The sequence below is a fragment of the Thomasclavelia ramosa DSM 1402 genome, assembly GCF_014131695.1.
In the GTDB taxonomy this organism is placed as follows: Bacteria; Bacillota_I; Bacilli_A; order Erysipelotrichales; family Coprobacillaceae; genus Thomasclavelia; species Thomasclavelia ramosa.
On the sequence record NZ_CP036346.1, the window covers coordinates 863,316 to 920,986 of the forward strand.

General features: G+C 29.3%; 60 protein-coding genes, 2 pseudogenes and 1 riboswitch (2 of these 63 cut by a window edge). Of the genes and pseudogenes, 47 read left to right on the forward strand and 15 right to left on the reverse strand.

Annotated features, from left to right (window positions below; genetic code table 11):
* Nucleotides 1-220, forward strand: the 3' portion of a protein-coding gene (locus EYR00_RS04100; RefSeq protein WP_003534828.1) for a M24 family metallopeptidase. The gene continues 1,013 nt to the left of window position 1, outside the view; 220 of the gene's 1,233 nt are visible here — the last part of the coding sequence; its start codon lies beyond the left edge, outside the window; it ends in the stop codon at nt 218-220.
* An 8-nt stretch (nt 221-228) separates the two neighbouring features.
* Entirely contained in the window at nt 229-1,443 is a 1,215-nt protein-coding gene (locus EYR00_RS04105; RefSeq protein ID WP_003534826.1) for a pyridoxal phosphate-dependent aminotransferase, read from the forward strand.
* Nucleotides 1,444-1,467: 24 nt separating this feature from the next.
* Here EYR00_RS04105 and EYR00_RS04110 read toward each other — a convergent pair whose 3' ends face one another.
* Nucleotides 1,468-1,758: a hypothetical protein gene (locus EYR00_RS04110; RefSeq protein ID WP_003534824.1), complete on the reverse strand. Its 291-nt coding sequence runs from the start codon at nt 1,756-1,758 to the stop codon at nt 1,468-1,470.
* 122 nt (nt 1,759-1,880) lie between these two features.
* On the opposite strand from EYR00_RS04110, the gene EYR00_RS04115 reads away from it, so the two are divergent.
* The 11 genes from EYR00_RS04115 (at nt 1,881) to EYR00_RS04165 (ending at nt 10,561) form a co-directional block, all read left to right on the forward strand.
* Nucleotides 1,881-2,873 carry a glycosyltransferase family 2 protein gene (locus EYR00_RS04115; protein WP_008792048.1) on the forward strand — a complete coding sequence of 331 codons (993 nt, stop codon included), beginning with the start codon at nt 1,881-1,883 and terminating at the stop codon, nt 2,871-2,873.
* A gap of 356 nt (nt 2,874-3,229) precedes the next feature.
* A complete protein-coding gene (epsC, locus tag EYR00_RS04120; protein ID WP_003534820.1) occupies nt 3,230-3,772 on the forward strand; it encodes a serine O-acetyltransferase EpsC in 543 nt (180 codons plus the stop codon).
* Nucleotides 3,744-4,346 carry a phosphatase PAP2 family protein gene (locus EYR00_RS04125; protein ID WP_003534818.1) on the forward strand — a complete coding sequence of 201 codons (603 nt, stop codon included), beginning with the start codon at nt 3,744-3,746 and terminating at the stop codon, nt 4,344-4,346. The genes epsC and EYR00_RS04125 overlap by 29 nt, the downstream gene beginning before the upstream one ends.
* Nucleotides 4,347-4,369: 23 nt before the next feature.
* Entirely contained in the window at nt 4,370-4,555 is a 186-nt protein-coding gene (locus EYR00_RS04130) for a hypothetical protein (RefSeq protein ID WP_003534816.1), read from the forward strand.
* A gap of 12 nt (nt 4,556-4,567) precedes the next feature.
* On the forward strand, nt 4,568-5,665 hold the full coding sequence (locus EYR00_RS04135; protein ID WP_003534814.1) for an AI-2E family transporter: 1,098 nt from the start codon (nt 4,568-4,570) through the stop codon (nt 5,663-5,665).
* 99 nt (nt 5,666-5,764) lie between these two features.
* Nucleotides 5,765-6,373, forward strand: a complete 609-nt coding sequence (locus tag EYR00_RS04140) for a hypothetical protein (protein ID WP_003534812.1) — start codon at nt 5,765-5,767, stop codon at nt 6,371-6,373.
* Entirely contained in the window at nt 6,366-7,016 is a 651-nt protein-coding gene (locus EYR00_RS04145; RefSeq protein ID WP_003534809.1) for a LytR/AlgR family response regulator transcription factor, read from the forward strand. Before EYR00_RS04140 ends, EYR00_RS04145 begins: the two co-directional genes overlap by 8 nt.
* Before the next feature lie 58 nt (nt 7,017-7,074).
* Nucleotides 7,075-7,998, forward strand: a complete 924-nt coding sequence (locus EYR00_RS04150; protein ID WP_003534807.1) for a MerR family transcriptional regulator — start codon at nt 7,075-7,077, stop codon at nt 7,996-7,998.
* Complete coding sequence (locus EYR00_RS04155; RefSeq protein WP_003534806.1) at nt 7,991-9,262, forward strand: hypothetical protein; 1,272 nt, start codon at nt 7,991-7,993, stop codon at nt 9,260-9,262. The genes EYR00_RS04150 and EYR00_RS04155 overlap by 8 nt, the downstream gene beginning before the upstream one ends.
* Nucleotides 9,243-10,001 carry an ABC transporter ATP-binding protein gene (locus tag EYR00_RS04160; protein ID WP_040434055.1) on the forward strand — a complete coding sequence of 253 codons (759 nt, stop codon included), beginning with the start codon at nt 9,243-9,245 and terminating at the stop codon, nt 9,999-10,001. Before EYR00_RS04155 ends, EYR00_RS04160 begins: the two co-directional genes overlap by 20 nt.
* Nucleotides 10,002-10,015: 14 nt before the next feature.
* Nucleotides 10,016-10,561, forward strand: coding sequence for a hypothetical protein (locus tag EYR00_RS04165; RefSeq protein WP_009299625.1), 546 nt, complete (start codon nt 10,016-10,018; stop codon nt 10,559-10,561).
* 17 nt (nt 10,562-10,578) lie between these two features.
* On the opposite strand, the gene EYR00_RS04170 is transcribed toward EYR00_RS04165, so the two are convergent.
* On the reverse strand, nt 10,579-11,838 hold the full coding sequence (locus EYR00_RS04170; RefSeq protein WP_003534800.1) for an aspartate aminotransferase type Ic: 1,260 nt from the start codon (nt 11,836-11,838) through the stop codon (nt 10,579-10,581).
* Between the two features lie 259 nt (nt 11,839-12,097).
* Between EYR00_RS04170 and EYR00_RS04175 the strand changes: the two genes are divergently transcribed.
* The 12 genes from EYR00_RS04175 (at nt 12,098) to EYR00_RS04230 (ending at nt 25,129) form a co-directional block, all read left to right on the forward strand.
* Complete coding sequence (locus EYR00_RS04175; RefSeq protein WP_040434053.1) at nt 12,098-13,111, forward strand: aldo/keto reductase; 1,014 nt, start codon at nt 12,098-12,100, stop codon at nt 13,109-13,111.
* 2 nt (nt 13,112-13,113) lie between these two features.
* A complete protein-coding gene (locus EYR00_RS04180) occupies nt 13,114-14,268 on the forward strand; it encodes an MFS transporter (RefSeq protein WP_003534796.1) in 1,155 nt (384 codons plus the stop codon).
* Between the two features lie 53 nt (nt 14,269-14,321).
* Nucleotides 14,322-14,711: a MerR family transcriptional regulator gene (locus tag EYR00_RS04185; RefSeq protein WP_008792037.1), complete on the forward strand. Its 390-nt coding sequence runs from the start codon at nt 14,322-14,324 to the stop codon at nt 14,709-14,711.
* Nucleotides 14,712-14,940: 229 nt separating this feature from the next.
* Nucleotides 14,941-15,240 (forward strand): hypothetical protein, encoded by a 300-nt coding sequence (locus EYR00_RS04190; protein ID WP_003534793.1) that lies wholly within the window; start codon nt 14,941-14,943, stop codon nt 15,238-15,240.
* A 116-nt stretch (nt 15,241-15,356) separates the two neighbouring features.
* Nucleotides 15,357-15,572: a hypothetical protein gene (locus tag EYR00_RS04195; RefSeq protein WP_003534789.1), complete on the forward strand. Its 216-nt coding sequence runs from the start codon at nt 15,357-15,359 to the stop codon at nt 15,570-15,572.
* Nucleotides 15,556-16,482, forward strand: a complete 927-nt coding sequence (locus tag EYR00_RS04200) for a hypothetical protein (RefSeq protein WP_003534788.1) — start codon at nt 15,556-15,558, stop codon at nt 16,480-16,482. Before EYR00_RS04195 ends, EYR00_RS04200 begins: the two co-directional genes overlap by 17 nt.
* Nucleotides 16,479-16,979 carry a LytTR family DNA-binding domain-containing protein gene (locus tag EYR00_RS04205; protein WP_003534786.1) on the forward strand — a complete coding sequence of 167 codons (501 nt, stop codon included), beginning with the start codon at nt 16,479-16,481 and terminating at the stop codon, nt 16,977-16,979. The genes EYR00_RS04200 and EYR00_RS04205 overlap by 4 nt, the downstream gene beginning before the upstream one ends.
* A gap of 5 nt (nt 16,980-16,984) precedes the next feature.
* Nucleotides 16,985-17,344, forward strand: coding sequence for a hypothetical protein (locus EYR00_RS04210; protein ID WP_224209072.1), 360 nt, complete (start codon nt 16,985-16,987; stop codon nt 17,342-17,344).
* A gap of 239 nt (nt 17,345-17,583) precedes the next feature.
* Nucleotides 17,584-17,886, forward strand: coding sequence for a transaldolase family protein (locus EYR00_RS04215; protein ID WP_227163500.1), 303 nt, complete (start codon nt 17,584-17,586; stop codon nt 17,884-17,886).
* Between the two features lies 1 nt (nt 17,887).
* On the forward strand, nt 17,888-17,998 hold the full coding sequence (locus tag EYR00_RS04220) for a hypothetical protein (protein WP_020994506.1): 111 nt from the start codon (nt 17,888-17,890) through the stop codon (nt 17,996-17,998).
* Between the two features lie 433 nt (nt 17,999-18,431).
* Nucleotides 18,432-18,517, forward strand: a riboswitch (cyclic di-GMP riboswitch).
* Nucleotides 18,518-18,671: 154 nt separating this feature from the next.
* A complete protein-coding gene (locus EYR00_RS04225; protein ID WP_003534780.1) occupies nt 18,672-23,891 on the forward strand; it encodes a fibronectin type III domain-containing protein in 5,220 nt (1,739 codons plus the stop codon).
* Complete coding sequence (locus EYR00_RS04230) at nt 23,891-25,129, forward strand: hypothetical protein (RefSeq protein WP_003534778.1); 1,239 nt, start codon at nt 23,891-23,893, stop codon at nt 25,127-25,129. Before EYR00_RS04225 ends, EYR00_RS04230 begins: the two co-directional genes overlap by 1 nt.
* A gap of 56 nt (nt 25,130-25,185) precedes the next feature.
* On the opposite strand, the gene EYR00_RS16040 is transcribed toward EYR00_RS04230, so the two are convergent.
* A complete protein-coding gene (locus EYR00_RS16040) occupies nt 25,186-25,359 on the reverse strand; it encodes a LytTR family transcriptional regulator DNA-binding domain-containing protein (protein WP_081446361.1) in 174 nt (57 codons plus the stop codon).
* 426 nt (nt 25,360-25,785) lie between these two features.
* Nucleotides 25,786-26,103 carry a hypothetical protein gene (locus tag EYR00_RS04240; protein ID WP_003534771.1) on the reverse strand — a complete coding sequence of 106 codons (318 nt, stop codon included), beginning with the start codon at nt 26,101-26,103 and terminating at the stop codon, nt 25,786-25,788.
* A gap of 289 nt (nt 26,104-26,392) precedes the next feature.
* Between EYR00_RS04240 and EYR00_RS04245 the strand changes: the two genes are divergently transcribed.
* The 22 genes and pseudogenes from EYR00_RS04245 (at nt 26,393) to EYR00_RS04350 (ending at nt 50,439) form a co-directional block, all read left to right on the forward strand.
* Nucleotides 26,393-27,154 (forward strand): DeoR/GlpR family DNA-binding transcription regulator, encoded by a 762-nt coding sequence (locus tag EYR00_RS04245; RefSeq protein WP_008792019.1) that lies wholly within the window; start codon nt 26,393-26,395, stop codon nt 27,152-27,154.
* Nucleotides 27,155-27,280: 126 nt separating this feature from the next.
* Entirely contained in the window at nt 27,281-29,635 is a 2,355-nt protein-coding gene (locus EYR00_RS04250) for a glycyl radical protein (protein ID WP_003534769.1), read from the forward strand.
* A complete protein-coding gene (locus tag EYR00_RS04255; RefSeq protein ID WP_003534768.1) occupies nt 29,622-30,539 on the forward strand; it encodes a glycyl-radical enzyme activating protein in 918 nt (305 codons plus the stop codon). The genes EYR00_RS04250 and EYR00_RS04255 overlap by 14 nt, the downstream gene beginning before the upstream one ends.
* 13 nt (nt 30,540-30,552) lie before the next feature.
* The gene (locus EYR00_RS04260) at nt 30,553-31,233 is read left to right on the forward strand and encodes a fructose-6-phosphate aldolase (RefSeq protein WP_003534767.1); all 681 of its coding nucleotides are present in this window, start codon (nt 30,553-30,555) and stop codon (nt 31,231-31,233) included.
* 487 nt (nt 31,234-31,720) lie between these two features.
* On the forward strand, nt 31,721-32,212 hold the full coding sequence (locus EYR00_RS04265) for a transcription termination/antitermination NusG family protein (RefSeq protein WP_040434045.1): 492 nt from the start codon (nt 31,721-31,723) through the stop codon (nt 32,210-32,212).
* Nucleotides 32,196-32,711, forward strand: a complete 516-nt coding sequence (locus EYR00_RS04270; protein WP_040434043.1) for a transcription termination/antitermination NusG family protein — start codon at nt 32,196-32,198, stop codon at nt 32,709-32,711. Before EYR00_RS04265 ends, EYR00_RS04270 begins: the two co-directional genes overlap by 17 nt.
* Nucleotides 32,712-32,861: 150 nt before the next feature.
* Nucleotides 32,862-33,101 carry a hypothetical protein gene (locus tag EYR00_RS04275; RefSeq protein ID WP_003534764.1) on the forward strand — a complete coding sequence of 80 codons (240 nt, stop codon included), beginning with the start codon at nt 32,862-32,864 and terminating at the stop codon, nt 33,099-33,101.
* A gap of 12 nt (nt 33,102-33,113) precedes the next feature.
* The gene (locus tag EYR00_RS04280; protein ID WP_003534762.1) at nt 33,114-33,674 is read left to right on the forward strand and encodes a PglD-related sugar-binding protein; all 561 of its coding nucleotides are present in this window, start codon (nt 33,114-33,116) and stop codon (nt 33,672-33,674) included.
* A gap of 37 nt (nt 33,675-33,711) precedes the next feature.
* Nucleotides 33,712-35,520 carry a sugar transferase gene (locus EYR00_RS15955; RefSeq protein ID WP_003534760.1) on the forward strand — a complete coding sequence of 603 codons (1,809 nt, stop codon included), beginning with the start codon at nt 33,712-33,714 and terminating at the stop codon, nt 35,518-35,520.
* Nucleotides 35,507-36,334: a glycosyltransferase gene (locus EYR00_RS04290; RefSeq protein ID WP_167530878.1), complete on the forward strand. Its 828-nt coding sequence runs from the start codon at nt 35,507-35,509 to the stop codon at nt 36,332-36,334. The genes EYR00_RS15955 and EYR00_RS04290 overlap by 14 nt, the downstream gene beginning before the upstream one ends.
* Nucleotides 36,335-36,374: 40 nt before the next feature.
* A complete protein-coding gene (locus EYR00_RS04295) occupies nt 36,375-37,322 on the forward strand; it encodes a glycosyltransferase family 2 protein (RefSeq protein WP_050754556.1) in 948 nt (315 codons plus the stop codon).
* Nucleotides 37,323-37,326: 4 nt separating this feature from the next.
* Nucleotides 37,327-38,562, forward strand: coding sequence for a hypothetical protein (locus EYR00_RS04300; RefSeq protein ID WP_003534755.1), 1,236 nt, complete (start codon nt 37,327-37,329; stop codon nt 38,560-38,562).
* On the forward strand, nt 38,555-39,778 hold the full coding sequence (locus EYR00_RS04305) for a glycosyltransferase (protein ID WP_003534752.1): 1,224 nt from the start codon (nt 38,555-38,557) through the stop codon (nt 39,776-39,778). The genes EYR00_RS04300 and EYR00_RS04305 overlap by 8 nt, the downstream gene beginning before the upstream one ends.
* Nucleotides 39,775-40,965 carry a glycosyltransferase gene (locus tag EYR00_RS04310; RefSeq protein ID WP_003534750.1) on the forward strand — a complete coding sequence of 397 codons (1,191 nt, stop codon included), beginning with the start codon at nt 39,775-39,777 and terminating at the stop codon, nt 40,963-40,965. The genes EYR00_RS04305 and EYR00_RS04310 overlap by 4 nt, the downstream gene beginning before the upstream one ends.
* A gap of 73 nt (nt 40,966-41,038) precedes the next feature.
* Nucleotides 41,039-42,079, forward strand: a pseudogene (locus EYR00_RS04315) (polysaccharide biosynthesis protein).
* Nucleotides 42,080-42,093: 14 nt separating this feature from the next.
* On the forward strand, nt 42,094-43,488 hold the full coding sequence (locus EYR00_RS04320) for a lipopolysaccharide biosynthesis protein (protein ID WP_040434041.1): 1,395 nt from the start codon (nt 42,094-42,096) through the stop codon (nt 43,486-43,488).
* The gene (locus EYR00_RS04325; protein ID WP_003534747.1) at nt 43,485-44,633 is read left to right on the forward strand and encodes a radical SAM protein; all 1,149 of its coding nucleotides are present in this window, start codon (nt 43,485-43,487) and stop codon (nt 44,631-44,633) included. The genes EYR00_RS04320 and EYR00_RS04325 overlap by 4 nt, the downstream gene beginning before the upstream one ends.
* Before the next feature lie 4 nt (nt 44,634-44,637).
* A complete protein-coding gene (locus EYR00_RS04330; RefSeq protein ID WP_003534746.1) occupies nt 44,638-45,768 on the forward strand; it encodes a polysaccharide pyruvyl transferase family protein in 1,131 nt (376 codons plus the stop codon).
* A 63-nt stretch (nt 45,769-45,831) separates the two neighbouring features.
* On the forward strand, nt 45,832-47,028 hold the full coding sequence (locus tag EYR00_RS04335) for a capsular polysaccharide biosynthesis protein CapF (RefSeq protein ID WP_003534745.1): 1,197 nt from the start codon (nt 45,832-45,834) through the stop codon (nt 47,026-47,028).
* Nucleotides 47,029-47,033: 5 nt separating this feature from the next.
* Complete coding sequence (gene wecB, locus EYR00_RS04340; RefSeq protein ID WP_003534743.1) at nt 47,034-48,218, forward strand: non-hydrolyzing UDP-N-acetylglucosamine 2-epimerase; 1,185 nt, start codon at nt 47,034-47,036, stop codon at nt 48,216-48,218.
* A gap of 131 nt (nt 48,219-48,349) precedes the next feature.
* Nucleotides 48,350-49,576: pseudogene (gene glmM / locus EYR00_RS04345) on the forward strand (phosphoglucosamine mutase); the annotation flags it as partial.
* Between the two features lie 35 nt (nt 49,577-49,611).
* A complete protein-coding gene (locus EYR00_RS04350) occupies nt 49,612-50,439 on the forward strand; it encodes a hypothetical protein (RefSeq protein ID WP_003534740.1) in 828 nt (275 codons plus the stop codon).
* Between the two features lie 717 nt (nt 50,440-51,156).
* Here EYR00_RS04350 and EYR00_RS04355 read toward each other — a convergent pair.
* From EYR00_RS04355 to EYR00_RS04405, 11 genes are all read right to left on the reverse strand, one after another.
* Nucleotides 51,157-51,669 carry a cyclophilin-like fold protein gene (locus EYR00_RS04355; RefSeq protein ID WP_003534739.1) on the reverse strand — a complete coding sequence of 171 codons (513 nt, stop codon included), beginning with the start codon at nt 51,667-51,669 and terminating at the stop codon, nt 51,157-51,159.
* Complete coding sequence (locus tag EYR00_RS04360) at nt 51,635-52,333, reverse strand: DUF4405 domain-containing protein (RefSeq protein ID WP_003534738.1); 699 nt, start codon at nt 52,331-52,333, stop codon at nt 51,635-51,637. The genes EYR00_RS04355 and EYR00_RS04360 overlap by 35 nt, the downstream gene beginning before the upstream one ends.
* Nucleotides 52,330-53,025, reverse strand: coding sequence for a carboxymuconolactone decarboxylase family protein (locus EYR00_RS04365; protein WP_003534737.1), 696 nt, complete (start codon nt 53,023-53,025; stop codon nt 52,330-52,332). The genes EYR00_RS04360 and EYR00_RS04365 overlap by 4 nt, the downstream gene beginning before the upstream one ends.
* A 104-nt stretch (nt 53,026-53,129) precedes the next feature.
* Nucleotides 53,130-54,167, reverse strand: a complete 1,038-nt coding sequence (locus EYR00_RS04370) for an aldo/keto reductase (protein ID WP_003534736.1) — start codon at nt 54,165-54,167, stop codon at nt 53,130-53,132.
* An 18-nt stretch (nt 54,168-54,185) separates the two neighbouring features.
* The gene (locus tag EYR00_RS04375; RefSeq protein ID WP_003534722.1) at nt 54,186-54,893 is read right to left on the reverse strand and encodes a flavodoxin; all 708 of its coding nucleotides are present in this window, start codon (nt 54,891-54,893) and stop codon (nt 54,186-54,188) included.
* Nucleotides 54,894-54,896: 3 nt separating this feature from the next.
* Complete coding sequence (locus EYR00_RS04380) at nt 54,897-55,517, reverse strand: flavodoxin (protein ID WP_003534720.1); 621 nt, start codon at nt 55,515-55,517, stop codon at nt 54,897-54,899.
* 21 nt (nt 55,518-55,538) lie between these two features.
* On the reverse strand, nt 55,539-55,997 hold the full coding sequence (locus EYR00_RS04385) for a hypothetical protein (RefSeq protein ID WP_154670624.1): 459 nt from the start codon (nt 55,995-55,997) through the stop codon (nt 55,539-55,541).
* A gap of 5 nt (nt 55,998-56,002) precedes the next feature.
* Nucleotides 56,003-56,413 (reverse strand): aldo-keto reductase family protein, encoded by a 411-nt coding sequence (locus tag EYR00_RS04390; protein ID WP_003534716.1) that lies wholly within the window; start codon nt 56,411-56,413, stop codon nt 56,003-56,005.
* Nucleotides 56,414-56,424: 11 nt separating this feature from the next.
* Complete coding sequence (locus EYR00_RS04395; protein WP_003534714.1) at nt 56,425-56,967, reverse strand: flavin reductase family protein; 543 nt, start codon at nt 56,965-56,967, stop codon at nt 56,425-56,427.
* A gap of 13 nt (nt 56,968-56,980) precedes the next feature.
* Nucleotides 56,981-57,334, reverse strand: coding sequence for a helix-turn-helix domain-containing protein (locus EYR00_RS04400; protein ID WP_040434038.1), 354 nt, complete (start codon nt 57,332-57,334; stop codon nt 56,981-56,983).
* Nucleotides 57,335-57,426: 92 nt separating this feature from the next.
* Nucleotides 57,427-57,671 carry the end of a LysR family transcriptional regulator gene (locus EYR00_RS04405; RefSeq protein WP_003534710.1) on the reverse strand. It continues 646 nt past the right edge of the window, so 245 of the gene's 891 nt are visible here — the last part of the coding sequence; the start codon falls outside the window, past its right edge; the stop codon is at nt 57,427-57,429.

Sequence of the window (57,671 nt, forward strand, 5' to 3'; positions counted from 1 at the left end):
GCCAGGGACAACGATTGGTTTATGGAATAATCAAAAAGCAATTCCTGTTAAAGGTGATGTGTTAATGTCATATGATACAACATATGCACTTGAATTAAATACAAAGAGCAAAGCTTTTGGCCAAGATTATTATTTCTATACTGAAGAAACAGTAGCATTTACTCGAGATGGATTAATTTATTTACATCCGGGACGTAAAAATATTTATTTTATTAAGTAGGTACTAAGATGAAAAATAGAATGAAAAAAGAGTTTTTAGGGTTTGAAGGCGGGCTATTCAGCGAGGTAGAAAAAGCGGATGTTGGTGATAGTTTTGCTAAATTAGCTGAAAATGGAGTAGCATTAATGGGATGGGCCGATCCTTTTATGCCTGACTTTTCAATTCCTGAGCATATTATGGAAAAAACACTTGAAGCAATAAAATCTCCTGTAGCAGCGCATTACACTGCTCCAACGGGAAATATGGAGCTTAGGGCAATGATTTGTCAAAAAGCCAAGAAAATGTATGGGGTAGATTTAAATCCGGCTAGAAACGTAATTATTACGCCTGGAAGTGATAGTGCTTTATTCTTTGCAATGTATCCTTTCTTGGAAAAGGGTGATGAAGTAATCATTCCTTGTCCAAGTTATCCTAATAATATGCAAAATATTACAATGATGCAGGCTACGCCGGTAGTTCTTGAATTAAATGAAGCTGAAGATTATCAAATTAATCAACAAGCATTAGAATCACTAGTTAGTAACAAGACTAAGATGATTGTTTTAACTCATCCTAATAATCCGACTACAACAGTCTATAATCATGAAAGTCTTATGGCAATTAGGGAAGTGGTTTTAAAACATGATTTAGTACTTGTTTGTGATCAGGCTTTTGAAGATTTTACATTTGAAAATGAGTTTATTGCACCGATGGCTTTAGATGGTATGTTTGAACATACAGTTACCGTTTGTTCAATTTCTAAAGGGATGGGATTAAGCGGTTATCGAGTTGGCTATATTATGGCAAGTGATGTAATTATGGATGTGATGTATGGTTGTGCGGTAAGTGTGATTGGGGCAACTAATACTGTTAGTCAAATTGCTGCAATTGAAGCTTTTAAGCATCCTGAATTTATGGATGAATTCAACCGTGCTTACGATATTCGTCGTCATCAAGCTTACAATATTTTAAATACAGTACCTGGGGTTTCAATGGAATTGCCAGCCTCTGGTTTCTTAGCCTGGGTTGATGTTAGCGCTTTAGGCGATAGTAGTGCGATTTGTAAGCGTCTTATTAGTGAAGCTAAAGTGGCGGTTAATGATGGAATTAATTATGGACCCGGTGGAGCAGGACATCTACGTATTGTATTAGGTGTTTATCGTGATGATCAACAAGTTATCGAAGCATTAACTCGGATGGCAGCAACATTAGATGCAATTGCTAAAGAAAAAGGTATAAAATAAAAACATGAATTTGAATTCATGTTTTTATTTTGCTGCTTTTTTTGATTTTTTATTACAGATGTACGCAACTGCAATAGTAATTACAGCAACGATAGGTAGGATCCATAAGAAATTACTATTAATGTATTTATAATCTCCTGACCATACCGAAGTCCATTCACCGATTTTTTTAATTAGAATAGCAATAGCATAAGAAGTTGTAACAACTTGTACTGCACCAACTAATAATTTAGTCCATTTAGGAAAGACTTCAGTGAATAAAATTAAAGAAATAATACATACTGCACTAATAAAACAATTTATTACGAAATACATAGCAATTCTCCTTTAACGTATACTTAAATAAAATACCATAAAATCGTCCCAAATGCAATATCAACTATATATTATGCCATAAATATGCTAAGATATAACTAAGAATATAAATGGAGGCTATTATGAAGTTATTAACTATCTGTATTCCTTGTTACAACGCAATCGAGTATATGCACAAAGCATTGGGTTCCTGTTTATTATTAAAAGATGAACTAGAAGTTATTATTATTGATAAAAATTCAACTGATGAAACTTATGAAGTAGCAATGGAATATCAAAATGAATACCCTGATACTTTTAAAGTTATTAAAAATACTGAAAATATCGATGATATTAAATGTGCTTATCAGTATACCACCGGATTATATTTTAAACTCTTGAATAGTTATGACTGGTTTGATCAGGCATCTTTAGTACGGGTCATTGAAACATTAAAAGATATTATTCGAGTACAAGCAAATCTGGATGTTTTAGTAACCGATTATTTTTGTTGTTATGGAAAAAGACCACGCAAAGTAAGCTATCGTTCGCTTTTGCCAAGTGATAAAATTTTTGGCTGGCATGAAATAAAACATTTTAAAAAACAGCAATATTTATTAACACCGGCATTAATTATAAAAACTAAGATTATTAAAGAAGTGATTGATAATTTTCCTCTAAATGCAACTTTTTATATGGAGATGTTTGCCTACGCTCCTCTTCCATATATTAGATCATTTTGCTATATCGACATGCCTTTATACTGTTTTGGCCGTAATCCATTTGAAAATGTTATTAATAACGATATTTTTATTCCTGCATTATTAGATACAGCACGTGAATATATTGATTATTATGATATTTATACACTGCGCTCTCGTAAGCAACGTCATTATATGATCAAGTATCTATCAATGATTACTTTGATAACTTGTGCTCTTTTATCTCATGATGGTTCACCTGAGAGTATTCAAGATAAAGATGATTTGTGGAGTTATTTAAAATATACCAAGCCTAAATTATACAAGGAACTTCGAAAAACTACATATGGACGCTTATTCTCGATTGAAGGTCGTTTATCTAAAAATATTATTGATAAAGCTTATAATGTTATTTTAAAACTATATGGAATTTAAAAACTGCTTAATAGCAGTTTTTTATTTGAATAGTGTATAATTGTATACAAATTTATGATTTTCACTTTATAGTTTATGAATATACTAAAAAATAATAAAAAAATTAGATTTTTTCAATATTTATATTGACATTTTTCTTATAGAAGCTATAATCTATTTATAAATCAATTAATGATTTATGTAGGGGAAGAAAGATACACACTATAATAGTATCTAATAACGTTTAAACAGAACTCATGGGGGATGAGTTCTGTTTAATTTTTGCCTAGAAAAAAAATAAAAAATTTCATAAATATAATATATATTAGTTGCATTATTGATGATTTATCGATATATTAACTAGAAGGAGTGAGAGTATGGAAAATAGGAGTTTAATAAAAAAAGTACTAGAGACGGATCCGGCTGCGAGATATGCCTTAAATGTGATTATTAATTATCCTGGGGTACATGCAATGTTTTGTTATCGGATCAATAGTTTTTTGTGGAAGAAATTACATTTAAAATTTTTAGCACGGATGTTTAGCCAAATTGCAAGATTTTTTACGGGAATCGAAATTCATCCTGGGGCAACTATTGGAAAGCGTTTATTTATTGATCATGGTATGGGGGTAGTTATTGGTGAAACAACGATCATAGGTGATGATTGTGTTTTATATCAAGGTGTTACTTTAGGTGGAGTTGGAACTGGTGAACACAAAGTAAAGCGCCATCCAACGTTATTGAATAATGTCATGGTTTCAGCAGGAGCAAAGGTTATTGGTGATGTTACGATTGGTAATAATAGTATTATTGGAGCTCAAACAGTTGTGTTAAAGGATGTCCCTGATAATTGTACAGTTGTTGGGGTACCAGCATTTATAGTTAAAGAAAATGGCGTTAAAGTTAAAAAAGAATTATAAACAGTGGTTTTTTTTAATCCCATTAGCTTTGTTTATCCTTGATTATTTTCTAATTATGACTGGAATAATTAAACCAATCGATAATTTTGTTTATCAATTGCTGCAAATACTGATTAATGAAAGAGTAACACCAATTGTAATTATGGTAACTCATCTAGGAAGTTTTATCGGGATTATTGGAGCAATCTGTGTTTCATTTATAATCAGTAAAAGAATTGCTCTAGTTTGCTTAGCAGCGTCATTTATCCAGCAGCTGCTTAATCGAATTATAAAGTTTATTGTTAAGCGGCCTCGACCAAGTGTTGTGCATTTAGTCAACGAAACTAATTATAGTTTTCCTAGTGGACATGCAATGGCAATAACTTGTCTATATGGATTATTTATTTATTATTTGTATCATAGTAAGTTGAAATATCGCAAGTTGTTGATCAGCGGATGTATAATAATTATATTATTTGTGACATTAAGTCGTATATATTTGGGAGTCCATTATTTTAGTGATGTATTTGGCGGTGTAATGCTTTCTTTAAGTTTGATCATGTATATGAGTAATATTCCCTCTTTTAATGCATAAACTGCATTGAGGAGGGTTTTATTTTGGAAAAATTAAGTGAATACGGTCTAACTTTAGTTGTTATTAATGATGATTTCCATTTATATGATCTAGTTAGTAAAGAGGTTTATGAAGTAATGACGTTGTCGCATATAGAGCAACTTTTGGATAAGTGGAATAAAAAGGGGAAATGCCTGCATAATTATGGTATAATTAGGATAACTATCTAAGGAGAATTATAAATGCAAAAAGATAAATTAAAACAATATAGTGGACTGTTAATAATCGGAATTTTGTTAATAGTTGTTTATAAGGTATTTGAACCATCATGGTTTTCGGTATTATTAAATGCGTGCTTCCCGATTATTATAGGTGGGGTACTAGCCTATTTTTTAGAGCCGTTAGTACAGATGGTGACTAAACTGTTTGAAAACTGTCAAAGCTCATTTTTGAAAAAGCATAGACGTGTATTAAGTGTTTTATTAGTGAGCTTGGCAGTAATTTTAATGATTATTTTGTTATTGACCTGGTTAATTCCTATGGTTATGGATTATGCAGTAGAATTTGCTAAAAATATTGATACATATGTTAAGAGTTTTGAAGCATCGATAAATAGTTCTTTTGAAGATCCTAATTTAGCTGGAACGATTATCCAGGTGGAGCAGACTTTTGTTGATTCTATCAAAAGTCTTAGCGCAAATGATTTTATGGAAGTAATTGCTTTTGCAGGTAAAACGGGGAGTACGTTATTAACTATTTTGATGGGCTTGATCTTTTGTCCATATATTTTGATTGAAGCAGAAAAACTTGCACGTATTTTTGATCGTTTTATGCTTTGTTTTATTAGTCAAGAAAATTTGGATTTAATTCATGGTTATGCGATTAAATCACATCGTATTTTTGGTAATTTTATTTATGGGAAATTCATTGATTCAGTCATTATTGGATTGATTGCACTAGTCGGATTTGGACTGATGGGCTTACCGTTTTTCCCATTATTAGCTTTTGTTGTTTTTATTACCAACATGATTCCTTATTTTGGACCATTCATAGGTGGGGTGCCTGTAGTTTTTATCGTATTATTAACAAATGGGATAATGCCAGCAATCTGGACTGCTCTTTTCATTTTTGCGTTACAGCAGTTTGATGGCTTAATTTTAGGACCGCGCATTTTAGGCGATAGTGTAGGAATATCACCATTTTGGATTATTTGCTCGATTACCATATTTGGGAGTCTCTTTGGATTCTTGGGAATGTTTTTAGGAGTTCCGTTAATTTGTGTAATTCGGATGTTCTTTAATGATTTCCTAGAATATCGAAAAAATCGTATTAAAGATTAATGAGCAGAATCATTAATCTTTTTTTGTGCCAGTAAATCTCAATACGTGCCATAAGTATATCATTTTAATAATAATTAGATAAAATAAAATTAGGAGGAGATGGACGTGAAAAAATATGTAATCGGAAAACCGCGAAGGATTTTAGCTATTGTCAATATGTTGATATGGGTACCATTTGCGACAATGTTGATTGTATTTGAAGTTCAATACCATGCTTCAATCGTCAATGGAATTTTTTTAGGCCTTGTTATTTTAATTATTAATTTTTTTATTGCTGGTCCAATAATTTATAGCTCTGGAATGTGGTGGAGTATCGATGAAGAGGTATTTAAATATAGTTCGTTTAGAAAATTTACAGCTAGAATCAAAGCTTTTTATCTTCCTAAACAGCAAAATAGCTATTTCCTCGCTTTAAAAGTTCAACAGATGGATAGGATTGATTTAGGTTGGCATGATGTTCCAATATTTCCTTTTGGTTTAATTGGGCATCCTATAACTTTTACAATTACAATGAAAGATGGTACTACTGTAGAACTAGAAGCACTTTATACAAGAGAATCACAAAAGTTTGTAATGGCTTGTAAACATATTGAGTCTCTTGGAATAACGCTTAATGATCCATATAATTTATTAGAAGTTATTGCTAATCCTAAACGTATGGTATCTCAATATATCGATGAAATTGAAAGCGGGGTTCATCATGATTAGGATCGCAATGGCAATAAAAAATCAAGATATCAAAAATATCTTAAAAATAGAACTGCTTAAGTTATGTGATGATCTACAAATCATGGATTACCAAGAAGCAGTTAATTATGATGTTTATATGATGGAAATTAAAAATATTGCTGAAATTGAAAATTTAAAGAGGATTCGTTTAGAGGATTATCAGCAAATCATCGTATTGATTGGTTTAGAAGATTTAGAGCTAATAAAAAAAGGTTATGAGTTAGAAGCCTTTAATTATATTCGAACCAATAAATTTATAGAAGATATTGATAATCTCATGAGTCAGCTTGGTGATGTCATGGTAAAAAGATTTAAAACTTATCAAATTCAAAATAGCGGAACTATTTCTAAAGTAAGAATAAGTTCAATTAATTATGTTGAATCCTTTAGACATTACATTCATATTCATGCTAATAGTGGTGAATATATTGAAAGAAAAAATATAAGCGAGTTTGTCTGCCAAATGAAAAATGAAAATTTTATTCAAATCCATAAATCTTATGCTGTTAATCTTCATGCTGTTATTAAAATCGCTGCAAATTGCGTAGAACTGGTAGATGGTTCCATATTGCCAATTGGAAATAGTTTTAAAAAGCAATTAATTGAGTTGTTTGATAAATAATCCTTGACTGTATTCTTAGTATATAGTGTTAAATGTTAGGTAGAAGGGAGGTTTTATTATGACAACACACGAGGTTGAAGTGATTTTTGGCATAACTAAACAAACACTAATTTATTATGAAAAAGAAGGCTTAGTTGTTTGTCAAAGAGATGCAAATAATTATCGGAATTATTCATCTAAAGATCTTGATACATTAAAAATGGTCTTACTATTACGTTCAATGGAAATATCCATTGATGAGATAAAACTAATAATGAATAGTGAACTTTCAATTAGATATGTACTTGAAAGAAAACAGGAGTATATTGAACAATTACAAATTGAGTTAAAAGATATTGATGAAAAAATTAAAGCATATATACAACGGCATAAAGTAGAGGTTATTTTTGATAATTCTATAAATCATGAATACGAGGGTCTGTTGATTAATCAAAATGAATTTTGTTTTAATGAAGTGAAAATTAATTGTAATGACATTATGCAGATTGATTTATCGATGTGTAGTTCAAAGGGGTGTGATGGTAAGGCATATTTCTTTTTGAATTATTATGTTGATCTTGATATTCATACTACTAGTGATACGTATTCTTTTCAAATAATGAATAATAGTCAGATAAATAATCTATTTAATTATATAGTTTCATTATCTGTTCCGATCAATGATCCATTAGGTCTTATTAGAATTTATCGAGATAGAAATGATCCAGTAATGTTAAATAAATATTTAAATAAACATTTTAGCAGTTGGTCCCAAGAATATAATTTAGATAATCCTCGTGAGAATTATATTTCAATTATGAAAGAGAGTTATATTTATCCATTAAAAGAATTAAAGGATAATGAGCATAGTATTGATAAACTTGTAAATGAACAATTTAAAGCTTTAAAAACACCATATACTGAGATATTCAAAAGAGCTAGCAAAAGTATTAATAAGTGTTTTACAAAGTTAATAAAAAGAGGAGATTGTAAAGATGATTAAAATGGCATTGCACTTATTAAAGTTAGAAAAAAAGAGTGCTGTTGATTTATGTATTTGTATAGCTTCAACAGTAACTGTTTGTTTATTATTTATGGAAATTCTAAAATCACCAGAGATTAGTGGTAATTTAGATTTTTTAAATATTCAATTTTTATATAATGCGTTATTAACGTTTTTTATGATCTTTATGTGTGTCGTTTTAATGGTATATTCAAGCAATTATTTTATTAGACTTAAATCTAGAGAAATGGGGTTAACTGTCTTATCAGGGCTAAGCTTTTTTAAACGAACTATATACAGTTTGGTTCAAGTATTATGTATTGTCCTTTTTTCTTCAATGATTGGAATTATAGTTTTTTTGGGAATAAGTCCAATTGTTAAAATGGTGATATACGAAATTTTAAGTGTTGATGCAAATATTTTTGTCCTTAGTTTTGATGCTTTGATGCAGGGATTAGCAGTAATTTTAGCGATGATATTGGTAATTATGTTATTTAATAGTGGTTTTATTATGCGTACTGGAATAACAGAATTACTTGAAAATCATAATATAATTAGTTATAAAAAAGATACTCGTGCAATAAAACCGCCGGATTGGATTTATCCTCTTATTTATATATTTGGCTTAATATGTATGTATACTGGAAATAATCAAGTTGGTGGATATATCTTATTTTCATTTTTTGGGGCAGTCGGTGCCTATGGAGTGTTTCGGCATTATTTACCACATCACTATAATAGAAATGCTTTAAAGTACTGCAAAACGGCAAAAGACCTATTAATTAAAGAAGATGTAAGTTTGATTATGCAACAGTCAAAATCTTTTATTTTAATCTTAATGGTAGCAATGATCGGAATCGTGCCATTCATTTGTGGGACTATTGATAATAGTTTGTTCAATTTTGAGATGCATCTTGCATTTGTTATTACAAATATATTATTGAGTTTGACGCTTATAAATCGTTTTAAAATTGATCATATACAAAGAAGAGAACACTTTCATGCCATCTATCAACTTGGCTTTGCAAGAGCAGAAATTGATTTTGTTTATATGCAGGAAATAAAATATTATTTTCGTCATCTTTGGATATTGTCAATAATTTATATTTTTAATATTTTTATTGTCTTTTATTTTAATCAGGGAATGGGAATAATGACAACTTTTATTATTATGGCTGAATATCTAATTCCTTATATGTTAGCAGAAATGATTATTCTATATGAAAGAAAGGAGGAAATTAAAAATGACAAATATTATGCTTGAAGTTAAAAATTTAAAGAAAATATATGATGAACTAGGTCCTTCACCAAAAATTGCTTTAGATGATCTTAGTTTTGAAATTAAAAATAATGAATTTGTTTGTATTATGGGGCCTTCTGGTTCTGGAAAAACGACCTTAGTAAATATTTTATCAACAATTGATAAAGCAACTTCAGGAATTGTTAATATTTCAGGTGCAAGTATTGTTGGGATGAGTGGGGCAGTAAAGGCAAAATTTAGAAAGAAAAAGTTAGGTTTTATTTTTCAAAATTATAATTTACTTTATTCTTTAACGATTCGTGAAAATATTCTTTTTCCGTTAATTATAAATAGTATCGGTGAAAAAGAATGGCAGGAAAATTTAGAGCAGGTTACACAGATTTTAGGTATTAAGGACATACTCGATAAACATGTATATGAGTGCTCTGGTGGGCAACAGCAGCGAGCGGCAATTGCAAGAGCCCTAATTAGTAAACCTGAAATAATTATTGCTGATGAACCTACTGGTAATCTTGATAGTAATAATTCTAGAGAATTAATGGAATTATTTTCGAAAATCAACCATGATTCTCAAACAACAATTATTATGGTGACTCACGATGCATTTGTTGCCTCGTATTCAACTAAAATGTTATATATGAAAGATGGTAAGATCGATAAAATTTTAAATCGACATGGTCTAACACGAGATGAATATTTTAATGAGATTGTTAAAGTTAATGCAATATTATCTAATAATTGAAAGGAATGATTGAAATGATGAGGATCAAGCTTTATTTAGGAAGTCAGGAACTAGAGAAGTATTTAAATAAAAAAGTACAGCATAATTATATTTTGGAAACTATTATTCCTTTTGGTCTTTTTCAACCTTTAAGATTAGATGTATTAAAATTTAAAAAGAAAAAGGATTTGCAACGTATCTATATTGTTGATTCCAATGACTTAGTATTAATCAAACGTAAATATCAAAATTTGGGATGGCAGTATTTTGAAAATAATTACGCTAATGATGAATTTAATAATGATGCAATCTTCTATTATGATAGTATTGATGAAAAAGAATTGATGAAGATGAATATTAAAGAGTCATGTCATCAAAATGATGTATCAGCGAGTCTAGTAAAAGGTTTATTTTTCGGTACAGTATTTTTAATTTTTTCAGTTATTTGTCCAAATCTAATGATTCATGTAAATAATAATGGTTTAGATTTTATTTTGGGGAATTTATATATTATTACTGCTCTCACATTAATAGTGATGGCTGTAATTGGAAAATTAAGAAATAAAAAGCGAAAGGAATAAGTTTCCTTTCGCTAAGTTTATTTTAATAGTTTTTCTAAACAAGCTAATTGCACACAGATACATAGTAGTTCAGCGGCTTTTGATAATTCATCAACTGAAGGATATGATGGAGCAATTCTAATGTTAGTATCTTGTGGGTCGATTCCATATGGGTAAGTTGCTCCGATAGTTGTTAAAACGACACCAGCATCTTTACATAATTCCCCAATTCGTTTAGCACATCCAGGCATTACATCGAGACTGATAAAATATCCGCCATTTGGTTCAATCCATGAAGCAATTCCTTTACCGCCTAATTCATTATTTAAGTGTTCGATTACACAATCAAATTTAGGTTTTAATAAAACTGCTTGTTTTTTCATATGAGCTTTTAAACCAGCAACATCTTTAAAAAAGTTCAAATGCCTTAATTGATTCATTTTATCTTGCGAGATAGATTGAATCGTTAATCTTTTTTTTATGTCCACAATATTATTTTCACTGGCAACAATACATGATACACCCGCTCCAGCAAAACTGATTTTTGATGTTGAAGCGACCATGATGACCATATCTTCATGCTGATATTTAGGCAATTCGTTAAATATATTTAAAAGGGTATCGCCATGCTCATTCAAATCATGAACACAGTAAGCATTATCATATATAATTCTAAAATCTTTTGCTGCTGGTGTTAAACTGGCAATTGCTTTAATAATATCATCACTATATGTGATTCCTTGAGGATTAGAATATTTAGGAACACAGAACATTCCCTTAACACTTTCATCTTGAAGATGTTTTTTTATTGTCTCAATATCAGGACCATCACTATTCATCGGAATATTGATCATCTCAATTCCGAAATGTTCACAAAAAGCAAAGTGACGGTCATATCCAGGAACTGGACATAAAAATTTTACTTTATCTAACTTTGACCATGGAGTATTTCCCATGACACCAAATAACATAGCTTGACTAAGATAATCATACATCAATGTTAGACTAGACGTTCCACCTACAATAACATTTTTCTCATTTACATCTAATAATTCACCAAAGAATCTTCGCATTGCTGGTAAACCTTCAAGGCCACCATAATTACGGCAATCAATACCATCAATCATATAATCTTCTTGTTTTAATAAACCGAGTGATAAATCTAATTGTTCACTAGCTGGTTTACCGCGTGACATATCTAATTTTAAATCTCTTGCTTTGAAATCAAGATATCTTTTTTCTAATTCTTTTTTTAATTCACATAACTCATTATTGTTCATTTGTGAAAATGCTTTCATTGGCTTTTCCCCCTGTAATCAGCTTGTATATTTAAGACCGTATGTATTGTACCATTATATGTTAATTTTTCAAGATTATTTGCTTAAATTTATCAACATTTATATCTATTTAGTAAAACGAGTAAAATAATGTATTTTACGAAAAACAATCTATTAATTTTATGAATAAGGGAGTTGTTCTTTTTTAGTTAAAACTATTGACTTATAGTTGACTCTAAGTATTAGGATGTATTTATCAAAGATATTGGAGGAAGAGAAAATGGAAACAAGAAAACTCGGTAGTAATTTTGAAATATCAGCAATTGGTCTAGGATGTATGGGAATGACCCATGGTTTTGGTGATGCGAGTGATCAAAAAGAAATGATTGAAGTAATTCGCGGTGCTTATCAAGCAGGAATTACAATGTTTGATACTGCAGAGTGTTATCAAGGTGTTAGTGAAACAGGAGAAATTTTATATAATGAAGATTTAGTTGGACAGGCATTGAGTATCTATCCCCGTGATAATTATCAGATCGCAACTAAGTGTGGAATCAAGGTGATTGATGGAAAGCAGGTTTTAGATGCACGTCCTGAAGTAATTCGCACTTCTTTATCAGAATCACTGAAACGTTTAAAAACAGATTATGTGGATTTATATTATTTACATCGTGTTGATCCTAAAACACCGATTGAGCTTGTTGCTCAAACAATGAAAGAATTGATGGCGGAAGGAAAAATAAAGCATTGGGGATTATCAGAAGCAGGCGTTGAAACAATAAGAAAAGCTCATGCTATTTGCCCACTTACAGTAGTTGAGAGTGAGTATTCGATGATTTTTAGAGAACCTGAAAAAAATGGATTACTTGATACATTAAAGGAATTGAAAATAGGATTTATTCCATTTGCACCATTAGGTAAAGGATTTTTAACAGCAACGATCGACCCTAATCAAACTTTTTCTAAAAATGATACTAGAAGTAAACAACCACGATTTAAAAAAGAGAATATGGCAATAAATCAAGTACTAGTTGAATTGATCAAGAAGTTAGCAAAAGAAAAACAGGTAACTCCAGCTCAAATCGCTTTAGCTTGGGTAATGGCTCAAGGTGATTGGATCGTACCTATTCCAGGAAGTCGAAAGCTAAGTCGGATTGAAGAAAATATTAAAGCCAGCAAAGTTATTTTAGATGAGGTTGATTTGAAAAATATAAAAAGAGCATTAGATAATATGGATTTAAAGGCAGAACGTTGGGATCCAAATTCTGATAATGCTAAACGAGTAGGAAAATAGTCGTGAAAGAAAAACTTTGGACAAAAAAGTATCTATTATCAGTAATAATTCTTTTCGCAATATGCCTTTGTTCCAATATTGTATTGTCGGTTCTAACGATTTTTGCTAAAAATTTAACTGGATTAGATACATACGCAGGATTGATGACATCAATTTTTACTTTGGCAGCTTTGTGTGTTCGTTTTATTGCGGGTATTTTGTTAGATAAATTTGGGTGTAAAAAAGTAATATTAGGTGGTATAACGTTGATGATGGCTGCAGCATTTTTCTTTATTGACTGTAAGCAAATTGAATTGGCGATTATTTATCGAATAATGCAAGGGATTGGGTTTGGAATAGCTTCAACTGGGGCTAGTACATATGTTGCCAAAATGTGTCATCCTAATCGATTATTAGAAGGGGTTAGTTATGCTTCTATTGCCAACAGTTTAACAGGGGTAGTAGGACCATCGATTGCTTATAGTATTTTAGGAGCTAATTATGATCGCTTTAAATTGCTTTTTATTGTTTCATTATTAATTTGTATTTTAACTTTTGGGTTAATGCTGCTGGGTAAAGATGTATCAATTGTTAGCATAGAAAATCAAAATAAAGAGAAAGAAACTATTAATTGGCTTATTTTAATTGTTCCGATTTTAGTATTATTCTTTAATTCCTTGACGCAAAGTGCAATTACCTCATTTGTTTCTCTATATGCAATTAGTCTTGGATTTGCTGGAGCAGGAATGTTTTTTTCAGTAAATGCAATTGGAATGATTAGTTCGCGTTTTATTATGAATAGACTAGTTATTCATTTTGGTGAGTTCAAAATGTTGTTATTAAATTCTTTATTATTTTTTATTAGTGTATATTTAATTGGTCAAGTAACTAGGATGTACCAACTCCTGTTTTTAGCGCTTCCCGCTGGATTTGCAACTGGAGCTGTTGCCCCGATTGTTAATACATTTTTAATTAAGCGAATGCCGGAAAGTAAAAACGGTATTGCTAATGCGACATATTATGCTGCAATGGATATTGGGTATGCAATTGGTTCAGTTGTTTGGGGAATTATTGCTGCCTTTAGTGGTTATCGGATGATTTTTTATCTTGGGGCATTAATGCAAATAGTTGGTGTCATTCTTTGCTTAGCTCAAATGAAGATTTATCGATTAAAATAAAAATTGAAGGTCTACAAATTATGACTTATAATTATATAAAGAGGGTGATGAAAATGACAATTGCAGAAGTTAGTAAAAAATTTGGGATTAGTTCGACAACATTACGATATTATGAAAAAATTGGATTAATGAATCCTGTAGCAAAAAATATTAGTGGTCATCGAGATTATCAGGAACCGGATTTGCGTCGAATCAATTTTATTAAATGTATGCGGGCTGCTGGAATGACAATTGAGCAAATAAAGTTGTATGTAGATTTATTTAATGAAGGAGAGCATACGATTTCTCAAAGAAAAGATATTATGATCGAACAATTAGGAAATTTAGAAGCACAAGTTGAAGAATTACAGTCGATCATCAGCTATTTAAAGCATAAAATAGATAATTATGAAAGTACTCTAGTAAAAAGAGAAATGGAGCAGCGGAATAAACTAAAAGGGTAGTTTGTTTTTAAAGCTGGATTGGTAGAAAAAATACTTATCATATGATAGAATATAAATAGTAAATGAATTACTTCCCAGATCTCGTAGAATGTTATTATTCTACGGGATTTTCTTTTTATAAAATGTTATAATTTAGATGATTAAGTAAAAAAATTATTCAAAGTCAAATTTGTTACTAATAATAAGGTAAAGTTTTTTTAGTTAAATTGATATAGTCGGAGGTAGAAGAATGAATATTTATTATATTATTGGGGCGGTTGCAATCATTTTAATCTTATTATTTGTATATTGGTATAGTCACCGTAGTAATAAAGAACCACATGAGTATATTTTAGTTGTATCATTTGACGATGGCTATTATTATGATTTATGTGAAGATGAGAGATTTAAAAAATTAGCTCAATTTGAAAAGAATAATAACGAATTTATTGCCAAGACAAAATTAAATGAAGTTTATTTAAAAAAGGAAATTGGTAAAATTTTAGAGATGGATCTAGCTAAGCTGCATGTAATTATAAAACGTTGGTAATCACAGTATTTACTGTGATTTTTTTGTAATTCAGGCTAATTTAATGCAATTTAGACCAAAAGGCATGAAACAATCTAAATTATTAGATATACTTGAAGTAGAGAGAGGTAATAATTATGGGAATTGGTTTAATCGCATTAGCATTTATTTTTATGTATGGTCTTAAATTAACGATCAATGATGTAAATTTAATTCCTGCCTATATTTCGGCTCTTTTGATGATTTTAGGACTTTTATGTATCCGTAAACGGTTAAGAGAAAAGTATCTTGATTATGCATTAATTTTAACAATAGCTTTATGTATAGTAATTTTTATTGAACCAAGGTATTGATTTTAATGAATTTGTTTTTGTTAAAGGATTGATTAGTTTTGCAATGTTATATTTTGTATTAAAAGGAATTGAGAGAATAAGTAGCGATTATATTGAAATTGAAAAATATCAAAAACATATTAAAAACTTTATAATTATCAATTTTATTTTATCATTTCCGATATTAAATATTTTATTCGTTTCGTTACTATGGTTTTCTATGATTGGAATCTATGGATATATATTTTATAAGGCTTGCTGCATTACGTATCACTTAAATAAGATAAATCAGTATTTAAGTGAGCGATATACGAAAATTTTAATCAAGCGAGTTCACCCACGAAAGAAAACATATTGGCTAATTGCAATCATAGCTTTGATCATGAGTATAGGTGGAATAACTTTTTTATCTGATCCGATAATGTATCGTTTAGAGGATCGAAGTGTTTTTACAAATTATGCGATTTATGCTTATCGAAATGATGATGTGATCATTGAATATTGTTCTATTTGGAATGAGAGTAATAATAAAACAGGAACACTTAAAACGACCAATACTAAAACTGTTGCATACCCAGGTATTTATATTCGTGATGAACTCATTGAAATTTCTAAACAAGTGAGTATTAAAGTTAATGATAATTCAGTATTGCCGGATGATACTATCGATATTACTAGTGAAAATAATGTATTAAAGAAACCAGACATTCATTTAAAAAATACTAATTTTAAAATACTGAAAGCATATTTGATTCAGGGAAATCATGAATATCAGCTGTATTATAATGAAAAAATTAAGAACAATTATATTTCTGGTTTACCATGTGTTATACCAATTAAAAACGATAATGAGCTAAAAATAAAAATAATTCTATATGATGAAAATAATAAAAGCAAAACATTGTTATATCAATTGGAGCTAAAAAATTGAAATTAATATGTAATGAGAAACATCGTCAAAAATTAGAAACATTTTTTGCTCGTTATCAAGAATTAGATATTATTTTAGTGGAACAAGGAATAGAATATGCAGGGTTATATTATACTTTTACACTCAATAATTTAAAAAGTGTTGAAAGTGATTTAAATGAGATGCTCGAACGGTATTTAATTGGTTATCTTGCTGAGAAGATACATAGGATTAATTATCAAGATATTGTCTATATTGAAGGATTTTCCAAAGAGGCCTATTTAAACACACAGACATGTCAGTACCTATGTCATTATAAACTATATGAATTAGAGCAATTATTAGATAAATATAGCTTTATTCGGATAAATAGGTCGATAATTGTAAATATTAATTATATTGAGTATATGCTGCCTGAACTGAATTCTCGTTATACCTTGTATATGCAAAATGGAATCATGCTAGTCCTAACAAGAAGTTATTTGAAGAAATTTAAAGAAAGGTTAGAAATAAGGTGATTGAAGTGCTAGAAAGAATAGGCATAAATCTATCGTTGAGCTTTATTTATATCTTATTATTTAGGCATCTAATTACTCCTACAGTGATTGTAAACACTGATTTTCAAGTGATTATATTATATTTTTTGTTGGCCCTTTTAATCAGTATTTTTTTAGAGGCATGGCATTATCTAATCATTGATTTAATTGAATATCCTAAAGTAACATTAACAGTGATAGCTATTGGAATGATCGTTTGTTTATTTATAAAAACTAATTTATACATGTTATTTTGTTTAGGGTATGTAGTTATTATGATGTTGACTGATTTTTATCGTACTTATAAGATACAGCAGGCGCTGATTTTATTTAAAAACAAACATTAAAAATTGACGGCAAAGTAGAAAAGTCAACAGTTTTTAAGGGTGATGGGCATGCCATATATCTAGGGTGAAAGTCTCTCGTGAGCGTAGTTGTCGACGAATCATATAGTGATTTGCAAGTTTCACATCATGAGGTGTGGGAGAGCAGAAGTAATAGCGAATCGTTGCTCAAAGGAGATGAACTAAATAACAAATCATATTAAGCGGATGAGTTGCCTTAAAGCAACAAAGTCCAAAAGGCAATCCTGGCAGCCAGAGCCGGAGCAACCTATGTTTCTCCATTTGTTGGAAGAATCGATGATATCTCGATGGACGGACTGCAGCTGATCAGAGATATTGCCGCAATATTCAAAACGCATGATATCAAAGCGCAGATCATCTCAGCCAGTGTCAGAAACGCCTGTCATGTTATCGAATGTGCTAAAGCCGGAGCGGATCTGGCAACTGTTCCTTACAGTGTTATTGAACAAATGCTGAAACATCCTTTGACTGCTGAGGGGATTGAAAAATTCCAAAAAGACTATCGAGCAGTATTTGGAGGCTAATATGGAAGCAGTTGATAGAAAAACAGTCAGTACCATTAGAGTATTATGCGCTGATACTGTTGAAAAGGCAAATTCAGGACATCCGGGACTGCCTTTGAGGCTTCAATTCTAATTGATAAATTGTTTAAAAGATCTGGTCTTAAGTTGATAATATTATTGGGAAAATAAAGAAATTAGTCTTTTAATCGGTGATTAACTGTAATAAATAATATAACGAAAAGATGACCAGCTTATTTAACTAGTCATTTTTTTGTTATATAAAATAAATATCGAAATTTATTACCTGGGAAATTGTATTTATTTTCAAAAAGTTGTTATTAGTTCAATAACTCAAAGGATAAAACACCTTTTATGAGTTGATTTTTAATATATGTAAAAATATGATTTTAAAATAGTAGAGGAGTTGGAATAAAAATAACATGATATAAAGGTGATTATTTTGGTTTTGGAGGTTTTTTTAGTGAAAATAAAATTGTTTTTTTTATAATACATTTTTTAAGCAAACTTTTTGACATTATCACATAGTCATTGTATAATCATGGCGTTCATAAATATGGCAAACTCTTTGAAAAAAGAAGTACGCAAAGCTATAGGGCCTTCATCAATTATGATATGGCAGCCAGTTGCATTCATTCGTGTATGTGTACGCTATTTTTATGTGTGCATTTTTTTTGTGCGCATAAAATAGAAACAGCACAGTAAAAATAAATAACGTAACATTGATTTGCAATGCGAGTTAAGCCCATTAAATGGACAAAAATAACAAATAGGAAAGGAGAATTACAATGAAGAAAATACTTGCTTTTTTTCTTGTCGTAGTTGTTTTGCTGGGGTCAACACAGTTAACTATTTATGCTGATAATGAAAGTCAGGGGCAAGAAATAACTACATCAGTTACAAATGGTGAATCAACAAAAAATGAAAACGATTCTTCAATGATAACTAATGAAAAAACAGTTAATAATGAATCAACGTCGCCAGAAAAAACAGCTGATGTTAAGAATTCTTCAATAACGGGTAAAGTAAAACTGATTATTAATACGCAGTATTTTAAAAAGAATATTAGTACTTTGTCAGCACAATTAGCTAATATTGAACAAACTTACACTGGAGAATTAGATTCGACTAAAGAAAATAGTCAAATCTTTGAATTTAAGAATATTGTTAATGGAACATATACTTTAACAATTCAAGGTGATGGTTATGAAACTGTTAGTAAAGAGGTTGTTGTTAATAACAATGAAACTACTGTAAAGTATGTCAATACAAACTCAGTTGCTGATAATATTGAAGGCAATGGATTTGGTACATTTGCATATGGTGATTTTAATAAGGATGGTAAAATTGATAGCAAAGATAAAAAAATATTATCTACTGCCATTTTTAATAATGATAGTTCTAATTCTTTATTAGATATTGATGATAATAATAAAATTGATTTATTAGATTTACACACTTTTACATATGCTTATAGTGATAATGGAACTACTCAAGTTACAAGATTGGAACCAGTTATTGAAACTCAGCCATTGTTAGTAAACAATGTCTCATTAAATAATGATGAGTTACAAGGAACTTTAGAGGGAAAAATAGAAAATATTTTTAGTGAGACAGCTCAAGAAGAAACGCTTAAGTTAAAGCCAGAAAAAGATGAAGAAATTTCACAAAGTAATCCGATTCAAATGAGTCTTGAAGTTAAAAAGCCAGTAGCAGTTACACAGTTGACGATTCAAGGCACTAAAGAAAATGCAATAACAGAAGGTAGTGTAATTGTTGTCGCTGAGAATGGAGAAGAGATAGAAGCAGTTATCAGTACAGCTAAATCACGTGCTCGCATGGCTTCACGACAAGCAATCGTTCAGGCTGATGGATCAATTGTAATTGATTTAGGAACTCAAATTGCAGTAAAAAAAGTTACGATTAAAGTAACAGGAACATCTTCTAAATCATTAGCAGAAATTTCTAAAGTAGAGTTTTTAAATGGGATGGAAGATCATATTCCTGCTCCAAAATTAGATATTCCGACAGGAATTACAGTTGATGAGTTAGATGAAGAACTCTATATTAAGTGGGATGCATTAAATAACGTTACAGGTTATAAAGTAAAAATAACCTATAATGGTAAGACTGAGGAGCATGCCTCTAATGTCAATTCATTTAATTTAAAATCATTTAACGATAAAGATCTATTAAATGGTAAAACATATAAAATTAGTGTTAAAGCGATTAATGATGCTGATAAAAATTCACTTTGGGAATCAGATTATTCAGCTGCAGTTGAGGCTACACCACAAGCTTCAAAAGTTCCTGATGCACCTGATAATGTAAAAGCAGTTGGTGCTTATCGCTCGATTAATGTATCTTGGAAAGATATGAAGAGTACAGATTCTTACAATGTTTTTTATCGTGAAAAGGGGAATGGAGAGTATATTGAGGCTGTAAGTAAATACGAAGGAACCTCATATACAATCACTTCTTTAAAGGATAATACTAAATATGAAGTATATGTTACTGGTAATAATAAAAAAGGTACAGGGCCAGCTTCTTTAGTAAGTGAAGCAACGACGGTTAATATTTTACCTGCTCAATTACCACAATATAAATTGCTTAATACTTCAAATGGTGAAGGGAAATTATCAAATCATATCAATAATGTTTACTACGGAAATAATGGAGTTACAGAAATCGTAAATAGCCCGTTAGATGAAGTGAGTACGACAACTAATAGCGCTTTAGCTTTAGTAGATGATAACTATGATTCTTATCTACAAATCAATGACTGGGATTTTGGAGTTAGTTATCACCGTAATTGGCGTTTGACGTTTGAATTTGATGATACCTATGAAATGAACTATATTTCATTTGCTGGACCAGTTAATGATAGTAGTATTAATAATATTGGAATTTCATATTATGATGAAAGTGGTAAAGAAGTAGACGCTTCGATCGATGCTTTCAGAAGAAAAACAGATGATAACGGAAGAATTTATTTTATCGCTCATCTTGCGAAACCAATAAAAACTAATAAAGTTAGATTTGGAGTACAAAGTTCAAATCGAACAATGCGTATTTCAGAGTTTAATTTTTATTACTATGATTCATTAGAAGAAGATGTCAATGCTTTATTTACAGATTCATTCCATTTAACTGTAAGAGATGATGTTACTTCTACAACGCTTGATGATTTACAAACTAGATTGAATACACCTGACGAGGTATCACAAGAATTACATCCATTTAAAGATTTAATTCAGTTAGAGCTTAATCAAGCAAGACAAGTTGTTGAGGGAACTGCACTACAAAATATGCAAGAGATTCATAATGGAATTGCAGCAAGTAAACAAGGAAACCTTGGATTTGGAGGATTAAACTCTTGGCAACCGTTAGGATATGTTACATATCCTGGTGATACATTTATCGTTTATGTAGGTCAAGAAGGAAAACGTAATGGACAAGCTGTGAATTTACAACTTGTATATTCGCAATATCATGCTGAATCAGCTTCGTTTGTTAGTAGTCCAATTAGCTTAAAAGTTGGTAAAAATGAAATCAGTATGAAAGAATTACAGTCTATCGGAGTTGAAAAAGGTGGATCTGTGTATGTTCAATATACTGGTAATTCTAATGAAAAGATTGCTGTTAGAGTATCAGGCGGTGAAAAGATTGCTACATTAGATTTATATCAAGTTAGTGATGAAAATGAACGATTAGAAAAAGTAAAAACTTATCTTCAAAGTTTACAAACACAAATTAATAAAATGGCTTCAAAACACGAAGAACTTCATCGTGATGACAATAGTGTTAACTATGATTATGACGAGAAAAATTGTATTTTAGGAGCTACTGAGATTATGCTTGATCATATGCTGTACTCAGTATCAGGTAAACAAATCATGGCTGGTTTAAAAGGTACAACATTAGATGAAAAGGCAAATCAATTATTAAATTCATTAAATGCAATGGATCAAATGATGGAATTATTCTATCAAAATAAGGGGCTTAATGAAAATGCAGCTGCTATTAATGATCGCTATCCTGCTCAGCATTTAAATATCCGTTATCAAAGAATGTTTGCTGGTGCTTTTATGTACGCTGGTGGAAATCATATCGGAATTGAATGGGGTTCAGTATCTGGTTTATCAAATGGAATTCCATTTGAAGCAGCAGAAAATGGAAAATATTTATCGGGTTCTTTATTTGGTTGGGGAATTGCCCATGAAATTGGACATAACATTAATCAAGGAAGTTATGCAATTGCAGAAATAACTAATAACTATTTCTCATTATTATCACAAAATCGTGATTCTAATGATACAACAAGATTTAAATATCCAGATGTTTATGAAAAAGTAACTTCAAATACGGTTGGAATGTCAAGTAATGTCTTTACACAATTGGCAATGTATTGGCAATTACATTTAGCTTATGATCAAAATTATCATTATAAATTATATGATTCACACGAGGAACAATTAAATTCATTGTTCTTTGCTCGAGTAGATTATTATGCTCGTAATCCTGGGAAGGTGAATATTCCTGAAGGTGGTACTGCATTAAAATTAAACAGTGATGCTCAACAAAACTTTGTACGTTTAGCTTCAGCAGCAGCTAACAAAGATTTAACAGATTTCTTTACAGCATGGGGAATTATTCCAAATGAAGAAACTAAAGCATTTATTAGCCAATTTGAAGCAGAAACAGATAAAATACAATATTTAGATGATGATTCAATGGCTTATCGTTTAGATGGTAAAGCTAGAATGTCTGTAGACACTGAAATTAATGCATCATTATCAAATGACAAAAATAGTAATCAAGTAACATTAACTATTTCTAACACAAATAAAGTTGATGGAGCAATGTTAGGTTATGAAATTTTAAGAAACGGTCAAGCAGTTGGATTTGTAAATGCAGAAACTGGTGAAACAACATTTACAGATACTGTTTCAACTGTTAATAATCGTGTTTTTACTTATTCAATCATTGGATATGATAAATTATTAAATCGAACTGCAGAGTTGACTTTAAAACCAATCAAAATTTCTCATGATGGAAGTCTTGATAAAGATCAATGGCTGATTGAAACTAATCTTATTTCAGATAATGATGAAGCAGTTGGTGATGAAGATTCAACACCATGTTTACCAGAACAAAAAGCAGTAAACGATTTAATTGATAACAATTATCAAAATGTTTATAAAGGGAGTACAGATACAAAACAAGGTGAATTTATTGTTTCACTAAATACTTTGGCTGACATAACCGGGGTTAAATTAACTAACCCGTCATTTAATCAAGTACAGATTTATGTAAGTGATGATAAGGACAACTGGACTTTAGTAAAAGAAGACTCATTAAAAACAGGTGAAGAAAATAAATTATATTTTAGCCAGATTGTTAATGATGAATTAGAAAATAATAAATCATTGGTTTCATATTCAAGTAGTTATATTAAGATTGTTGCTGTTGATGAAAATGATATTAGTTTATCGGAAATTGATGTCTTAGGACCAACAGGTGATAATATTGATATGTCGCAAGAAAATAGTATTGGTATATTAAGCGGTGATTATAAACTAGATGCAAATAATACAATTCCAAAGGGATCATTGATCTTTACAGGAACATATGCTGGAAATCCAGCTTATAATGTTGTGGAATTAAGATATAATAAAGATGAAATTTTAAGTGGCTATCAAGCTATTTTTGCAGAAGATCCTGGAGATGGGGATCTAGCTGATGTTAGTGAAGGAACTTGGATTTATTATTTAATTCCTGAAACTGATGAAACTGGAAAAATCATAGAAAATAGCTTTGGATATCAAGATGATGAAGGAAATTTTGTTAAAGTTGAACTTCCTGGCTCAATTAAACCAGAGTTGTATCGCGTTAACGATGCTCAAACAAATGCTGGTCAACGTTTAGTAAGTGATTCTTTTGAAGTGAAAATTCCAACTGAATTACCTTCAATCACAATCGGAAATCAAAAGAGAGGTGGTAAATAATGAAAAAAATATTTCAATTTTTTATAGCTGTAGTAATGTGTTTATCTTTATCAACTAATATTTATGCTATTAATGATAATGAACACGAAATTACAACAGATAAGCCACATATTATTTTGACACCTAATCAAGCTGGCGATGAGTTGACAGTAAAACTACATTTAAGTCAAGAAATGTTTGAACGTCAAATTGCAACGATGCATTTATCTATTAATACGTCAAAATCAATTCAAGAATATCAAAATGCATTTATGTTGGACGAAGGATTAAAGAAGCTAGCTTCAATATATGATTATAATCTTTCCGAAAATAAAATCGATTTGTTATTATCGAATAAAACTAAGTTATTTGAACAGCAAGAGATTACTTTAGGAACAATTAGAATTGATAGTAATAAAGATTTTGAAATAGAATTTACACCAGCAAAAATTACATATGTATATGTAAATGATAAAGCTGAAAATAGTATAGAATTCGATTGTCCAGCAGTAATATTATCAAGTGTGTCTGGTGGTGACTCAGGAGATAATGGACAAGATCCTGCTGATAAAATAACTGTAGAAACTGTGGTTGAGCACTTAGGTGGGAGTAAATTAGAGCTTGCTGAAGAATCGCAAAAAGTAGTTCAAACAAGCGTGATGAGTTATTTAAATAAACACTATGCAGAAATTTTAGGAAATTTACCTGAGGGAACTGTTATTAAAGCTCAACTTTCATTGAAAAATCTAACAGAAAGTGACATAACGATAGATCAGAAAGATAAGATTGAAAAAGTTTTAGAGGATGGAGCGAAAATATTAGCTTATTACGATATTTCTATTACGGCTACAGCTTATTCAAAAGATGACGTGATCATCCCAGAAATAAATGGTGTAGAAATTAGTGAAATGGCGTCTCCAATCAAATTATCTATGACAATTCCTAGTGAATTTATTAAGAAAAACCGTCAATTTGGAATAGTTAGACTGCACGATAATGAAGCTAATGGCTTAAAATCTAGCTTAGCAAATGAAAATATTATTACTTTTGAGACTGATCGTTTTTCAATCTATACATTAGTCGCTAAGGACTATACACAAGCAGAAGTAAATAAAGATCCAGATGTATTAAATAATTCTATTGTTAAAACTGGTGATGACACTTCATCAATGTTACCAATGATTTTTATGGCAGCTTCATTGTTAGTGATTATTGGAATTTTAGAAATGAAAAGAAGAGAAGTAAATAGACAAAAGTAGTTATAACGAAAAAGAGAAATTATGCTAAATAGGCATTTCTATTTCTCTTTTTTATTTTAATTAGTATTTTTAAATTTCCGACCAATCGGAATAGCTATTTTATTTTTTAAAACTATTTCATTACTTTTTCGAATAACAATGTGGTTTTGATTAACAATATAGCTCTTGTGAACTTGAATAAATTGATTAACAGCTAATTCACCGAGTAATTGACTAAGTTTTTTCGAAATTTATATTGACCAAGCTGAGTGTGGATAATTAAATAGTAACTAATGATTCAATCCAAATTATTTGATTGATTTTTATTTGAATATAAGAATACCCAATTTTAAAAGTTAAAATTTGTTCAATATTTTTATGCAGGTTTAATAACAAAGAAATAGCGTGATTAAGCTCTGTTTCTAAATCATTTTTTTCCAATAAAGCATAAAGGATGGTAACTTAATGAAAGGAACACTAATTCTTGATTATCAATGATAAATATAATTGAGTGGCTATCCATTTTGGGTGGAGAAAAATTTTTTTCAGGTCATGAATAGATGTAATTTCTTTAAAAATGATTACTTGTTTTTTCAATATATTCAGCAAAACGCATGTCTTTATTAGCTAAAGCTTCTTTTAAGTGATAGGGATCCTGGATTTTAACGCCTTGAGCCTCAATAAATTTGATTGCATAGTATATAAATATCACTGTATGATAGGGCAATCTTTGCAATATTAACTAGCGGTATTTGAATGTCAAATGTTGGTTCCCAGTTAAAAATAATGAGGTAAAATTGTTGGTAATTAAACCATAAATTTTGATTACTGCAATATTTAAAATATTTTTTATCAATGACAATAATTTGTCGATTTCCGTAACCGGCAGTGACAATGATTATTGCAATCATCATAAAAATAATGGTCGGTGAATACAATTCTGGATTTTGTAGATAAAAAATTAAGCTTTTTGAATGTGTTTGAAAAAATGGCATAGAGTAGATCCAGACCCAAAATACTAATAATAAATTCAACTAAAATTCGTTTGCGACTTACTAAACAGCCAATTGTTTTAATAATAATCCCTCCTTACACTTATCATTTTATTACGTTTAATAATTTTATTAATAACTTTGACCTCAATTACTTAAGTATAAGCTAAACAGTGGATAAAAAGATAGTTAAAAAAGGGGCTGAAAAGTATTAGGCATATTTATAAATTTTATAGTCATTGTATTTTATTTTAAATAATGGCATAATACTAACAAAGAAGGGATGATCATGATGTTACAACAAGAACGGCATAATCAGATTATTGCTAAACTAGATTTAGAAGGGCAAGTAAGAGTTAGAGATTTAAGTAAGGATTTTAATGTAACCGAAGATTGTATTCGTAAAGATTTAACAATACTAGAAAAAAATGGAAAATTAAAGAGAATTCATGGTGGAGCAACACAGATACGAACTAATCTTCATCGTGTTAATGTCGGTGAGCGAATTGGTTTAAATTCACCTGAAAAGAAGCTTATTGCTCAAAAAGCAGTTGAAATAATTGAGCCGGGAACAATGGTTTTTTTAGGAATTTCAACAATTAATATTGAGTTGGCAAAACTTATCTATCAGCGTGATATGAACGTAACGGTTGTAACTAATATGATTGAATTGATCAATATTTTTAGAGGTGAATGTCGAGCAAGATTGATTTTTATTGGTGGAGAATTTAATAATCCTAAAGACGGATTCTTAGGTGCAATTACTATAGACCAAATAAAGAGTTATAAATTTGACTTGTCATTTTTAGGTGTGGTTGGAATTGACTTACATTCAGGAAATATTACAACTTATGATATCGATGATGGATTAACTAAAAAGCAAGTGATTAATTCTAGTAAAAAGAGTTATATGTTGGCTGAAACGGCAAAATTAAAATTAGACGGGAATTATGTTTTTTCTCATATAGATGATTTTACGGGAATTATTTGTGAAAAGGCGGTAACGCTTCAACAACGGGAACTTATTAATAAATATGGATTAGATATTTTATGATAAAGTGGTTTAAAGCCACTTTTTTATTATTTTTTATTGAAAATATATTGAAAAATATTGTATATGTATTATAATTCAATTACAAACAATAAAAAACGATAAAAAATGAGATGAGGAGAATTAGCTATGGATAATTTAGAACAAACTCCAAGAATTACTTTATTAAAGGAAAAAATGTTAAATGAACCACGTTATGTTTCAATTGAACAGGCACGAATTATAACGAGGATTTATCAAGAAAATGAAAGCTTATCAATTCCTAAAAAAAGAGCGTTATCTTTGAAAGCAGCATTAGAAGAATTAGAAATTGGCGTAGAAAAAGAAGAGTTGATTGTTGGGAATCGCACTAAAGGTGTTAGGTACGGAGTAGTATTTCCAGAAAGTGGATGTTCTTGGGTTAACAAAGAGTTTGAGACTTTACCAACAAGACCACAAGATAAATTCCGAATAAAAAAGGAAGATGTAAAAGAATTTAAGGAGATAATTTATCCATATTGGCAAGACCGTTCATTGGAAGATGTCATAAAAGAGAATTATGGTGAGGAAATTAATGCAATTGCTAAAGTTGTTAAAATTAATCAAAAAGATCATGCTCAAGGACACATTTGTCCAGATACGAAGACTTGGCTAGAGCTTGGACCAAAAGGATTGATGACAAAAGCTTATGAAAAGTTAAAAAATTGTGATGAAAATCAAAAGGAATTTTATGAATGTACAATTATTGTTTTAGAAGGTGTCTGCCATTTTATGATGCGTTATCATGATTATATTTTGACAATGTTGGAAAGTCTGGAAGATGATAATAAGAAATCTTTACAAAGGGTTGCAGATATTTGTGCAAATCTTGCTAGTCGACCTGCTCAGTCATTTCATGAGGCTGTACAATCACTTTGGTTTTTATTTGTTGTTCTACACATGGAGTCTAATGCATCATCATTTTCTCCTGGAAGAATGGATCAATATCTTTATCCTTATTATCAAAAAGATATTGAAAAAGGAATTATATCAAAGCAAGAGGCATTAGAAATATTAGAGTGTTTGTGGTTAAAGTTTAATCAAATTGTGTATTTGAGGAATCAGCACAGTGCAAAATATTTTGCTGGTTTTCCAATCGGATTTAATATAGCGATTGGTGGAATTGATGAAAATGGATGCGATATTTATAATGAGTTATCACTACTGTTATTAAAAGCACAATACCATCTAGGATTACCACAACCTAATTTATCAGTAAGATTAAATAAAAATTCTTCACATGAACTAATACAGGAAGCAATCAAAGTAGTTGCTAAAGGTAGTGGGATGCCACAGTTCTTTAATGATGAGGCAATTGTAAATAGTATGATTAAAGATTTAGGTATTGAAGAAAAAGATGCAAGAAATTATGCAATTGTTGGATGTGTTGAATTAACGACACATGGAAACAATTTGGGCTGGTCTGATGCTGCAATGTTCAATTTAAATAAAGCGCTGGAATTAACTATGAATCATGGAAAATGTCTTTTAACTAATGAACCAATAGGTTTGGATCTTGGAAGTATTGAAACCTATGAGAGTTTTGAGGATTTGGAAAATGCTTTTCAAAAACAAATTGATTATTTTATAGAAAAAATGATGAAAGCTGAGATTGTTGTAGAAAAAGCTCATCAAGATTGCTTGCCGACAGCTTTTTTATCAACGGTCATTGATTCTTGTTTAGAAAAGGGAGTAGATGTAACACGTGGTGGGGCAAAATACAATCTTTCAGGGATCCAGATGATACAAATTGCAAATTTAGCTGATTCACTTGCAGCAATCAAGGTACTCGTATATGATGAAAAGATGATTACCAGACATGAATTATTAGAAGCATTACAAGCAGATTTTAAAGGATATGAAATTATCCAAACGATGCTTTTAAATAAAGTACCGAAGTATGGCAATGATGTAAAATGGGTCGATGAATTAGGTGCTAAATGGGCTGGTTATTTTAGGGAAAGAATGAAAGATTATACAAATTATCGCGGTGGTCTATATCATACCGGAATGTATACAGTAAGTGCTCATGTTCCAATGGGTGAAAATGTAGGTGCATCACCTGATGGTAGAAATGCTTTGACACCATTGGCTGATGGTGGAATGTCACCAGTTTATGGAAGAGATATGGCAGGACCAACTGCAGTTTTAAAATCGGTATCACGTATGAAGGATTCGTATACAACAAATGGGGGCTTGTTAAATATGAAATTTTTACCAGAGTTTTTTAAAACTGAAACAGGAATGATGAAATTTGAAAACTTTTTAAGAGCATTTGTAGATTTAAAAATTCCACATATTCAATTCAATGTAGTACGACGTGAAGATTTGTTGGATGCGAAGCTTCATCCGGAACAACATAGGTCATTAACGATTCGGGTTGCAGGATATACAGCTTATTTTGTAGAACTGGCTGGTAAGCTGCAAGATGAGATTATTGAAAGGACGGCTTATGAAGATATCTAAAGCTTTAGTATTTGATATCAAAAGATTTGCTGTTCATGACGGATATGGATTAAGAACAACAGTTTTTTTTAAAGGCTGTCCATTAAGGTGCAAATGGTGTCAAAATCCAGAAGGATTATCATCTCAAAGAAGACCAATATATTTTGAAAATAGTTGTATTCATTGTCAAAGATGTGTGGAGTTTTCTAAAAAAAATCAAATTAAATATGAAAATAATCGTCCGTATTTCAATTTGCAATATGAAGGAACTTTTGATAATTTGGTAAAAGCTTGTCCAGGTAATGCTATTCGTTATGATAGTGAAGCGTATGATATAAAACAATTAATGGAAAAAATCAAGGAAGATAGAGTGTTTTTTAGAGATGATGGTGGTGTGACATTTTCTGGAGGGGAACCGCTTATGCAAGGAGAATTCTTGTATGAGATTTTAAAAGCTTGTCAAGAAGAGAAAATTCATACTGCGATTGAAACAACTATGTATGGATCATTAGAATTAATCAAAAAAATACTCCCATATCTTGATTTAATATATATTGATTTAAAAGTTTTTGATGAAAAGAGACACATGGAATTAACTAACGTTTCATCAAAAATGATAAAACAGCATATTGAATATATTTTAGAAAGTGAATATAGAAACAAAGTTATAATCAGAACACCATTGATACCGACAATGACGGCGACTGATCATAATATAAAAAGTATTGCAAATTTTCTTGTTAATATTTATCCAGAAGTTAAATACGAATTGTTGAATTACAATCCATTAGCTTTTGCAAAATATGAATTAGTTGATCTGGAATATGAAGTTGATAAACAATTGAAGATGTTTGATAAAGAACAGATGGAACATTTTCATCAGTTAGTTTATCAAACAGGTTTAAAAAATTTAATCATAGAATAAGGAGAAGATAAAAATGGAATTTATTATTGATACTGTGAATTTAGAGGAAATTAAAGATGCTATAGATCATATGCCGATCGTAGGGGTGACAAGCAACCCTTCTATTGTAAAAGTAACTGCACCAGAAAACTTCTTTGATCACATGAGAAAAGTAAGGGATATTATTGGAAAAGATAGAAGCTTACATGTTCAAGTGATTTCTAAAAATTGTGATGAGATGGTTAATGAAGCACATCGAATTTTAAAGGAAATTGATAATCGAGTTTATGTGAAGATTCCTGTATCATATGAAGGAATCAAAGCTATCAAGATTTTAAAAGCAGAAGGCATCAATGTTACAGCAACTGCTGTTTACGACCTGATGCAGGCATATATGGCATTGGCAGCCGGGGCTGATTATATTGCTCCATATGTTAATCGAATTGGGAACCTTGGTAGTGATCCGTTTGAATTAATCAATGAGTTGTCAAATCGAATCGTGATGGATGATTATGATTGTAAGATTTTAGCAGCCAGTTTCAAAGGTGTCCAGCAAGTAAGAGATTCTTTTAATAGTGGAGCCCAAGCAATTACAGCACCAGTCAGTGTTCTAAAAGCGATTTTTAATAATCCAAATATTGAAAAAGCTGTAGATGATTTTAATCAAGACTGGTATAGTGTTTATGGAGAAAATAAAGGAATTTGTGATTTATAAACATCCTTGAATAAATAGGAAAATATACATATAGAAAAAGCGCTCAATTATAGTGAATTACTATAGATAAGCGCTTTTTTTATTTTTCGCAGAACACTATATTCTACGAAAAAATCAGAATCTTAAAAGAATATCAATTTATTATTGCTATCTCAAAAAGAATAAATATTTCATTTATCGTTAATTTTGGATAAAATGATTAACACAAATAAATTTATTATGATGAAAATAAGAATTGATTAATTTTATCTAACGATTTTCAAATATTTTTTCATTATTAATTTGTTTTTTAAACACATCGAACTATAAAAACATTAGTTATTTACTGTTAAAATCATCGGATAAAACAGACTATTATCTTAATAGCTCAAATACCTGATAATTACTGTCAATTCGTCGCTTTTTTATTTGAAACAACAACAATTTATGATATAATTCGGTTCGTAGAATATAGTGTTCTGCGAAAATGGAAGGGTTGGAGGTAACAATGTATTGGTACGTAGCCAGATTCAAAACTGGTAGAACTAAAAAACTTGTTAGTACTTTAAACAAACAAGTGAACATGAATGCCTTTATACCGAAAAGTGAAAGATGTTTTGGTAGAGGGGAAACAGCTGAGTTTATAGTTAAGGAAATATATCCTGACTATGTATTTATCAAGAGTGATCTTGATCAAGAAGCTTTTGATGAACAATTTAAAGAGTATTTTAAAACGATTAATGGATTAGTAGATTTACTTGAGTATAAAGATACATATCCATTAACTAGTGAAGAGCAGTCTTTACTAGTTAAGTTATTAGATAATACTGATACGATCAAACATACAAAAGGAGTTATAGTGGATCGAAGATTCGTTCCCACTGATGGTCCTTTAGTAGGTTTAGAAGATATGATCAAAAAAGTTGATAAATATAGAAGATTTGCAACATTAGATACAGAAATTCTTACTGGAAAACTACTTGTTGCGATTGATTATTAAGATGAACTGGTATGTCTTATATGTATTCAGTAATAAAACTAATAAAATACTATCTAATTTGAATCAAAGAAAAGAACTTACTGCCTTTATTCCTAAAACTGAAGTATTTCATAGGCAAGCAAAGAAAAAGACTACTAAAGATATGTTTGATAACTATATCTTTGTAAAGTCAGATTTAAAACAAAATGATTTTAATGATCTTTTATTGTCTATGAAAGATAAGAATGATGGACTGATTAAACAATTAGAGAATGCTGAAGTATCTGCTTTAAGAGAAAAAGAAATAGAGTTCTTTAATAATGTATTAGATAAAGATAATGTCGCTAGAGTATCTGTTGGTTACCAAGAAGAGGGTAAGACGATTATAACAGAAGGTCCCCTACTACATTATCAAGATTATATCGTTAGAGTCATGAAACATCATTGTACAGCACAACTAGATTTACCTTTCTTTGATAGAAAGATTATTCTAGGAGTTGAACTTATAAGCAAGAATTAACTGTTACTCAGGTTAACTTGATAACACATTAGTTCTGAACATAAAGTCTAGATTATTTGGGGTAAGGGGGAATTGTATCTTCTACCTCATAAATATGACTAAAACAGGCGATGAACCTGTTTTTTTATGTTCAAAAAGGAGGTATAAAGAGTGACTAAAATATTAGAAAAAATAGAATCAGAAGTGATATGTATTATTGATGATAAACAATACCAATATACAAATGGTAAAGAGGCTTATCAGCAATTAACAAACAACTACTCTATTACATCTATTAAAGCTTTTAATAATCAAATCATCATAAACTTAAATCCAAAAGAGAATAACAAAGAACAAGATTGGCAAGAAGAATATAAGAAACAATTTGGTGTAGAACCAAGTTTCTTTTAAGGGAGAGTGAAAATGAATCTATTAATTATAGGAGCAGGCGGACATGGTAGATGTTGTCTAGATATAGCTAGAGATATGAATATCTTTGATAAGATATCTTTTCTTGATGATCAAAATATTAATGAAGTTATAAATGATTGTAAAATCATTGGTTCTATTGATGAAATGAGTTCTTATTATCCCGAGTATACTCATATTCATATTGCTATTGGCAATAACAGTGTTAGAAGCAAACTGCTTTTACAAGCTAAAGAAATAGGCTATTCATTGCCTATACTACAACACTCTTCAAGTGTTGTATCAAATTATGCTTCTATTAATGAGGGAACAATTATATTTCCTCATGCAGTAATAGAACCTAATGCAACTATTGGTAAGGGATGTATTATTACTGCAAATACAACTATTAATCATGATGCAATGATCAATGATGGCTGTCTAATATATAGCAATTCTATAATTAGACCAATGTCAGTCATAGGAAGTAACACAAGAATAGGAAGTGGATGTACGATTACTTTTGGTACAGACATAAAAGAAGAAACTGATATTAAAGATGGCTCAATAATTTGATCATCTTTTTAATTGAAATAAAACAGGGAGGGAAAATATGATTACTGATAAACAAAAAAAATATCTGCCCCTTAAAAGAACAATAGATGTTGTTTTAAGTGGTGGAGCTATTGTTGTACTAAGTCCAGTATTAGGATTATTAGCGTTAGCTATAAAACTAGATTCTAAAGGACCAGTACTCTTTAAACAAAAACGTGTGGGCAAAGATAAAGAACTATTTGAAATCTATAAGTTTAGAACTATGAGAACAGACACACCTAGTGATATGCCTACTCATATGTTAAAGGATCCAGATCAATTTATTACTAAAACAGGTAAGTTTTTAAGAAAAACATCTTTAGATGAATTACCACAAATATTCAATATCTTTACAGGAAAGATGTCCATAATAGGTCCTAGACCAGCTTTATGGAATCAAGATGACTTGATTGCAGAGAGAGATAAATATCATGCGAATGATGTAACTCCAGGATTAACTGGCTGGGCACAAATTAATGGTAGAGATGAATTAGAAATTGATGTGAAAGCTAAGTTTGATGGTGATTATGTTAATGAAATGGGCTTAAAGATGGATATCAAATGTTTCTTAGCAACTATTGGTTCAGTACTATTAGGAGATGGTGTAGTAGAAGGTGGAACTGGTGAATTAGAAGAAACTGTTGATACACAAATAGTAGATCCTGAAAAGATTGAAAAAGAAGCAAAGATTGGTGCTACAGTAGTTGGTACTGCAGGAGCAGTAGGTCTTACTGGTTTGGGACTTGTTTGTAAACATATTAAGAATAAAGATGGTAAGAAAGATAAGAAATCTCATAAAGGATTATTATTAGGTTCATTAGCATTCGGATATACAGTATATACTGCATACATTAATGTAAAAAGAAAAGTACAGTTACAAGATAACTTTATTAATGAAAAAGAACCTAAATCGACTAAAGAGGATAAACATCTTCTATTAAAGAAAGTTTTAATTACTGGTGCTAATAGTTATATTGGTGAGTCAGTAGAAAAATGGTTAAACGACTCAAATAACGAATATGAAATAGATACATTAGACATGTTAGATCCTAATTGGAAAGAGTATGACTTTTCTAAATACGATACTGTATTTCATGTTGCAGGAATAGCTCATGCTGATGTAGGAAATGTATCTGAAGAAGTAAAACAAAGATACTATAAAGTAAATACAGATTTAACAATAGACTTAGCAAATAAGGCAAAAGAAGCTAAAGTAAAACAATTTATCTTTATGTCTTCAATGATTGTCTACAGTGGTTGTGGAACCACACACATTACAAAAGATACTAAACCTAAAGCAGAAAACTTCTATGGTGACAGTAAATTACAAGCTGATTTAAAACTACAAAAAATGAATGATGAATCTTTTAAGGTTGTAATAGTGAGACCACCAATGATTTATGGAAAAGGTTCTAAAGGTAATTATCCACAATTAGCAAAACTAGCAGCAAAGTTACCAGTATTTCCGATTGTCAATAATAAAAGATCAATGTTACACATTGATAATTTGTGTGAATTCATTAAGTTAATGATTGATAATGAAGAATTCGGTGTATTCTTTCCACAAAATGATGAATATATAAATACATCGGACATGGTACAAATGATAGCAAGTATTAAAGGTCACAAAATTATAATGTTACCTGGTATGTCCTTGTTTATCAAACTATTAAAAAAATTGCCTGGTAGAATTAGTACTATGTCTTCAAAAGCATTTGGCGATTCTTATTACGATATGGAAATGTCTGATATCAATTTAGATTATCAAAGTCAGACTTTTTATAAATCTATTTTAAATACAGAAGGTGATGAAAATGGAAAAATATAGTGTTTTAATGTCCGTATATATAAAAGAAAAACCAGAGTTTTTAGAAAAAAGTATAGATAGTATGATTAACCAAACGGTTAAACCAGATGAAATAGTTATTGTTAAAGATGGACCTTTGACTAGTGATTTGGATTTGGTAATTAAGTTTTATAATGAAAAATATCCTAACATTTTTAAAATATTAGCATTGGAAAAAAATGGTGGATTAGGAAATGCATTAAATGAGGGGTTGAAAATTTGTAAAAATAACCTTGTTGCAAGAATGGATTCTGATGATATTTCCTTTCAAAATAGATGTGAATTACAATTAAAAAGATTCGAAAAAAAGGAAGACTTAGCTATATTAGGTGGTCAAATAATTGAGTTTAGTAAGACAGTTACTAATACAGGTAAAATGAGAGTAGTTCCATGTTCAAATGATGAAATTACGAAATTTAGTCATAAAAGAAGTCCATTTAATCATCCTACTGTAATGTATAAAAAAGATATAATTATGACATTTGGGGGCTATCCAACGGTTAAAAGAAAAGAGGATCTTGGATTATTTGTTCGATTGGCAAATTCTAATTTATTATGTGAAAATTTAAATGAATGTTTGTTATATTATCGGACAAATAATGATAATTTAAAACGAAGAAAATCATTTGTTAATTGTAAAGAGTATATTGATATTATGCATAGATTTTATAAAGAAGGAATTATTAACATTTTTGATATGACTTATATTGTGTTAGGACAACTATCTTTATATTGCTTTCCGTCGACAATAGTTAAATTATTAAGTGAAAAAATATTAAGAAAAAGTAAACATTAAATACTTGTGTTTTAAAAAAATATGAAAGGATGTGAATTTTTTGAACAAGCTAATAAGCGTGATAATACCTATCTATAATTCTGAGTTACATCTTAGGCATTGCCTAGACAGTATTTTAAATCAAATTTACACAAATATAGAGATAATTTTAGTTAATGATGGTTCGACAGACAATTCATTAAGTATTTGTGAAGAGTATAAACATCAAGATGAAAGATTTAAACTGATTAATATTAATAATTCTGGTGCAAGTCATGCACGAAATATTGGATTATCTAAGGCTAAAGGACAATATGTTTCATTTATCGATTCTGATGATATGATTGATAAAAATATGTTTCATGATATGTTAGGGTTAATTGAAATACATAAAGCGGACATGGCGGAATGTGAAATAAAATATGTTCGAAATCATAAAACCAATAAAATTAATAATATTGAAGAAATTAAATTAATGAACAAAGATGATATGTTGAATAGATTCTTTCGAACTTCAGGTGAAAAAGATACTCATACATTGTGTAACAAACTAATAAATATTGATATATTGGATGATTTCAAATTAATTGAAGGATATATGAATGAAGATGTTAAAGGTGTTTATGACATTATAAAAAAATGCAATAAATGTATATATACTTCTAATAAATACTATTTATATTATAGAAATAGTAGTGGAGTAACTAATAAAAAATTTAATAAAAAACATTTAGATTTACTATATATGTGGGATTTAGTTGTAAAAGAAGTAGCAATTGATTTTCCAACTTATTATCAATACGCCATTATAAATCGTAAAAGAGCATATTTTACATTATATTTAAAAATGATAAGAAATGGATACAATAAAAACGATATATACATGTGTAAGACAAAAATTAAATTAGAAAAAAAGGTTTTGGACTATTATCCTGAGTTAATAAAGTGGAAAATAGCATTTAGTAGAAAAATTTTATTGTACTTAATATATATTTTTAGAAAGGAATAGTTTAATGTTAAAAATATCGAGAAGCCAGATTAAAAAAATGATATTATATTTGATAATAGTAATCTTTGTGTTTTGCTCTGATGATTCACTAATTTTTGGGACAAACCAAAATACAGTATTTGTTAATATTAAGTACTTTTTATTTGCGATAGTATATATTTTTTTAATAATAAAAAATTATAGTTTGAAAAATACTTATAATAAAAAAGATTTCATTTACTTGATTACATTTGTACTAGTAATAATATGTAGTATGTTGTTTAATGCAGATTTTCGTTTTGGATATATTCAAAAAGTGTTAGTAATAGTAGCAAGTTATATTTTTTGTAAGAGATATTCTTTGCAAACATTTTCTGCTATATTTAATAAAATTATGTCATTTGTTACTGTTTTTTCGCTTGTTTATGAGGCGGCGTATATTCTATTGCCCCAATTATCTAAAATATTTATATTAACAAATATTGGGGGACAAAGATTCTATACTTGGCTTGTTTGTAGTTTGCCTATAGAACCAGGTGGAATAATTAGAAATTTTGGATTTGCTAGAGAACCTGGAGTATTTGCAATTTACATTATTATTGCTTTGATATTTGAAACTTTTATAAATGAAAATAGTTCGGTGAAAAGAATAATTATATTTACTATTACATTAATAACTACATTTTCTACAACTGGATTTATTGCATTTGGATTCTATCTTATTGCTATCCTTTTTAATAGTAGCAATACAAAAAGCAAAGCGGGTCTTAATCAAAATATCAAAATAATGTTATTATTGGTAATATTTGTAGTATTCTTTGTATCATTTAATAATGACTTTTTATCAGGAGGTGCATATGGTGCTATATTTGGTAAAATGAATTCAGATAATATATCTTTCAATTCTAGAGTTGCTTCATTAATTAGTAATACTAATATAGGATGTAAAAATATACTGGTTGGTAAAGGATTATCTTATGTAGAATTAAATTTTTCTGTGATAACAAAAGAATTATTGGGAATTAGTTTAATTCATAATGCAAATACCTGGTTTATTCATTTTGCACAATTTGGGTTAATTTTATTTTTGACACAATTTGTCCTACTGTATCGAACAATGAAAAACCTTTTTAAATCTAAACTTTTAGTAATTCTATGTATGATAATATATATTGTTGTTTGTATGGGACAGTCAATGTGTATGTCACCTATTTTTTATATAATGTTATTTTTAAGAAATGAGAGGCTTGGATATGAGTAAAACTAATTATATTATGGTGTCGTCAACGTGTAATGATGATATGTATAAATATGTTTCATCAATAAAAACTAAAGATAAAGTTAACCCGTCTCAGAAATATTATAAATTATTAATGGAAGGTATGGCTTCAGCAGATGGATGTACTGTAACTTGCGTATCAATAAGAAGTGTTAATCCTGCCACTTCTTTTATAAATATGATTGAAGAGGATAATTACTTTGAAAATGGTGTAAGTTATAAGTATATTAAAATTAGAAATAAGAGAATAATAGTTTACGTTGATATGGTATTTAATACTTATAAAACTATCAATAAGTGCATAAAAAGTTCAAATGATAGAAAGGACACAATTATTTTTACAGATGTTCTTTCAATTTGTGGGGCTTTTTCTTCGTTGCTGATATGCAAAATAAAAAAAATTAAGTGTTGTGCTATAGTCACTGATTTACCCAATCTTGTTACAGCAATCAATAAAACAGCTAAAGTGTCTTTGTTTCGAAAATTCAAGGACTCTTTTTTAAATTTTTTAATAAAACGATTTGATTCGTATTGTTTTTTGACTGAATCCATGAATGAAATAAATGCATCAAATAAGCCATATATAGTAATAGAAGGTATTGCTACTGATACTGATGGCTTGTTAAATAATTCATGTTTTAACGAAAAAAAATCCAATGAATTTGTTGTGCTCTATGCAGGAGGATTATATGAAAAATTTGGACTCAAAAATCTTATAGATGCAATTGACTTTACAAAAAACAAAAATATTATATTACATGTTTATGGAGAAGGTACTATAGTTCCATATATAAAAGAGAAAATAGAATGTAATCATAGAATAGTATATGGAGGAATATTACCTCCAAATATAATATTTGAATTAGAAAAAAAAGCATCTCTTCTTATAAACTGTAGACCAACTTCTGATTTGTTTACTAAATATTCATTTCCCTCAAAAACCATTGAGTATTTATCTAGTGGAACACCTGTGTTAACCACTAAATTGGAAGGAATACCTAAAGAATATATGGAGCACTTATTCTTGATTGAAGATGAATCACCAAAAGGAATTGCTAAAACACTTGATAATATTAGTTCAATGCAAATGAATGCATTACAATCTAAAGGGAACTTAGGGAAAAAATACGTTTTAGAGAATAAAAATAAGGAAATTCAAGGTGAAAAACTTATAAATTTTGTGAGGAATCTAAAATGAAAATATTGCAAATAAATCTAGGTAATTATGGTAGTACTGGTAAGATAATGATGGGAATTGAAAAATCATCAAATAATAACAATACTTTTTGTATGGTATATCCAAATACCAAAAATAATGTTGAATACTCAGGTGACAAAATTTTGATATCAGGAATTATCAGTAGAAAAGTAAACCATTTTTTAGAAAAATGTACTGGCTTTCAAGGCTGTTTTTCAATATTAAAAACTCATACACTAATTTCCAATATAAAAAAATATGATCCTGACATTATTCATTTACATAATATTCATGGTATAGAAATTAACTATCCATTATTATTTAAATATATAAAAAAGAATAAGATAAAGATTATTTGGACACTCCACGATTGTTGGAGTTTTACAGGTCAATGTCCACATTTTACTATCATTAAATGTGATAAATGGAAGACAGGGTGTTTCAAATGTCCACAGTATAAAGAATATCCAGAAGCTTTTGTTGATAGAACAAAAATGATGTGGAAACTAAAAAGAAAATGGTTTAACAACGTTGAAAACATGACTATTGTCACACCTTCAATTTGGCTATCAAATTTGGTTAAAGAATCTTATCTTAAAAACTATCCTGTACAGGTTATCAATAATGGAATAGATTTGAGTATATTTAAACCTAGAAAAAGTGAATTCAAAACTATAATGGGTTTAGAAGGAAAAAAAATTATATTAGGTGTATCCTTTACTTGGGGAAAGAAAAAGGGATTAGACGTTTTTTATGATTTATCGAAAATAATTAATGACGATTATGTTATTGTACTAGTTGGTTTGAACAATGTGGATGAATTGAAAGATTATGAAAATATCTATGCAATTCCAAGAACAAATAACCAAATTGAACTTGCTGAAATTTATACATCCGCTGATGTTTTTGTTAATCCTACAAGAGAAGATAATTTTCCAACGGTAAACATAGAGTCTCTTGCATGTGGAACCCCAGTTGTCACTTTCAATACAGGAGGAAGTCCTGAAATTATTGATTCTAGTTGCGGATTGGTAGTAGAATGTGATGATTTAGAAAAGCTAAAAAATACCATTGTGGATATTACTTCTTTAAAAAAAACACTGGAGAATTCTTGCGTATCTAGAGCGCACTGTTTTAATATGTATGATAAATTTAAAGATTATTTAAAATTGTACGATACTGTATGATGTTAAAAATCAACTTATATAACTTTATTTTAAAATAATATATTAAATATAAAATATTTAGGAGGAAAAAAGAATGATATCTTTTAAAGACAAAACATTATTAATTACTGGAGGAACTGGTAGCTTTGGAAATGCGGTGCTAAACCGCTTTTAAAATACAGATATAAAAGAAATTAGAGTATTTAGTAGAGATGAATTAAAACAAGATAATATGAGACATGAATATCAGGCTAAATACCCTGATGTTTTTAATAAGTTAAAGTTTTATATCGGGGATGTAAGAGATATACAAAGTATTAAGAATGCTATGCATGGTGTAGACTATGTCTATCATGCAGCCGCATTAAAACAAGTACCTAGTTGTGAATTTTTTCCAATAGAAGCAGTTAAAACTAATGTATTAGGTACTGAAAATGTGTTAACAGCTGCTATTGAAGCAGGAGTTAAAAGAGTAGTATGTTTATCAACAGATAAAGCTGCTTATCCTGTAAATGCTATGGGTACTAGTAAAGCTATGATGGAAAAAGTAATTGTAGCTAAATCTAGAACAGTAGATCCAGAAAAAACAAGTATTATGTGTACAAGATATGGTAATGTATTAGCTTCAAGAGGTTCAGTTGTACCTCTTTTTATTAACCAAATAAAAGCTGGTAATGATTTAACTGTAACTAGTCCAGATATGACAAGATTTGTTATGACATTAGAAGAAGCAGTTGATTTAGTATTATTTGCTTTTGAAAATGGTCAATCAGGAGATATTTTCGTACAAAAAGCACCTGCTTGTACAATTGGTGTACTCACTGAAGCAGTAAAAAGACTAATGAAAGCTGATAATGAAGTAAAAGTAATTGGTATCAGACATGGCGAAAAAATGTATGAAACATTATTAACTGATGAAGAATGTGCTAATGCGATTGATTTAGGTGGTTTCTATAGAGTACCTGCGGATAAGCGTGATCTTAATTATGACAAATATTTTAATGAAGGTATTGAGGAGTCTGCACTTACTCAATTCAATTCAAATAATACTCACTTAATGGATGTAGAAGCAGTAATGAACAAACTAATGGAAGTACCACTAGTTAAAGAAGAAATCCTTAATTCAACTAAATAGGGAGGATTAAATAATTGAATAGAAATAAATATTTACTCAAGAATACTTTTTTATATTCCATATCAACTTTTAGTACAAAAATAATTACTTTTTTTATGGTAAGTTTTTATACTGCAGTACTTAGTGCAGAAACATATGGAAAAATTGATGTTATATTTGCCACTATTAATTTATTGATTCCTATAGTGGCATTATCTATTAATAATTCAATTTTAAGATTTTCACTTGACAAAAATATAAATAAAAACAATGTGTTTTTTATAGGCTTTTTTGTTACATCTTGTAGCTCTATACTTATCATTATTGTTTCGCTTATAACCAATATCTTTATTAATAATCCCTATTTTATATTATCAGCACTTCTTTTGATTTTTGAAATATATTATCTACTATTATCTGAGTTTATTAGAGGATTGGACAGAAATGGAATATATGTTCTTTTTAATGTATTATTGGTAATAATAATCTCATTGTTAAATATATTCTTTTTAGGATATATGAAGCTACAAATATTTGGATATTTATACGCATACCTAATTTCGTATGGATTATGTTCTATATTTTTAATAATGATCATAAAGCCAGTAAAATTGTTAAGGAATATAGATAAATCTTCAATCGTAGATACTTTTAAAATTATGTTGAACTATTGTGTTTATCTAATACCTAATTCTATATTTTGGTGGATTACCACTAGTTCGGATAAATATATAATAGTATTTATAATTGGTAATGCATTTAATGGGGTATATTCAGTTGCAAATAAGATACCAACTATAGTAATTTATACTTTTCAAATATTCATTCAGGCATGGCAATTATCTGCTATCAAAGAAAAAGGTGCAGAAAGTGAACAACAATTTGTCAACCAGATATTTAAAATATTATTTGTTTGTATTTCATTAGCAATATCTTTCATATTACTGATTCTAAAGCCATTTACCCTTTTTTATGTGGGCAAATCATATTATGAAGCTTGGGAATCAGGAGCTATATTAGTGTTTACTGCAATGTTTAATATTCTCTCATCATTTGTTGGGATTCGTTATGTAGTGGAAAAGGATAATAAAATGAATATGTATACTACATTACTTGGGGCTGTTATAAATATTATTTTAAATATAATTCTAATACCACATTATAAATTAATAGGAGCTGCGATTGCAACTTTGATTAGTTACATATTTGTTTTTATGGTAAGAATGTATGATACAAAAAAATATTTAAAAATAAATATGTTGAAATTTAATTATTTAATAATATTTATTTTGGTTTTTCAAGTTTTAACATTATTTATATTCAATGACTATTGGATGATATGTGGGATTATTTCATTTTTTATAATCTCATTAATAAGTATACTGTTCATTAAAGATGAAGTTAAAAAAATTATAAGGAGTAGAAGATGAAGAAACTAATTCGAAAGATAATTAAAAATATATATATTAAACGTGATTTTTTACATATCCAACAATCTATTAATATGCGAATCAAATATTTCTTGAGAAACATATACAATTCTTGTTGGAATAAAGATAACAAACTTAATTATCCAAAAACATTGCAATTTCCGATTACAAATAAATGCAATTTAGATTGTATTATGTGTAATATTCATGGCAATGATATAAAAAATGAAATGAATATAGATGATATTAAAAGAGTATTAAGTAATTCAATATTTTGCAAAGTAGAATCAGTCGGAATTAATGGGGGTGAACCATTTATTTTAAAAGATATAACTAGTATTATTGAAACTATTCTTGATACACTTCCCGCTTTACGTAATCTCTATATAATTAGTAACGGAACTATTCCAAATTGTCCTGATAAAATAAAAGAAATATATAACTTATGTAAAAAACATAATGTTAAATTTACTTTGAGCTTTTCTATTGATGGATTTGATGAAATGCACAATGAAATGCGTGGAAGACCAGGTACCTTTCAAAAGTTAATACATACTTTAGATATAATAAAGTCAAATATAAATCTATATTGTGATAGCATAAATTTCATTTGCACATTAACAAAAAAAAATATATATAGTGTGAATGAATTAGAAGCTTTTTCTCAAAAATACGGTATTCAAATCACATATAATGTAGCTACTGAACACGAACGATTAAAGAATGATATTAAATATCAGTATTATTCATTATTTACTGATAAAGAAGCGAAAATGCTTGCTAGGGAATTTCTATACTCAAAATTTAAGCAAACTCATTCCAAAACATATTACGGCCTTTTTAGGTATTTAAAAGATGATGAACCCAAAAGAATATCAAATTGTCAATTTTTACATAATGGTATAACACTTACGCCAACGGGTGATATCTGTTATTGTGCTACACATAGTAAAGCATTAGTAAATGTTAAAAATAGTAATGTAGATATAAAGAAAATATATTTTGAAAATAAATTATATAATGATGAGATAAAAAATACTTATTGTGATAAGTGTTCACATTATATGGGTGCATTGACAAATGAAGGTTACAAAGACTATATGGATGAGATATTAAAATTCTCAAAGAGACCTATGAAAGGATAGAACTATGAATATTTGTATTTTAGGATGGTATGGTACTGAAACTTTAGGAGACAGAGCTATTATTGAAGGTATAATTAAAATCTTTGATAGTATTGAAAAAAATGATATTAGTATTGGGTCATTGTATCCGTTTTTTACTGAAAGAACATTAATTGAAGAACAAGAAGCATTAAATATTATGGGTATAACTAGTAATATTTATTGTTTTGATGTTTTGAATAGCAAAACCTTAAAAAAACAAATTGAAACATCTGATTTAGTTATTATGGGTGGAGGACCGTTAATGGATCTTTCTGAACTTGATATTATTGACAAATCTTTTCAATATGCAAAAAAAAGAAAAATTCATACAGGTATTATTGGTTGTGGAATTGGCCCTTTAAATAAACCAGAGTTTAGAAGAAGTGTATATAATATACTTATAAATAGTGATATTTCTATTTTTAGGGATACTAATTCACTGAGTGAAGCTCAAATATTGAATAATCAATTTGGAAATAGAATTGATGAGACTACTTTATATGCTTCTAACGATCCTGCAATTATACCAATTGGATTTTTTAAATGTGAGAATAACGTTAAAGATAGATTGGTAGTTAATTTTAGAGACTTAGGATTTCAAACAGATAACAGTTTATTAACAATAGTTGATAATAAATTGATTTCTTTATTAAAAAATATGTCTAATCAGTTTAAAGAGATAGTATTATTGCCAAATCATATTTTTTCTATAGGAGGAGATGATAGATTCTATTTTTCTAAACTTAAACAAGAATTAATGGATTATGAAAATATTGTTGTAATACATAAACCTTTATCCTTATTCCAAACATTTGAAATAATTAAGAATTCGAAAGCTGCTATTGGAATGAGGTATCATTCGATTGTTTTCCAAAGTTATTTGAATGGAAATAATTATATTTTAGATTATACAGAAAAGAAAAAGGGAAAAATTATATCTTTTTTAAATGATAATGATCCAAATGAATTTTTTGCAGATAGATATTATAGCTTAATAGATTTGAATAAAGGAATTGAGTTTAAAATTACGAAAGATATTTTTGAGTATGATAATAAAATATTTGAAAAAACATTAGAATTTTACGTAAGTATTATAAAAAGAAATATATATTAATTTTTAAAAATTACAAATATTAAAAGTTTATTTTAATATTTTATTTGTAAAGAAAGAGGAAAAATGAAAATATTAGTTACTGGATCAAAAGGTTTTGTTGGAAAAAATCTTGTAGCGTCATTAAAGAATATAAAAGATGGTAAGGAGCGTACGAAATCTTTTTTTGTTGAAGAAATCTATGAATACGATATTGATACTGATTCATCATTATTAGATACATACTGCAAAGATTGTGACTTTGTCTTCAATCTTGCAGGAGTAAATAGACCTAAAGATAATGATGAATTCATGCAAAGTAACTTTGGTTTTGCTTCTACATTATTAGATACATTAAAGAAACATAATAACACTTGCCCTATTATGTTATCTTCTTCAATTCAAGCTACATTAATTGGAAGATATGGAACAAGTGATTATGGAAAGAGTAAATTAGCAGGAGAAGAATTATTCTTTGATTACTCAAAAGAAACAGGTGCTAAAGTACTAGTTTATAGATTTCCTAATCTGTTTGGTAAATGGTGTAGACCTAATTACAATAGTGCTGTTGCTACATTTTGTAACAACATTGCTAATGATTTAGATATTCAAGTTAATGATAGAAGTACTGAATTAGAGTTATTATATATTGATGATTTAGTTGAAGAAATGCTAAGTGCATTAACTAATGATGAACATCATTGTAACTATGATGGTTTAAATGTTGTTGATAACAATACTGGTAAGTATTGTTATGTTCCAACAACACATAAAGCTACATTAGGTGAGATTGTTGATTTATTAGAATCTTTTAAAAATCAACCCAATACATTAGTAATGCCAGAAATACCAAATAATAGTTTTGCTAAAAAACTATATTCAACTTATCTGTCATATTTATCTAAAGAAAAAGCTATCTTTGATTTAAAAATGAATAAAGATGATAGAGGAAGTTTTACTGAATTATTAAAAACGGAAAACTGCGGACAGTTCTCTGTTAATATATCAAAACCAGGAATTACTAAAGGACAACATTGGCATCATAGTAAATGGGAATTCTTTATTGTTGTATCAGGTAAAGCTCTAATACAAGAAAGAAGAATAGATAGTAATGAAGTAATAGAGTTTGAAGTATCAGGAGATAACATTCAAGCTATTCATATGTTACCAGGATATACTCATAACATTATTAATCTATCAGATACCCAAGATTTAGTTACTGTTATGTGGGCTAATGAAGCCTTTGATCCAAATCATCCAGATACATTCTTCGAGGAGGTATAAGTAGAATGGAAATTAAAACAGATTATAGTGATGTAAAGTTCCAAGATAATGGAAAACTTAAATTATTGATCATTGTAGGTACAAGACCTGAAATCATTCGTCTTGCCGCAACAATCAATAAATGTAGACAATATTTTGATTGTGTGTTAGCACACACTGGTCAAAACTATGACTACAACTTAAATGGAGTATTTTTCCATGACTTAAAATTAAAAGATCCAGAAGTATATATGGATGCAGTAGGTGATGATTTAGGTGCTACAGTTGGTAATATCATTAACTGTTCATATAAACTAATGAATCAAATCAAACCTGATGCATTATTAATTTTAGGAGATACTAATAGTTGCTTAAGTGCTATTAGTGCTAAAAGATTACATATTCCTATCTTCCATATGGAAGCAGGTAATAGATGTAAAGATGAATGCTTACCTGAAGAAACTAATAGAAGAATCGTAGATATTATTTCTGATGTAAACTTAGCGTATAGTGAACATGCAAGAAGATATCTAGCAGAATGCGGTCTTCCTAAAGAAAGAACATATGTAACAGGTTCACCTATGGCAGAAGTATTACATAATAACTTTGAAGATATTAAAGCTAGTAACATTTTAGAAAAACTAAACCTTAAACCAAAAGGATATATGTTATTGAGTGCCCATAGAGAAGAAAATATTGATACAGAAAAGAACTTCTTATCACTATTTACCGCTATTAATAAACTAGCAGAAAAATATGATATGCCTATTCTATATTCGTGTCATCCTAGATCTAGAAAAAGATTAGAATCCACAGGATTCAAATTAGATTCTAGAGTATTTATGCACGAACCATTAGGATTCCATGATTATAATAATCTGCAAATGAATGCATTTTGTGTAGTATCTGATAGTGGAACACTTCCAGAAGAATCGTCATTTTTTACATCAGTAGGGAATCCATTCCCTGCAGTATGTATTAGAACATCTACAGAAAGACCAGAAGCATTAGATAAAGCTTGTTTTATCTTAGCAGGTATTGATGAAAAATCTTTATTGCAATCAGTAACCACAGCTATAGATATGGTAAATAATAATGATAATGGTATTCCAGTACCAAATTATACAGATGAAATAGTATCTACTAAAGTAGTTAAGATTATTCAATCTTATACCGGTGTAGTTGATAAGATGGTTTGGAGAAAAAATTAACAGGAGAGATTATAATGACAAAATACTTTGGAACAGATGGCTTCAGAGGAGAGGCTAATATAGATTTAACTGTAGAACATGCTTATAAAGTAGGAAGATACCTAGGATGATATTTCTCTCAAAATCATAAAGCAAGAGTTGTAATAGGAAAAGATACAAGAAGAAGTTCATATATGTTTGAATATGCTTTAGTATCTGGTTTAACGGCATCAGGAGCAGATGCCTTTTTAATGCATGTCACAAAAACTCCATCAGTTGCTTACATCGTAAGAACTGATGAATTTGATTGTGGAATCATGATTAGTGCATCTCATAATCCTTTCTATGATAATGGAATTAAAATCTTAGATAATAAAGGTCATAAGATGAATAATGAAGTAGAAAAAAAGATCGAAGATTATATTGATGGTCTTATTGATGAATTACCACTTGCTAGAAAAGATACAATTGGATGTGCAAGTGATTATTCAGTAAGGAGAAATAGATATATTGGTTATCTTATGTTTATTCCAACACGTGCATTTAAAAATATACGTGTTGGTTTAGATTGTACTAATGGAGCTAGCGGTGCTATTGAAAAAAGTGTCTTTGATTCTTTAGGCGTAACGACGTATGTTATTAATAATGATCCTGATGGAATTAATATTAATACAAATTGTGGTTCAACACATATTGATGTTTTATCACAATTTGTAAAAGAAAAAGGTTTAGATATTGGCTTTGCTTATGATGGTGATGCTGATAGATGTATTGTTGTTGATGAATTTGGTAGAGATGTTAATGGAGATTTAATCTTATATGTATGTGATAAATACTTAAAAGATCATTATGAATTAAGTAACAATACCATTGTTACATCAATCATGAGTAATCTTGGTTTATATAAAGCATTAGATAAAGCAAATATTGATTATGTAAAAACTGCATTAGGGGATAAATATGTTAATGAAAACATGGTAGAAAATAATCATTGTCTAGGTGGAGAAGAATCAGGACATATTATCTTCTCTAAACATGCGACAACAGGAGATGGTATCTTAACGTCTTTAAGAATCATGGAAGCAATCATTGAAAGTAAACAAACTTTAGCTCAATTAACAGAACCAGTAACTATCTATCCTCAACTTACAAAGAATGTAAGAGTTGAAAACAAAAAAGCTGCGAGAGAAGATGAAGCAGTTGTTAAAGCTATTAAAGAAGTAGAGGAACTTTTACGTGAAGAAGGAAGAGTCATTGTAAGAGAATCGGGAACAGAACTAGTTATTAGAGTCATGGTTGAAGCATCAACAGATGAACTGTGTAATCAATATGTGAATCATATTGTATCAGTTATGACTGAAAGGGGATTAGTGTTATAAAACACGTTTAAAATAATTTAATCGGAGGTGAAACAATGCAATTAAATACAACATTATACCAAAGTATTCTAAACTCGTTATGTAACGAATTAAAATTAAATGAACAGTTTATTTTAAATACTATTGATTCTGGTTATTATATGTTTCAACAAGATCATCAAATACTATATATTGATGATTTATATGAATGTTACTTCAATATTGTGAAGAGAAATTTTAAAGGAAATATTGATAAAGTGCCTTTTTATAGTATATCTAGAAGATTAAAAGATACTGATAATGATGGATTAAGCCTGTTAGAATTACTAACAGAAGAAAATAGTTTTTCAAACTATTTAAAGGAATATGGTTTAACATTTAAATTTAATGATGAAATTGAGATGTATGTTAATGGTAACAAGGTTGATATTCCTGATGAAGGCAAATATAAACCCTATCTAAAAAATAGATTCTCATACGATTACTCATTTAAAGGTTATGCTTTTGATGATCAATTAATGAATAATGAGATATTAGAAAGAGTTAAGTATGGTCCAGAGTTCTTTGGACATCTTTTTAATTACGTAGATAACGATGATGAGATCATTGATAATTATCTAGAACAAAGTAAATTGTACAAATTTGAGTACTTAGTACCTATTGAAGATATTTACTTTGAAAATTATGAGGAACTAACTAATGAAGAAAAACAATATCACATCTTAGCGATGATGATGTTAAGATTGTATTTCTATAAATATGATAAAGATTTTGTAGAAACTGATGAAATGAATCCACTAATGGTAGTGGCTAATTATAAGTCTCTTTCTAGCAAATATCTTGTAAATAAAACTGAGTTAGATGATGAGGCACTAGGCTATTAGTCTAGTGCTTTTTTATTCTATATAATATCTGAAAATTATGAAAAGATCCATTTTATATAATTGGAAGTTTTTAAGCATATTTACTTTAATTAGGAACAATAGTAACAAATCACCAATGAAGATTAGAAAACATTATGAAAGTATTAATTAATGCAAAAGAATTAGAGTTATCTAATTTGGCTTTATACTCTAATCAAAGAGAGTGTGCTGATTATTTAAAAACTTAATTAAATATTATGAGTTATAGCTAATATTATGATTGTTATATCGTAACGGAGCCATGTTTTTTAATGAATGTATAGTTACTGTTCTAGTACCTAAGCATCACTTCTTTTCATACTTAGAGCCACTGGAAGGTGGCTCTTTTTAAATATAACGTGTATGTCATACATCTAGGGTGATAGGGTGAAAGTTTCTCATAAGCATAGTTACTAACGAATTATATATCGACTTGCAAGGTTTCAGATAGTCAGGTAAATTGAAAGGGGTATAAAAATATAACAAGAATAAAACATTATCATCTATATTTTTAGAGTCCCTTGAGAAATAATGATTAGTGTATTTTTACCTGACGAATGTTTTTTGTGTAAATCAACGCTACTTTCTTTATTAAAGAAAACCTTGATAGCTATATATATTAAACTTCATTATTACACATCTTTTTGCTTATATTTTATTTGAATTTTAATATTCATAAGCTTTAAATATTATCAGATGTTATTCCTTTATTTCTAATCTTGCTGAGAAATTATCTTTCATACTCGATATATCTTCTATTCCTGAATCAATACGACCTAATGAAATTAAAGAATCGGAGTATCTAAAATCTTTATAAAAAATAGATAAATTTCCCCAAGGAGCATATAAGCACAAATCACCAATGTGTGGTTCAAATCCATCGGGTTCATTTTTTGTTGGTAATTTCTTATCCAAATATGCTATTTTTTCAATATGATTAAAATCTTCAAAAGTCAATTCAAGAGGTAACATATCATATAACGCATTTGCCGCGGGAGTATCATACAGTGTAACATCATATCTAATATCATTGATGGTTAAAATAAGTTTTTTCTCCATTGTCTCTTCCTCGTTTTCTTTTAAAATTGTATGTTTTTGGGGTGACGTCTTTTCTTGTAAATCATTTGTATTTGTTTTCTCTTTATGTGCTAAACAACCTGATAGCAGTATACAGTAACTAAACAGAATTATTAGAATTACTTTTTTTATCATTATACTGCCTCCTTTTGTTTAATAATATTTTTGTTCCATAATGAGCAATGAAAACACATAGACTTATAATCGCTAAGTAGTCAATATAGAAAAATAATTGAAATTCACTAAAATTCATAAATACAAATTCACTTTTTAAAAAGAGATAGGTTAAAAAATCTCTTTTTAAGAAAGCATATATCCCATATAATGCAATGATCATTGAAAGTATAAATGACAATGCTGATAAATTTATAGATAAATATTTCTTTATTTTTATTCGTTTAATAAGGGTATTCCAATGTATACCTAAATGTAGTCCGATTAGTATAAATCCCCAATAAGCACCTAAAATATGTAACTTTCTTACTGTAGATATATGTCCAGGAATATTTAGGGAAGTTAATATATACTGTGACATAACAATTCCACTATACATTTGAACCAGCATAGATATAAGAACAAGTATATTGATGACAAGATAAATTATTCGTATTATAGAATATCTACCTTTGATTATTTTAGAATACCAATGGAAATTAAGAACATTATGAATAATAAAAAGAATAAACATTACCATTCCTAGCCATTCATGCACTTCTTGTGTAAAAAATTGATAGCCGCTTAGTATAAAAAGACAAAGTATCATTAATATATCAGTAGTTATCTTTACTTTTTGTTTCATTCATCCAGCGCCTTTTTTATACATGTTATTGCATTTAAACAACGGGGATAGCCAATATAAGGTAAGCATTGTGAAACAACTCTCATTAGGAATTTATCATCATTACCTAAATTCATATTTCCTTTTGCATGAGCAACTAATTGCGGCTCACATCCTCCTTGCGACATTAAAAAGCAAAATGTAATCATTTCACGATGAACTAACGATAATCCTGTCCGAGTATAGTAATCTCCAAAACAATTTTCTGCTAGCCAGCGATTGATATGATTTATTTTCCAAGCATCTTCCATGTGTTCACCAAATATTTGGACTTGAACATCAATTCCATTTTTTAAACGTGTTTCAAGGGTAGTTGTAGTTTGGGATTGTAAGGGTAATGAAATTGATCTTTGGGAAAGTTCATTATTTGTAATTTCTAAAAATGGTAACATTTTCCCAAAACCTAAATAATCACAAGACTGATAGACAGTTTCTTTGATCATAATAGGTGATACTTTTTTATCTAAAGCTTTTGATAATATAAATTGAAATGCTTCTTTTGCCTGACTGCCTAAAAGTACTGCTAGAATAGCAAGATAGCGAGTTTCAACATCTAATTCTTGATTTTTTTCATTAACAACTTCATCAAAGGCAAAGTATTCAAATCTTTCCATAAATTCTTTATCAGTTTCATATAATTTTTTTATGTCCATTTTATAAACCTCTTTCTATGTGATTTTTGTAGTACATATTTTATTACATCCATTAAATATCAATAAATATATTTATTTTGTAGTAAATAATATTAAAAATTAAATTATACTTTTTGACTTCCTATTGACCAAACATGCTCTTCTTTAGCTGTTGCAGTAGTATTTTGTGCCATAACACCAACTAATTGATGTGGGACATAAAGTTCTTCTAAGTAGGCTATATCTTGATTACTAAGAGTAAGATTAACTGCTTTTACTGCACCGTCGATGTGATGCATTTTTGTAGCTCCTACAACAGGAGAAATAACTTTTGTTAAAAGCCATGCTAAGGATATTTCTGTCATAGAAACATTGTATTTTTGCGATAATTCAATCACACGATCAATAATAAGTTGATCTTGTAAAGCAGTTGCATCGTACTTTAAACGAGCATAACTGTCTTCCACTAAGCGTTTAGATGTCTGATCTGGCAATTTTGATAAACGTCCTCCGGCAAGAGAACTGTAAGGCGTCATTGCAATATTATTTTCTGCACAGTATTTTGCCATTTCACGTTCTTCTTCACGAAAAATCAAATTATAATGACCTTGAATAGAAATAAATTTTGTAAATCCTTCTTTTTCTGCCAACGCATTGGCTTGTGCTAACTGATATGCATAACAGTTTGAAATTCCAATATAGCGAATTTTTCCAGCTTTTACCATATCATCTAAGCCCTCCATAATATCATACAAAGGTGTTTGATAATCCCACATATGATAGATATAAAGATCAACATAATCCATTCCAAGATTTTCTAAACTTTTATTTAATTGATTTTTAATATGCTGCTGGGCAGTAATACCATTTTTTATTTCTTCATTTGTACGAGGTAAAAATTTGGTCGCAACAACAATGTCTTTACGTTTAGCAAAATCTTTCAAGGCTCGACCCAAATACTGCTCGCTTGTTCCACTTTGATAGGCAATGGCCGTATCAAAAAAGTTAATACCTAAGTCGAGCGCATGTTTGACAATCTCACGTGTTTTCTTTTCATCAATTGTCCATGAATGCTGACCGTTTTTGGCATCACCAAATCCCATACAACCAAGACAAATTCTTGAAACTTTTAAATTTGAATTTCCTAATTGAATATATTTCATTTTATTGATTACCTTTCTTTAATAACCAATGTTTTCTAACCATTGGATAATTTCTTCTTTTGAATCATTGATTTCATTTCGATAGACTCCAATAACGTTCGTTTCTAGATGTGCAGAATTTGGGAGTTCACTTTGAATATCTTCTACACTTCTTGATAATCCACCTGTACCATGGCAACAAAATAAAACAATATTTTTATCTGATAGATTATTTTCATCAATGAAAGTAAGCACAGGCATAGGTACTGAATACCACCAATTTGGATACCCAATAAAAACAGTATCGTAATCATTTAGATTATCCACTTTTTCTTTTAAGACAGGCCGCGCATTTTTTGTTTTTTCATCAGCTGCACGATCTAAGCATTCATCATAATTGCTTGGATATGGTATTGTGACTTGGATAGAAAATAAATCACCACCAATATTTTCTTGAATCCATGTTGCTATTTTACCTACATTTCCAGGTTGTAAAATACTTGCGGAACTTGTGGCATCTACATTATCATTTTGATCACCAATAGATTCATAATGTTTAAGTGCGCTTTCTATTGAAGCTTTTTCGTTTTCTACAACTGTATTATCTGCCCAACTAAAATAAGCGATAAGTATTTTGGATGATTCTTTGTTGTCAACAGGGCTTGTTTCAGTAGTGGTGTTTGGTATCTTAGTACATCCTGTAATCATAAATGACATTAACAGCAAAACAACTAATTTTTTTATCATAGATTAGCTCCCCAAATTGATTTCCTGTAACCATTGTCTAATAGTATTATCAGAATTATTTACTGAAGAACTTCCAATATGTAAACCATTTGTCACTGCAGCATTTGGTTCTAAATTTTTGATTTCATTAACAGTATTAGATAGCCCGCTTCCGCCACTTGTACAAAATGGAGCAATTGTTTTATTAGATAAATCATAATTATCAAAAAAAGTATATAATATCATTGGCATATCACCCCACCAGTTTGGATAGCCAACATAAATCACATCATATTCATTAATATTTTCAATCTGATTTGTGATTGCAGGTCTTGCATCTGCACGTTGTTCTTCCTGAGCTAAATCCACAACAGTATCATAATCATCACCGTATGGAACTACGGCTTCTATTTCAAAAATATCTGCATTTGTTTGAGATTGTATTGTTTGTGCAAGATTCTTGGTATTGCCAGACCATGAGAAGTAGACAATCAAAGATTTTGTATCGGTCTTAGCTGGTTGCTCTATAACTGACTGATCAGTTGAATTTGATGGTGGATTATTTTTTTCTTTACTGTTGTTTTGACATCCTCCATAAAGCAGCATAAAACTTAATATAATTAAAATCGAAAATATTTTTTTCATTTTAGAAGACTCCTTTCATTTTTAGGTACTAGCATCTGTAATTGGACCGGTACTTGTGAGATATTCGATGATATTTTCAATCTTTGTTAACTGGTCATTATTCCCTTGTTTTTTTAATTCATCTTTAATCTCAGTAAGGTCTTTAATCATTTGTTCTCCTTCATTTTTGTCTAATAGCCATATCCCTCCATTTCTTTGTGAAGAAAGTTGAAAAGAGAGCAAAATCGGTTCATCAAGTGATATATAATCGATTTCTCCATCAGAGTAATGAATTTCAGTATTACTCATTAAACTATAATAACCGTCTTTATTGACTTGAACATCAATATTCATATTTTCATAACTTTTTGTTTCATCTTTAGAAACTATTTCTATAGGTTTTTTCAATTGCAAGTCGTTAATATTTTTATCTTCATCAGCGTGAACGACAAGGGGTAGTGTAAATAGAAGTAGAATAGTAAGAAAAATATATTTTTTCATCATATCTATTGGATAAAATGAATATGATGTAAACGTTCTACTTCTGCTACACTCTGCATATCTAATATTAAATTTATATGAGTATTCACTTGTTCTATTTGTGTCATTTCTCCTAAAGATAGATTAAAATTTTGAATAGCATAATTTTCTTGTGTACGTTCAAAATATGCTGATTTTAGAATTGCAATAGTTTTATTTTGATTAAGCCATTTTAAAATAATTTGGGCAGATAACTTATTGTAATGATTTCTAAGACTCTGTGATGTTTTGTTATAAAAAATATCATTTTTACCTTCTGAAATATAATGATCATTTTTAAGGGCGTTAAGTACACTTGTTTTACATTTATCTTGGTTTGTAATTTGAAAAACATCAAACAGAATTTTCACACTGTTAGATAGCGGTATAGTTTTCATATATTACCTCCTTATTTTTCTAGTTTTAAGCATTGACCGATAACATTACCAGTTAAAAGATATTGATATGTAGGCATTTCAAACAATACTGGTTTTAGTAATGAGTAGTCTAATTTTCCAGTTTCATTTAAAATATTATCTTCTGCATGAACAGCAGTAATTTTACAAATGTAATTTTCAAAGCCTGATGTTTCATAGATATCATCTACTGTGCATTCCATAACAACAGGAGATTCGTCAATAATTGGTGTTCTAGTTATACCAATGTGATATTGAAATACATTTGATTTATCGATCTTATATCCACTTACTGAACCTACATAGTCAGCTTTTTTTAACATAGATCGATCTACTAAATTAATCGTTAAGGCTCTATTCTCCTTTATTCCACGGTTTGTATAATGGTTAGAGGCAAGGCTGATCATCACATGATCATGACCCATGATTCCCAAATGTCCTACTAGCAGATAATTTGGTTTTTTATCAATCATGGCTCCAACAACAACTAGTGGCGTTGGATATAGTGCTAAGCTTTTTCCAATAGTTTTTTTCATATTAATCTCCTAATCAAATATTTTTTTCTTTATTTATTTCGTATCTTAAATAATCCAATCGAGAAATTTGTTTTTCTTTCAAATGCACCTCGTCAAGGATGCCGTTTCTTTTTTTATTTAACATCTTTATACGTTCTTTTTCACTTATTTTTCCTTGCATCATCAAAAGCATATATTTCTCAATTTCTTCATTGGTAAAACCAATATCGTGAAGTGTTATTATCATGCTTAAACGTTCAATATCACGATCATCATAATGCCAGGAACCCATGACTTTTTTTACTTCTTGACATAGTCCCCAATTCTCATATTCTTTAAGAATTTTGATGGGAATATTATATTTTTGACTAGCTTCATCTATTGTCATTTCATTGAACTCCTTTCTTACAAAAATAAATAAAGGTATTCCAACTGGGAACACCTTCATTATATAGTTTCATTATTTGTAATGTCTAATGCCTATTTTTTATGTATAGATATGCTTTTAAAGTATTTCTTTGAGAATTCTATAAATGTTTTTGTTGCTAAAGGAAAAACTTCATCTTTTTTCCAGGCTAATGCTGTACCATGTGTTAGTCTAGGAGAAAAAGGTATGAAAACTATATTTTCGTAACTATATTTTAGTTTTATACCAACCACGGCTCCGACATGACTCTCTGTTAGTAGTACTTCATTATATTGAAGATTACCAATTGCAATAACTT

What these genes read in the sequence shown, in the direction of transcription:
- EYR00_RS04260 (WP_003534767.1), top strand. Translation starts at nt 30,553, where the DNA reads ATGGAATTTATTATTGATACTGTGAATTTAGAGGAAATTAAAGATGCT.
- EYR00_RS04280 (WP_003534762.1), top strand. Translation starts at nt 33,114, where the DNA reads ATGAATCTATTAATTATAGGAGCAGGCGGACATGGTAGATGTTGTCTA.
- EYR00_RS04125 (WP_003534818.1), top strand. Translation starts at nt 3,744, where the DNA reads ATGGCGTTAAAGTTAAAAAAGAATTATAAACAGTGGTTTTTTTTAATC.
- EYR00_RS04380 (WP_003534720.1), bottom strand. Translation starts at nt 55,517, where the DNA reads ATGAAAAAAATATTTTCGATTTTAATTATATTAAGTTTTATGCTGCTT.
- EYR00_RS04335 (WP_003534745.1), top strand. Translation starts at nt 45,832, where the DNA reads ATGAAAATATTAGTTACTGGATCAAAAGGTTTTGTTGGAAAAAATCTT.
- EYR00_RS04240 (WP_003534771.1), bottom strand. Translation starts at nt 26,103, where the DNA reads ATGCCATTTTTTCAAACACATTCAAAAAGCTTAATTTTTTATCTACAA.
- EYR00_RS04160 (WP_040434055.1), top strand. Translation starts at nt 9,243, where the DNA reads ATGACAAATATTATGCTTGAAGTTAAAAATTTAAAGAAAATATATGAT.
- EYR00_RS04355 (WP_003534739.1), bottom strand. Translation starts at nt 51,669, where the DNA reads ATGATAAAAAAAGTAATTCTAATAATTCTGTTTAGTTACTGTATACTG.
- EYR00_RS04150 (WP_003534807.1), top strand. Translation starts at nt 7,075, where the DNA reads ATGACAACACACGAGGTTGAAGTGATTTTTGGCATAACTAAACAAACA.
- EYR00_RS04165 (WP_009299625.1), top strand. Translation starts at nt 10,016, where the DNA reads ATGATGAGGATCAAGCTTTATTTAGGAAGTCAGGAACTAGAGAAGTAT.
- EYR00_RS04170 (WP_003534800.1), bottom strand. Translation starts at nt 11,838, where the DNA reads ATGAAAGCATTTTCACAAATGAACAATAATGAGTTATGTGAATTAAAA.
- EYR00_RS04115 (WP_008792048.1), top strand. Translation starts at nt 1,881, where the DNA reads ATGAAGTTATTAACTATCTGTATTCCTTGTTACAACGCAATCGAGTAT.
- EYR00_RS04155 (WP_003534806.1), top strand. Translation starts at nt 7,991, where the DNA reads ATGATTAAAATGGCATTGCACTTATTAAAGTTAGAAAAAAAGAGTGCT.
- EYR00_RS04305 (WP_003534752.1), top strand. Translation starts at nt 38,555, where the DNA reads ATGAGTAAAACTAATTATATTATGGTGTCGTCAACGTGTAATGATGAT.
- EYR00_RS04350 (WP_003534740.1), top strand. Translation starts at nt 49,612, where the DNA reads ATGCAATTAAATACAACATTATACCAAAGTATTCTAAACTCGTTATGT.
- EYR00_RS04395 (WP_003534714.1), bottom strand. Translation starts at nt 56,967, where the DNA reads ATGAAAAAAACTATTGGAAAAAGCTTAGCACTATATCCAACGCCACTA.
- EYR00_RS04140 (WP_003534812.1), top strand. Translation starts at nt 5,765, where the DNA reads ATGGACGTGAAAAAATATGTAATCGGAAAACCGCGAAGGATTTTAGCT.
- EYR00_RS04370 (WP_003534736.1), bottom strand. Translation starts at nt 54,167, where the DNA reads ATGAAATATATTCAATTAGGAAATTCAAATTTAAAAGTTTCAAGAATT.
- wecB (WP_003534743.1), top strand. Translation starts at nt 47,034, where the DNA reads ATGGAAATTAAAACAGATTATAGTGATGTAAAGTTCCAAGATAATGGA.
- EYR00_RS04390 (WP_003534716.1), bottom strand. Translation starts at nt 56,413, where the DNA reads ATGAAAACTATACCGCTATCTAACAGTGTGAAAATTCTGTTTGATGTT.
- EYR00_RS04360 (WP_003534738.1), bottom strand. Translation starts at nt 52,333, where the DNA reads ATGAAACAAAAAGTAAAGATAACTACTGATATATTAATGATACTTTGT.
- EYR00_RS04105 (WP_003534826.1), top strand. Translation starts at nt 229, where the DNA reads ATGAAAAATAGAATGAAAAAAGAGTTTTTAGGGTTTGAAGGCGGGCTA.
- EYR00_RS04330 (WP_003534746.1), top strand. Translation starts at nt 44,638, where the DNA reads ATGAATATTTGTATTTTAGGATGGTATGGTACTGAAACTTTAGGAGAC.
- EYR00_RS04220 (WP_020994506.1), top strand. Translation starts at nt 17,888, where the DNA reads ATGGAAGCAGTTGATAGAAAAACAGTCAGTACCATTAGAGTATTATGC.
- EYR00_RS04185 (WP_008792037.1), top strand. Translation starts at nt 14,322, where the DNA reads ATGACAATTGCAGAAGTTAGTAAAAAATTTGGGATTAGTTCGACAACA.
- EYR00_RS04400 (WP_040434038.1), bottom strand. Translation starts at nt 57,334, where the DNA reads ATGACAATAGATGAAGCTAGTCAAAAATATAATATTCCCATCAAAATT.
- EYR00_RS04110 (WP_003534824.1), bottom strand. Translation starts at nt 1,758, where the DNA reads ATGTATTTCGTAATAAATTGTTTTATTAGTGCAGTATGTATTATTTCT.
- EYR00_RS04385 (WP_154670624.1), bottom strand. Translation starts at nt 55,997, where the DNA reads ATGAAAAAATATATTTTTCTTACTATTCTACTTCTATTTACACTACCC.
- EYR00_RS04365 (WP_003534737.1), bottom strand. Translation starts at nt 53,025, where the DNA reads ATGGACATAAAAAAATTATATGAAACTGATAAAGAATTTATGGAAAGA.
- EYR00_RS04190 (WP_003534793.1), top strand. Translation starts at nt 14,941, where the DNA reads ATGAATATTTATTATATTATTGGGGCGGTTGCAATCATTTTAATCTTA.
- EYR00_RS04325 (WP_003534747.1), top strand. Translation starts at nt 43,485, where the DNA reads ATGAAGAAACTAATTCGAAAGATAATTAAAAATATATATATTAAACGT.
- EYR00_RS04300 (WP_003534755.1), top strand. Translation starts at nt 37,327, where the DNA reads ATGTTAAAAATATCGAGAAGCCAGATTAAAAAAATGATATTATATTTG.
- EYR00_RS04255 (WP_003534768.1), top strand. Translation starts at nt 29,622, where the DNA reads ATGAAGATATCTAAAGCTTTAGTATTTGATATCAAAAGATTTGCTGTT.
- EYR00_RS04195 (WP_003534789.1), top strand. Translation starts at nt 15,357, where the DNA reads ATGGGAATTGGTTTAATCGCATTAGCATTTATTTTTATGTATGGTCTT.
- EYR00_RS04290 (WP_167530878.1), top strand. Translation starts at nt 35,507, where the DNA reads ATGGAAAAATATAGTGTTTTAATGTCCGTATATATAAAAGAAAAACCA.
- EYR00_RS04135 (WP_003534814.1), top strand. Translation starts at nt 4,568, where the DNA reads ATGCAAAAAGATAAATTAAAACAATATAGTGGACTGTTAATAATCGGA.
- EYR00_RS04265 (WP_040434045.1), top strand. Translation starts at nt 31,721, where the DNA reads ATGTATTGGTACGTAGCCAGATTCAAAACTGGTAGAACTAAAAAACTT.
- EYR00_RS04310 (WP_003534750.1), top strand. Translation starts at nt 39,775, where the DNA reads ATGAAAATATTGCAAATAAATCTAGGTAATTATGGTAGTACTGGTAAG.
- EYR00_RS04375 (WP_003534722.1), bottom strand. Translation starts at nt 54,893, where the DNA reads ATGATAAAAAAATTAGTTGTTTTGCTGTTAATGTCATTTATGATTACA.
- EYR00_RS15955 (WP_003534760.1), top strand. Translation starts at nt 33,712, where the DNA reads ATGATTACTGATAAACAAAAAAAATATCTGCCCCTTAAAAGAACAATA.
- EYR00_RS04245 (WP_008792019.1), top strand. Translation starts at nt 26,393, where the DNA reads ATGTTACAACAAGAACGGCATAATCAGATTATTGCTAAACTAGATTTA.
- EYR00_RS04225 (WP_003534780.1), top strand. Translation starts at nt 18,672, where the DNA reads ATGAAGAAAATACTTGCTTTTTTTCTTGTCGTAGTTGTTTTGCTGGGG.
- EYR00_RS04145 (WP_003534809.1), top strand. Translation starts at nt 6,366, where the DNA reads ATGATTAGGATCGCAATGGCAATAAAAAATCAAGATATCAAAAATATC.
- EYR00_RS04175 (WP_040434053.1), top strand. Translation starts at nt 12,098, where the DNA reads ATGGAAACAAGAAAACTCGGTAGTAATTTTGAAATATCAGCAATTGGT.
- epsC (WP_003534820.1), top strand. Translation starts at nt 3,230, where the DNA reads ATGGAAAATAGGAGTTTAATAAAAAAAGTACTAGAGACGGATCCGGCT.
- EYR00_RS04230 (WP_003534778.1), top strand. Translation starts at nt 23,891, where the DNA reads ATGAAAAAAATATTTCAATTTTTTATAGCTGTAGTAATGTGTTTATCT.
- EYR00_RS04250 (WP_003534769.1), top strand. Translation starts at nt 27,281, where the DNA reads ATGGATAATTTAGAACAAACTCCAAGAATTACTTTATTAAAGGAAAAA.